Source organism: Clostridium sp. Marseille-P2415 (assembly GCF_900155545.1).
In the GTDB taxonomy this organism is placed as follows: domain Bacteria; phylum Bacillota; class Clostridia; order Lachnospirales; family Lachnospiraceae; genus Lacrimispora.
The window spans coordinates 397,527-455,197 of record NZ_LT732525.1; the positions used below are offsets into that span (position 1 = coordinate 397,527).

Here is a 57,671-nt window from a genome sequence, read left to right on the forward strand (position 1 = left end):
CTTTCACGATTTCGGACCACTTTTTCCTGCTCTGTTCCAACTGCAAGGGAGACGGGGTCACCGCAATAATCGAGGAATCCGCTGTAAAAAGAGGAACGTTCCTGTCAAGAATTTCACATGGATAAATCAGGGGAACCGATGCCTTCAGCGTATCCGGGAACTTTCCCGTACAAAACATCATAATAAGGGCTGCCCCCTCCTCTTCCAGCTCATGGATCGCATTCTGAAGTCTTGGAATGATATGGCGTTCCGCAAAGGTAACGGAAGAGCCGTCATTCATTCTGGACACCAGCACATAATCCCCTTCCTCCGGTTTGAATTTCTCAATCTCCTCTGCTGTCAGGCCATCTAATCCTCCTTTCTCCAGTAATTCCGCCTTTCCATTAAAAATACTCATGATATCCGCCGTAACATCTGTCCTGGGACTCTGCCCGACCGTAATGGCACCTATCTTCATCTTTTGATCTCCCTTCGCTTATGTGTTCTATACAATTCAATGAATGAATATACAGACTTGTTGATTTTTCTAGATTTTATCAGTGTCTCTCAGATATGTCAACATGGCAATGAAAATACAAGCGTTAAAAAGTCATTTACCATATTTATAAAAATTTTATAGAAAGCTCATCAAGCTCGGAACGAAGCCTGAAATCCGTGCATTTTGCGGCAATGGGCGAAAACAGCCTCAGGGTTTCCTCTGCCCGCCTTTTCCACGTGGACGGATTTACAAATTCGATGGTACGCATATTGTGAAGCCGGTCGGACAGTGCCACCAGCGCTCCTCTGTCATCCTCACAGGAAAAAGAATGTTCAAAATCCCGGTATGCGGAAAGCACCTCCCAAATCCCCGGCCCCATCTCTTTCAAAGCCTCCCTCAGATGTTCACATTCCGGAATATCGTGGAGAAGCCCTGTGCAGACAGTACCCTCGTCAGCCCCCATATCTGCCAGTATAACAGCCACATTTAAGGAGTGGGTAATATACTCCTCCCCGGATTTTCTTTTCTTCCCTTCATGAAAAACGGCCGCCAGTTCATAGATCTCTTTTAACCGTTCCCGGTCACATTCCACTCCATTTTCTTTTAAAGTAAGGCACAGTATCTGCCATAATTCTTCGGGTGTTTTATACAGTTCCGTTGTTTTTAAATACAGTTCCATGGTTTGCCTGTCTCCTTTCACGGAAGCATCGCGGACATAGAACGCTCTCAAAAGGACCGGAGAATAGCCGAACTGAGCGCCGAAGGATTTGGTAAAGCCACTGTGAGTCTCCCAGCCGTAGTCCAGAGCCGCATCAAGAATCCGCCGTCCCCGGCAGATTTCCTTTGCGGCTGCCATAAGGCGCCTCTGTTTTACAAACTCCATAGGGGAAACCCCCAGCTTTTCCTTAAAGCATCGGGAAAAATACCCCGGAGAATACCCTGCCCGGGCGGAAAGCTGTTTTACGGTCAGCGTTTCCTGTAAATGTTCCTCAATATAAGCGGCGCTCATGGCAATCCGGTCATTCTGTTCCATTCCTTCTGCCTCCTTTTTCATTTTCCACGTGGTAATCCCATTATAACTGAAAAACCGGGACCTGGCTGTTCCAAAAATGCCTTTTTCCAGATAATAAAAAACGGAGTTTCCAAAACCGTTTTTCCGAAATCTCCGTTTTTTGCTATTTCATTCCTTTTGATGGTCCAGTACTGCTTCCAGTTTTCCGATCATCTCATCCACATGTTCTTTTTCAATGATCAGAGGCGGAACAAAACGAATGACATTCGTACCTGCACTGATCAGGATCATCTTCTGCTCCAGCAGCGCTTCCTTTACAATCGGAGCCACAGCCACAGAGAATTCCAGCCCCTGGATCAGTCCCAGCCCTCTGCGCTCGGCCACGGCCGCATACCGATCCACCAGGCCATCAAGTTTTTTCGTAAGATACTCCCCGATCTCCTTTACATGCTCCACAATCTTCCGCTCTTCAAACAGCTCCAGCACCTTAAGGGCAGCCGCTGTCACAAAGGGATTACCGCCGTAAGTGGTCCCATGATCACCCGGAACCATGGCAGTGGAAGCCTTTCCGGCTGCCAGAAAAGCTCCCACAGGCAAGCCGTTTCCCAAGGCCTTTGCCACAGTCATCACATCCGGCTTTACGCCGTATTTCTGCCAGGCGAACATGTTACCGGTCCGTCCCATTCCGCACTGGATCTCATCGAGAATCAGCAGCATATCATGATCGTCACAAAGCTTTCTTACTCCCTTTAAGAATTCCTCATCTGCCGGATAAATGCCGCCTTCTCCCTGAACAGTTTCCATGATTATGGCACAGGTCTTTTCATTTACAAGTTTCTTTACGCTGTCCAGATCATTAAAACCGGCAAACCGGATGCCCGGAACCAGCGGCTTAAACGGTTCCTGGTAATGATCATTTCCCGTTACGGAAAGAGCTCCTAAGCTCCTGCCGTGAAAGGAGTGGTTCATGGCGATTATCTCGTGGTCATGACCGCCGTCCCGATTGTAAGCGTACCTTCTGGCTATCTTTATGGCGCCTTCAATGGCTTCTGTTCCGCTGTTGGTAAAGAATACTTTATCCATCTGCGATACCTTTAAAATTTTCTCTCCCGCTTCCACAGCCGGCACATTGTAGAACAGATTTGAGGTATGGAGGAGCTTATCCACCTGTGCTTTTAAAGCCTCATTGAATTCCGGGTCGTTGTAGCCCAGTCCCATCACCGCGATTCCTGCTCCAAAATCCAGATATTCCTGTCCATCCGTATCGTAAAGGCGCACCCCGTCCCCGTGATCAAAAACCACGGGAAAACGGTTATAGATTTTATAAATCTCTGATTCTGCTTTATCAATGTATTCCTGTTTACTCAGCATGATAATACCGCTCCTCTCCCGGACTCACAATGGCCGTTCCGATTCCTTTATTGGTGAATATCTCCAAAAGGAGACAATGGGGGATTCTTCCATCCATGATATGTACCCTGGATACCCCCTGATTCATGGCATCAATGCAGTTCTGCAGCTTCGGAAGCATACCTCCGCCTAGGGTACCGCTGCTTACAAATTCCTGTGCTTCCTCAATGGACATCTCCGAGATCAGGGATTCCTTATCCTGAAAATCCCGGTATACGCCCTCAACATCCGTCAAAAAAGCCAGCTTCTCCGCCTGCATGGCCGTGGCAATGGCGCATGCCGCATCATCTGCATTGATATTATAAGTCTTAAAATCCTCATCAAAGCCAACCGGACAGATAATCGGAAGAAAATCTTTCTCAAGCAGGTCATATATGATCTGCGGATCTACCTCCGTAATATCTCCGACGAAGCCGATATCCTCTCCGTTTGAATAGCGTTTCCGGCATTTTAACATCATACCGTCTTTCCCGCTGATCCCTACGGCCTTTACGCCAAGCTCATTGACCAACTGGACCAGACTCTTATTTACCCGGTTTAACACCATCTCGGCGATCTCCATGGTGGGTTCATCGGTCACCCGGAGGCCACCTACGAATTGGGGCTCCATGCCTGACTTTTCCACCCACTTACTGATTTCTTTTCCGCCCCCATGGACAATGATGGGCTTGAAACCGACCAGCTTTAAAAGCACCACATCCTGAATGACATGCTTTTTTAACGCTTCATCCACCATGGCACTGCCGCCGTATTTTACCACAATGATCTTGCGGTTGAACCGCTGAATATAAGGAAGGGCTTCAATCAGTACCTCCGCTTTTTCCATAATGCTGTGATCCAGTTCCATATGTTTTCTCCTTCCTTATTTTCTCACTCAAGAGCGGTAATCCGCATTGATCTTTACATAATCAAAGGTTAAGTCACAGCCCCAGGCAGTCGCAGAGGCTTCTCCCATTTTGATATCCGCGGTGGCGGTAACTTCCGGCTCTGACAGGATCCTGGTGGCTTCTTCTTCGCTGTAGGTCAGTGCAACGCCGTTTTCAATAATTTTAAGCTTACCGGCCGCACTTTCAAAATACAGGTCCACTTTTTCCGGATCAAACATGGCTCCGGAATAACCCATGGCACACAGGATCCGGCCCCAATTGGCGTCATGGCCGAAAATGGCCGCCTTGGTCAGATTGGAGGTGATCACGGATTTGGAAAGGGTCACGGCCTGTTCCTTGGTTTCCGCTCCGATGATCTTCACTTCAAATAATGCGGTGCAGCCTTCCCCATCACCGGCCATTTTCTTTGCAAGCGTTTCATTTATGAAATGAAGTGCCTTTAAAAAGGCGTAATAATCATCGTTCTTTTCCGTGATCTCCGGATTCCCGGCCATTCCGTTTGCAAGAAGGAGTACGGTATCATTGGTGGAGGTGTCCCCATCTACGGAAATCATATTGTAGGTATCCTTAACGTTTTCGCTTAAGGCTTCTTGTAAAAGCTCTTTGGATATGGCCGCATCCGTGGTAACAAAGCTTAACATGGTACACATATTTGGATGGATCATGCCGGAGCCCTTGCACATGCCTCCCATAGTAATGGTCCTGCCGCCAGCCTCAAACCGGACTGCCACTTCCTTTTTCACGGTATCGGTGGTCATGATCGCCATGGCTGCCTCTGTTCCCTTCTCCCGGCTGTCACCGAGAGCGGGCGCCAGGGCTTTTACTCCTGCTGTGATCCGGTCCATGGGAAGCTGCCTGCCGATCACTCCGGTAGAAGCGACCAGAACCGAATGAACCGGGATAGAAAGGCACTTTGCAGCTGCTTCTGCTGTTTCTTTGCAGTAACGAAGCCCTTCTTCTCCGGTGCATGCATTGGCGATCCCCGCATTGACAACCACTGCCTGGGCATAAGGGGCATTTGTCACGATGTCCTTATCCCATTTCACCGGGGCGGCCCTCACGATGTTTGTGGTAAAGGTACCTGCTGCCTTACACGGTTTTTCGCTGTAAATCATGGCCATGTCTTTTCTGTCTTTGTATTTAATCCCGGCTGCTGTGGATGCAGCCTTAAATCCATTTGCCGCTGTTACTCCGCCGCTTATCTGTTCCATATCACGCTTCCTCCCCTGCACCAATGATCGTATATCCGGCCGCTTCCAGCTGCCTTAAGGCCTTTTCGTAATTCTCTTTTTTCACAAGAATGTAATCCGTATTAAATGTGGATACTGCGAATATTCCGATTCCATGATCCGCCAGTATTGTTGATATTTTCGATAAGATTCCGATCAGGGAAAAATCCAGGACTCCTTCGATCCGGAATGCTGAAAACCCGTCTTCCCGCTCTTCGGCATTTTCCGGTACGGCTGATGTTTCGCATACCAGTGACAGTTCCTCATCGGTCTTTCCCAGAAACCAGAATCCGGACTTCCCATCAAGACTTATAAGATCAGCCGGTCCGGACAGTCTGCATACGGAAAAATCCGCGGATATCCGTTTTAGATTCATTTCGTTCCTCCCATTTATTCAATAAACTTTGTGATATTGTCCTCATTTAAACTGAAATCGTAATAATTTAAGTCTTTCTGGAAGGTCCAACCCAGTCTGTGCCAGAATTTATTTCCCACGGCATTGGACTGAAAGGCGATCAGGCTTACCTTATTAATTCCTTCTTTTCTGAGCCTTTCCATGGCTTCCAGCGCCATCTTATGGCCCACTCCCCGGTTCCGGTATTCCCCGGCCACGCAGACATGGTACATGCAGCCCCGCCGCCCGTCATGGCCGCAGAGGATGGATCCGATGATTTTTCCCTTCTCTTCCGCCACCACGCTGGTGGCAGGATTTCTTTTTATAAATTTTTCCACACCTTCCCTGGAATCGTCTATGGTGCGGATTCCAAATCCTTTTATCCCTGACCAGAGCTCATAAACCTGGTCATAATCCTCCAATGTCATGGTACGAATGATCATAATATTTTCCTTTATCCAAACATTTGTAAATGTTACGGGAACATGGGAATCAGCTTAATTCCCCTGTTCTCCGGCAGTCCAAACAGGATATTCATATTTTGCACGGCCTGCCCTGCTGCACCTTTTACCAGATTATCCATAGCCCCCATCATTACCACCCGGTTGGTCCTTGGATCGATCTTGAAATTCACATCCACGAAATTGCTGCCTTCCACCCACTTGGTCTGTGGAACCACATCCTTTTCCAGAACCCGGACGAAATACTCGTTTTCATAATATTTATCATACACTGCCTTTACTTCCTCATAGGAAGCCGGTCTGGTAAGCGTCCCATAGGCGGTTATGAGGATTCCCCGGTTCATAGGCACCAGATGAGGGGTAAAGCTTATGGTGACCGTTTTCCCTGCCGCATAGGATAACTGTTCCTCGATCTCCGGCGTATGTCTGTGAACGCCTACGCCGTAAGCCTTGATGTTTTCATTGACCTCACAATAAAGGTTATCCACCTTTGCTCCTCTTCCTGCGCCTGAGGTCCCGGACTTGGCATCAATGATGATGGTACCCGGATCAATGAGGCCTTCCTTTACCAGCGGATAAATGGATAAGGTGGAACAGGTGGGATAACAGCCCGGGTTGGCGACCAGTCTTGCCTTCCCGATCTCTTCCCGGTTGATCTCCGGAAGCCCGTAAACTGCTTCCTTTATATATTGGGGTGTCTTGTGTTCTATTTTATACCATTCTTCATAGACAGCTGCATCCTTGATCCGGTAATCGGCACTTAAGTCAATGACTTTTGTCTTTGCTAAAATATCATCACTCATAAGGGAAGAAAGGAAGCCCTGGGGAGTTGCCGTAAAAATCACATCCACCTTTTCTGCCATGGCCTTCATATTATCATCCATGCAGGAATCATCCACAATCTGAAACATGTTCTGATAAATAGAAGCATATTTTTGATCCACATAACTTTTGGAGCCGTACCATGTGATCTCCACATCATCTCTCTGGAGCAAAAGCCTTGCCAGTTCCCCTCCTGCATATCCGGTAGATCCCATTATTCCTGCCTTAATCATAATCATTTCTCCTTATATTCATGCATGATTCATTTTTTATTTCTGCCATATTCCGGTATTTGATTTTATGCTTTGATTATACAGGCTTATCCGGCAAAAAGAAAGGTCTCCTGTACACTCTGGTTACTGATAGTTCATAATTATACATCCAAAATGCATATTATGCAAGTTTTTTTTATACTTTTTCATTTTACCCTTGCATTATACACTATTTTGGTGTATATTTATGAAAGTTCTTCAAAAAAAATTCATTGATAGTCGAGGAGGATCCATAAATGAAAGAGAAAGTCATATTAGCTTATTCCGGCGGGCTGGACACCACTGCCATTATCCCGTGGTTAAAGGAAAATTTTGATTATGAGGTTATCTGCTGCTGCATCGACTGCGGCCAGGGAAATGAATTAGACGGTTTGGAAGAGAGAGCCAAATTATCCGGCGCTTCCAAATTATATATTGAAGATCTGGTCGATGATTTCTGTGACAACTACATCATACCATGCGTACAGGCAAATGCCGTTTATGAGAACAAATATTTATTAGGTACATCCATGGCCCGTCCGGCCATTGCAAAAAGACTGGTTGAGATCGCAAGAAAAGAAGGCGCTACCGCCATCTGCCACGGGGCTACCGGAAAGGGAAATGACCAGATCCGTTTTGAGCTGGGCATCAAGGCTCTGGCTCCTGATTTAAAGATCATCGCTCCATGGCGTATGACTGACGTATGGACCATGCAGTCCCGGGAAGACGAGATCGAATACTGTAAGCAGCACGGGATCGACCTTCCCTTCTCCGCTGACAGCAGCTACAGCCGTGACCGGAACTTATGGCACATCAGCCATGAAGGCCTGGAGCTGGAAGATCCGGCTAATGAGCCAAACTTTGATCACCTGCTGGTATTAGGCGTTTCCCCTGAGAAAGCGCCCGACAAAGGCGAGTACGTGACCATGACCTTTGAAAAGGGTATTCCGGTCAGCGTAAACGGAGAAAAAATGAAGGTTTCCGATATCATTGTGAAATTAAACGAGCTGGGCGGCAAGCATGGCATCGGTATCGTGGATATCGTGGAGAACCGCGTCGTCGGCATGAAATCCCGGGGCGTTTATGAGACTCCCGGCGGAACCATTCTTTTAGAGGCCCACCAGCAGTTAGAAGAACTCGTCTTAGACCGTGCCGCCATGGAAGTGAAAAAGGATATGGGCAACAAGTTCGCTCAGATCGTATACGAAGGAAAATGGTTCACCCCGCTGCGCGAAGCGGTCCAGGCTTTTGTGGAATCCACCCAGAAATACGTGACCGGCGAAGTGAAGTTCAAGCTTTACAAGGGCAACATCATTAAGGCCGGGACTACCTCTCCGTATTCCTTATACAGTGAGTCCCTGGCTTCCTTTACAACAGGTGATTTATATGACCATCACGATGCGGACGGATTTATCACGCTGTTCGGCCTTCCATTAAAGGTTCGTGCTATGAAGATGCAGGAAGTGAATAAGTAAAATCAGGAAACAAAAAGGAAAGAGGCTGCTGTACTGTGGCAGCAGCCGTATCCTTTCTATAGCTGCATTCTTCTTTAAACCTTAATCCACACTTCCATTTCACCAGCCCCCCTGTTCCCCCACAGGCAATAGGGAACTGCTTTTATACTGATCTTTTCTTTCTTTCCTGTATAAGGACTGTATAAAGCTTCTTTTGATCCCCCGCCATCATTTCTTCGATATCCGGTTGTATGTATCGTGACAGCCCCGGACAGGAAATCGTCTTCATATATTTCTTTCAGTTCTGAATCTGCATCCAAAGTTATATCAAATATGTTACTGCCATTGTCTGCTTCTTCAATACAATAAACAACCGGCCCCCTTTGAATCGCAGCTTTCCCAAGGTCAGCCCTGACACTGGTATTGGCCTGCATGAGCATAGCCGTCATTTCAAGCTTTAAGGATATTTCAGAACCGTTGCGGAATTCCCGGTCCAATATCACATACCCGTCTGATAAAACAGCCTCTGCATCTTCTCCGTCGATTTTTAAAAACATCTTAGAACACCACCCGGGAATGCGTACAGCCAGCTTAAAGGAGGCCGCCTGGTCCATCTTTAATTGAAGCCTGATATCCCCCTCCCAGGGGTAATCAGTATCCAGTTTTACCTGAATCAAAGTGCCGGATACCTCAAATTCAGCCTCACTGCTTATAAACTGGTGTACAAAAACCGTATCCTCATTATAGGTATAGATATATCTGCCTAAAGACGTAATCAGCCTTGCCAGGTTCGGCGGACAGCAGGCACAGCCGAACCACTTTTGGCGGACCGCCCTGACATGGTTCCTGACCGGATTCTTTTCGCTGGCTTCCGGCCATACCTCCAGTGGATTTACATAGAAGTAATGTTTTCCATCTTTGGACATGGAAGCGATTATGATATTATAAAAAGCCCGTTCAATAACGTCCCCGTATCCATTTCTGTAATCGGTCTCCAGCATACTCTGGGCAAAATTAATGAGACCAACGGAAGCACACGTTTCAGAATATGCCGTATCATTGGGGAGATCATAAGGAAAGGTAAAGGCTTCCCCAACGGATGTGGAACCGATTCCGCCTGTTATATACATCTGTCTGTTCACAATATCTGCTCCTAAGATCCTGCAGGCTTCGTACAGCTTTTCATCCCCGCATTCTTTCGCAACCTCCGACATGCCGTTTAACATGTATACCATTCGGACCGCATGGCCAATGGCCTCCTTCTGCTCTCTTACGGGCCTGTGTGTCTGCATATAGGTACGCCTGTTTTCCGGGCTTTCCGTTTCCTTCATCGTCCAATAGGAAATTTTATTCCGCTTTTCCCACTCTTTTACAAAATAATACGGCTCCGTTCCCCTTACATCCAGAAAGTATTTGCTTAAATTCAAGTATTTTTCATTCTTTGTGGCTTTATATAACCGGACCAGCGCCAGTTCAATTTCCTGGTGTCCGTCATAGCCGTGAAGCTTATCCGGCCCGGGACCAAATACCTCATCAATGTAATCGGCAAATTTACAAACAATATCCAGCAGCTTACGTTTTCCGGTTGCCTGCGCATAAGCAACTCCGGCTTCTATAAAATGCCCTGCCGTATAAAGTTCATGGCATTCCTCCAGATTGGACCATCTTTTATATTTCTGTTCTATTGTAAAGTAAGTATTTAAATAACCGTCCTCCTGCTGTGCCAGCCCGATTAAATCAATCGCCTCATCCGCCAGCTTTTCCAACCTCTCATCCGGTGCGGTCTGAAGACTGTATGCCACTGCCTCCAGCCATTTCGCCAAATCTGTGTCCTGAAAAAAATATCCGTAAAACTTTCCTTCCTCCAGGCCGGCTGCGATTCTGAAATTTTTAATGGCATGACTTGGTTCCACATCCTGCACACGGTCATTTAATATCTCCCACTGATAAGGAATAACAACCTCTTTGACCAGACTAATGCGTGGGTTCCAGAAATGATCATTTATTTTCACTTTTCTTAATGAAACCGGATAGGATGCATTCCTGTTATTCATTTTTTTATTATTTTTAATATCAATCATTTTCACACGATTCTGCCGCAGATCAATCGATGCTTAAGCAGTCCTTTCTTTAAATTTAAATGATCATCCTTTGATAGCTCCGATCATAACGCCCTTTTCAAAATATTTCTGTATGAAAGGGTAAACGCAAAGGATCGGAACGGTTGAAACAATGATAACCGCATATTTTACCTGGTCTGCCGAACTTTGGGCATAACCCCCCATGACTCCTCCGTTTCCGCTGGCAAAAGCCTCATTCAGCAAAAGAATTCGTCTAAGTACGATCTGCAGCGGATCATAATCACTTTTATTATTAAATATCAGCGCATTGAAATAATCATTCCAATGAAATACAGCATAGTATAAAATCAATACCGCTATTACCGCTTTTGACAGGGAAATTACCACATTTATAAAATATTTAAAATGGCTGCAGCCATCTAAGACCGCTGCTTCATATAAGTCATTTGGAATGGAATTTTCAATGAAAGTCCTGGCAATGATTAAATTATATGTATTTACTAATACCATGATAATCAGTATGATTCTGCTGCCAATGAGATGAAGCGCATTGACGGTCATATAAAGAGGAACCAAACCACCGTTAAAAAACATGGTAAATACAAAGTAAAACATAATTTTATTTCTTATTTTAAATTCCTTCCTTGATAAAGCGTATGCTGCCAGCATCGTTACGGCAATGTTTAAGGCAGTTCCTATAAGGACATAGATGACCGTATTCAGATATCCCTTCCATATTCTTGCATCTTCCATGATCTGTTCATAACCGTAAAAACGAATATCCTTCGGATACCAGGTTACTGCGCCCAAATTGACCAGATCGGAATTGCTGACGGAAGCAATGATAACAAACCAGAGCGGATATGCGATAATCATTACAATGAATATACTAAACAGCACGATGATAACAGAAAACATCCGATCCGTCCTGTTTTTGCTGTGTATGTGATTCGATTTTCTGACTGTTTGATTTTCCTTCCCCATAATAATCTCCTCCTTACATCAACCCCGTTCCGGTAACACGTTTTGCAAGCTGGTTGGTAATCATTAAAAATATAAAATTGATCAGGGTATTGAAGAGTCCAACCGCCGCTCCGAAACTGAACTGGGACGATTTGATCCCGACAGAATATACATACGTTGAGATTACCTGGGAGGCTCCAAGATTTAAGCTGTTCTGCATCAGATAGATTTTATCGAATCCCACATTAAGAATATTTCCCATATTCATGATCAGAAGAATGATGACCGTAGGCAGGATTGCTGGGAAATCTATGTATAACATGGTTTGAAAACGGTTGGCGCCGTCTATCCGGCAGGCATCATAAAGCGATGTGTCAACAGAAGACAGGGCCGCGATGAAGATAATGCTGTTCCAGCCCATACTCTGCCAGATGCCGGATAAGACATACAATGGCACAAATGCTGAAGCCCGACGAACCTGCCGCCTGTAATACCTGCCGAAAAGTTATATTCACGGAAAGCGAGCTGTATCCCGTACATGGGAACATAGCAGAACACAAAAATATAAATAACAGCAGGCAGAAGCATAACCCATAACTGCCAGGTCTGCCTTATATATCTCAATCCCCCGTAATCTGTTTTGATAGAAGTCTCTGACCGTCCCTGTCTCATAGGGTATTTCCCCCTCTTTCTCATTTACTTAAATAAGCATCAAAAGCCGCCTGACGGATTTTTAAAACGTCCGTTAACCCGGCCGCATGAACACGTTCAACATAAGAATCCCAGTCCGCATCAATGTCAGATTCACCGGTCAGCCACAGGGACCAGTAATTATCAATAATATTATTTATATTTGCCTGCGCCACTGCCATGGTATTTAAATCATCCGGTGTATATTTCATGAACATCTGGGGATAAGTATCTGATTGATCCGCTTTTGCCAGGAAGTCATGATATACGTCCCTTTCTTTTAATGCATTGGTCATGTCCTGTGCCATCTCAATCTGTATATCTCTGCGGATATACATGGGTCCGTTATCTGCAAAGGTATTGGTCCACTTCCATGTACCGGCATCTGTATCAGGATCTGACGGCGGCAGTATTTTATAACTGTCTTCTCCTGTTTTTTCAATACAGCCGTCGCTTATCCCGCCGAATAAAGATTCCACACCGGCAGTTTTATCGTAAAATGCATCGATAAATTTCATGGCCGCATCTTTGTTTTTACATTTTGCACTCATACATACTCTGTTGGAAGAAATATTAAGGCCGGTATAGTCATTTCTCCAGCGGGTATCATAAGTTTTTGCATCACAGCCGATATCATAAGCCAAAGGAGCCAGGGGCTCGTATTGGGTATAAAGGGAAGCTCCGAATTTATCTGTCTCTTCCCATCCGAATACAACGCCTACTAACGCATCTTTCTGTTCATTGCCGCGGGAAAGAGATTGATAAGCGGAATAATCATTGGTAATCGCATTGGGGTTTATAAGACCTTCCGAATAAAGGTCTGCCAAATACTTCATGAACAATTTATAACGGTCATCTACCGCATAACTTTTCACAACTCCGTCTTCTGCAAAATAAGAATCCAACCCCCAGTCTGTCAGCTGGATCCCCAGCCCGCCTAACAGATTTGTCAGAGAGTAGGCACTGTTGAACCATGCATTATTTCCCCCATAGGCATTATAATCAAGAGGGATCTCGTCTGCTTTGCCGTTCCCATTGGGATCTTCGTTTTTAAATGCTTCCAATACGGTTTTTAATTCAGAAAACGTAGTTGGTTTCCTGAGTCCAAGCTTACTAAGCCATTCTTTATTAATGAACATGACCGTATTGGTTGAAGGCCATTTCCCCTGAAACTTCGGAATGCCGAAAATCTGCCCGTCCATTGCCGCAGCCAGTACTTTTGTATCCGGCTCCTCTTGAAACATGGACTGTATGTTTGGCGCATCTGCTTCAATTAAATCCGTCAGATCCTGGAATAAACCATGATAGGTTGCATAATCGGAATCAACCGTGGCATTAAATAATAAATCCGGAATGCTGCCGGATGCAAATCTGGTTGATTTTACCGTTTCCCAATCCGTATAAATCTGCTCCCATTCCACCGTTACATTGCACTGTTCCTCCAATTCCTGAACCCATTTCATATCATCAATGCTTTTTGTAAGAGGATGAGAAATATAGAGTGCCGTAAGTTTTGTCTTACCGGATGCTGTCCCGCTGCCTGCCGGACCGTCTGTACCGGAATTCATAAGATTACCGGTTTTTCTGCATCCTGAAAGGCTTCCGGCAATCATAAGAAATGCCAGGAATAATGCTGCAGATCTTCTTTTCATGATTACTGCCTCCTCATAAGGATCTTTTCTTAGAATGTTGTTTTGAACAATATAAAATGATTTTTCCATAAAGTAAATATATTTTCCCTATAAAATGTGTCAAAATGTTATATAATGACATTCTCAGCTTATAACTAGTTCCTTTTTTACACAGAATCCAACTTTTACGTCATATTGTCTGTCATTCTTTACTTATAAACCGTTTAATTGTATAATATGTATAGGTATATCTCAACAAAAGCAAAGGTATGCTCCCAAAACATATAACACATTTTCAAATGAATTTTTCAATAGTGGAAAAAAATAAGAATGGAAAAGGAATCTATGTATACTTTTGAATTGAAGATTGAACACCCATTGGAATATGTTTTGACAGGAAAATTCGAGGCCCCTTCTCCCAATTGGGTGCATGAAGATTTTCCCCTGATTGATTACGAATTGTTTATCATCACAGAAGGCACGCTTTATATATCCTATCATGGAGTCGATTATACCGTAAAAAGCGGTGAATTTCTCCTTCTACCTCCTCTTCCTCCTCCCGGAAACAGGCGAAGGGGATTCCGTCCCTCCTTCTGCTCCTTTTACTGGCTTCATTTCGCCTGCAGCCATGAAGTTAAGGTAACGGAAATACCAGAAACTCAATCCGACGGCTCCCCCTTAGCCCTTCATGAACAATCACTCTTTATTCCAAAGCAGGCGGCTCTTCCTAATTCAGAAAAGGTCCTGGTTCTAATGAGGCAGTTACAGGATGCCGTCAAGACGAATTACAGCAGAGTTATACGAAACTACATGTCAACCGTAATATTATGCGAACTGCACAGCCAGATTCATGATACCAGTCAATTGAATTTCCGCAATAAAAAAAGCCAGAAACAAATATACCATGATATTATTGACTTCGTAACGCAGAATGCCGCAAATAATTTAAAAGTGACGGATGTTGCCCATCACTTTGGATATAATGAAAAATACCTTTCCCATCTGTTTCGTACCATAGCCGGAATCCCCTTAAAACAGTTTATACTGAAGGGAAAAATGGATTTAGCTAATTTTATGCTGACTGATACCAATCATTCGATCGGAGAGATTGCCGCCTCCATCGGTTTTAGCGACAGCCATCATTTTGCCAAAGCCTATAAGAAAATCAACGGTCTGACCCCTACAGAGTACCGGAATGCATTTTCAAAACGGTTGTTGTATCATAAATAGGCAGTAAAAAAAGAACGTACACAGAATACATAAAAACAATTCTCCGGGTACGTTCTTCTTTTTTACGATTCTGCCAGCTCCATAAGCGTCTTTCCGGCGATCCGGTAAACGGTCCAGTCCTTCATTGGTTCGGCAACTACAGGCATTCCATTTTTTCCAATACCCGTCTGATGCGCGGCATCATTTTTTTCGTATAGACATAACCATCTTCCATACACCGTTCCATGCATTCAAAAGTCAAAAGCCCTGACCCGTTGGGCAGCGGCGGCTTTAACAGAAGAATTTCACCGCTGGAACGGCAATCTTTAAGCTCCCGGCTCATAATGGAAAAAGAATGGAATGCTGTTTCAATAATGGAATGATCATGAGGCATTTCATATTCTTCCCCAATGTCCACTGCCAGGACCCGGGGTTCTCCTGCAGCAATCAAAAGGTCCACCGGAAGATTGTTTGTCACACCGCCATCTACCAGCAGATAGCCATTCATTTCCCTGGGCCGGAATACGGCAGGGACTGAGGAGCTGGCCATCATAATATCACACAGAAGCCCGGTCCGCTCCCATTTCACATGCTCCTGCCTTAAGGCGGAAAGCGGGATCTCATCCCGAAACAGGTTGGTAAAGGCTACCGTATCCCCGCTGTTAATATCCACCGCCGGAATCAGCAGCCCTTTGCATTCCCCCTGTATCTCCAGTCCGTCCGTCAGCCCGCACAGGAAACGCTGAAGCCGGTTTCCCTTTATGAGCCCCTTAAGAGCCGTTTCTCTCCCCAGCAGGATCTGCGGTAAAAACAGAATAATTCCTAAAATATCCGGATCGATATAGCTTCTGCCGTGTCTTGCAAGCCATCGCACCGCTTCCCGCATTTCTCCAACTTCCATGCCTGCTGCATAAAGCCCGGCTACAATGCTTCCTGCACTGGCTCCCGCTATCCGGTCCGGAAGAAGCCCTGCCTCCTCCAGTGCCGTCAATACCCCCACATGGGCCGCCCCTCTGGTACCACCGCCTGCTAACGCCAGTCCATAATCCGCCATGTTTCATTCTCCCTGCTTCTCAGCCGCATTTCAGGAAAATGTATGCCCTTTTTTCTGCATTTATGCCTGGCCTCTATTATGCAAAAAGAACAGGGTTCAAACCGTATCCGGTTCAAAACCACTGTTCTTTTTCCATCTTTTTATTTTTAACAGGAAAATCCCCTTCTGCAGTCCTTAATTTCCTCCTGCATAATAAGCATCGATCCCGTCGGCAATCCCTTTTGCTATCTTATCCCGGTATTCATCGGCTGCCATCTTTTTATCCTCTTCGGCATTGCTCATGAATCCCATCTCCACAATGGTCACCGGAATCTTACACCAGTTGATGCCGCTCATGGAATCGGTCTCCTGTACTCCCCGGTTCTTAAATCCGGTCTGGCTGCAAATTCCATTTACAACAGCTTTGGAAAGAGCAGAGCTTTTGCTGTATAAGCTTCCATTATAAGGGTTCTTAGCCGTCTGGCACATATTAAGCGCGCCATGGATGCTGCTGTCATTTAAGGAATTGGCATGAACCCGGACAAAAATATCCGCTCCGCTGTTGTTCGCCATCTCAGCACGTTCCGCATTGCTGATATTGACATCATTGGTCTCGCGGATCATATAGACCTGATAGCCTCTGTTGATGAGCTCCTGTTTTAACTTTAAGGAAACTGCCAGGGTGAGCTGATACTCCGGAATACCGGTTGCCGTTCCCTGAGTTCCGGACGCTACCTTTGCTTTTTTCTCGGAAGCCCCCGGTCCGATGGGTTCCTTTTCCGGATTGCCTTTTGCCTGATGGCCCGCATCAATGGCGATGATCCTGCCGGACCCGTTCCCTGAAACAGCAGGAACGGTACTCTTCGTCTCCTGAACCGGCTTGTCCTTTGATACGTACTGAGTGGAGATATAGCATTCCCGGTCCTGATAGATGACCCGACTCCAGGTGCCGCCGGATCCGGTCCGTTTTAAGGAAACGCCTTTCTCTAACCTGGCCAGAACTTCTCCGTCAGCAGAAGGGGATTTTCTTACATTCACCTGAGAGCCGGTCACATATACCGTCTCATCTGCCTTTTGAAAGGCAGGAGCCGTCGAATTTGTAACGGCAGCTTCATGGGAGCTTGTCTCAGCCGGTTTTGTACCCGCTGTCTCCCCGTTTGTTTCATCCTCAACGGACACAGGAGGTGTTTCCTCACCCTCTGCCTCATTTAAGCCGCCCTGAGCTTCCTCCAGAACAGGCACCTTTACGGTTTCATACTTCCTGCCGCAGCCTGTAAGGGCAAATGCACATATGAGGGCAGCAGCCAATAAAAGCCACAAATTTTTCAAAGAATGGTACCTCCCCCGACAACATAATCTCCCTGATAAAACACCACGGCCTGTCCCGGAGTAATGGCCCTCTGGGGTTCGTCAAACCTGCATTCCACCACGCCAGCTTCCACTTCCCTTATGGTACACATGGCGCCCTTGTGGCTGTAGCGGATCTTCGCCGATACCCGCATGTCCTCTCCATGGAGTCCGTCAACTGCCATCCAGTTTAAATGACTGGCACGCAGGGTGTCGGAATAAACGTCATCTCCTTTTCCGATCACCACTTCGTTGGTGTCAGGCCGGATCTCTACCACGAAAACCGGATGGCCCATGGACAGGTTCAGACCCTTTCTCTGGCCCACCGTGTAATGGGTGATCCCCTTGTGGCGTCCGATGATCTGACCATCCAGATCCACAAAGTTTCCTTCCGGTGCCTTTCCTCCCGCACTCTCTTCTATAAAGCCTGCATAGTCATTGTCCGGTATAAAGCATATCTCCTGGCTGTCCGGCTTATGGGCAACCTTTAAGTTGATCTTATCCGCAATTTCACGGATCTGGTCTTTTGAATAGGCTCCCACCGGCATCAGGGTATGGGATAACTGGCGCTGTGTCAGATTGTATAGGGCATAGGTCTGGTCCTTGGCTGCTGTCACGGATTTCTTAAGCGCATACCTTCCACCCGGCAGCCTGTCGATCTGGGCATAATGCCCGGTGGCAATGTAATCCGCTCCGATGTCCAGACTGCGTTTTAAAAGGGATTCCCACTTGACATAACGGTTGCAGGCAATACACGGATTGGGCGTGCGCCCTCTCTGGTATTCTTCCACAAAATAATCAATGACCTGAGACTTAAACTCTTCTTTAAAATTCATAACATAATAAGGAATTCCCAGGTCCCAGGCCACCCGCCTGGCATCGTCCACGGCACTTAAGCCGCAGCAGCCTCCGTTCTCTTCCTGGGTCTTGGTATCCTCATCCTGCCATATCTGCATGGTAACGCCGATGACGTCGTAACCCTGCTCCTTTAACAGCCATGCTGCCACGGATGAATCCACGCCTCCCGACATTCCCACAACTACTTTCGCTTTACTCATAGCTTCACGTTTCCACTTTCCAGCCCATGTTTTTTGGGCATAAAGGTATACCCACAGGGTGTTTCCACTTTCCAGCCCATGCTTTTTGGGCATAAAGGTATACCCACAGGGTGTTTCCACTTTCCAGCCCATGCTTTTTGGGCATAAAGGTATACCCACAGGGTGCTTCCATTTCCTCAGCCGGGTAAGCAAAAGCCCGGCATCTTAATATTCTTCTTCCACTTCTTCCTCGCCGATATCAGACTTTGGTTTCTTTAAGCCATCAATCTCGATCCCGTTCTTATTGGCATAATCCCATAAAGCGGCGTGGATTGCTTCTTCTGCCAGTAAGGAACAGTGTACCTTAACCGGCGGTAATCCGTCAAGCGCCTCACACACAGCCTGATTGGTGACTGCCATGGCCTCCTGAACGGATTTGCCTTTCACCATCTCGGTAGCCATGCTGCTGGTTGCCACTGCCGCTCCGCAGCCAAAGGTCTTAAATTTTACATCACGGATGATCTGTTCATCATCAATATCCAGATAAATTCTCATGATATCGCCGCATTTGGCGTTTCCCACAGTTCCCATACCGCTGGGATTATCTATTTCTCCTACGTTTCTGGGGTGCTCAAAATGATCCATTACTTTTTCTGTATACATAATCTATCTTCTCCATTTCCAGGTAATATATCCGAATCATGTCCGGCCGTCTTTTGGCGGTACCTTGTTATTTTCCCTGATGCCTGATAAAATCCTCATAGAGCGGTGACATGCTGCGAAGCTTTTCCACGATTTCTTTAATGGATTCCACTACATAATCCATCTCTTCCTTCGTGTTATCTTCATCTAATGTCAGACGCAGGGAGCCATGGGCAATCTCGTGAGGAAGGCCGATGGCAAGCAGTACATGGGATGGATCTAAGGAACCTGAAGTGCAGGCAGAACCGCTGGAACCGCAGATGCCCTTCATATCCAGCATGATGAGCAAAGACTCTCCTTCAATAAACTGGAAAGCAAAGTTCACGTTATTGGACAGCCTGCTTTTGCGGTGTCCGTTAATCCTGGTATAAGGAACCTCTGCCATGACGCGCTCCATCAGATAATTACGGAGCTCGGTTTCTTTTCTGATCCTCTCATCCATATTGGATTCCGCTAGTTCTACGGCCTTGCCAAAGCCTACAATTCCCGGTACATTCTCAGTACCTGCCCGGCGTTTTCTCTCCTGTCCGCCGCCATGAATGAAGGAACGGGATTTGATCCCGGACCGGATATAGAGAAAGCCAATGCCTTTCGGGCCGTTTATCTTATGGCCGCTGGCACTCAGCATATCGATGTGGTATTCATCCACATTGATGGGCACATGGCCAAAAGCCTGAACCGCATCCGTGTGGAAAATGATTCCATGTTCCTTTGCGATCTCACCAATTTCCTTTATCGGTTCAATGGTTCCGATCTCGTTATTGGCAAACATGATTGAAATAAGGATGGTATCAGGGCGGATGGCCTTTTTCAGTTCCTCCAGCTTTACAATCCCATTTTCATCTACATTTAAATAGGTCACCTCAAAGCCATGCTTCTCCAGATACTCACAGGTGTGAAGCACAGCGTGGTGCTCGATCTTACTGGTGATGATGTGTTTTCCCTTTTCCGCATAAGCTTCCGCAGTTGCAATCAGCGCCCAGTTATCGGACTCCGAACCGCCTGCAGTAAAATAAATCTCGTTAGGCTTGGCGCCCAGAGCATTCGCAATAGTCTCTCTGGCTCCTGCAATGGCCTTCTTTGAGATATTGGAAAACTCGTATACGGATGACGGATTTCCATAGAACTCCGTAAAATAAGGCAGCATAGCTTCCACGACCGCTGGCCGGGTTTTGGTAGTCGCTGCATTGTCAAGATAAATCAGTTGCTTCATATTGTTAGTTCCGCCTTTCTGTAGTCCTAAAGTTAAAAGCTTCATCTACAATTTCTATTATACACACATTTCCTAGAATTTCAATAGGAATGATTCTCATTATGAAAGTGTCATGAAGAAGAAACGCCTTCCATATATTTATAATAATTCTCTTTTCCAGGAGATTTCATGAATGATTCCCTGAAGATCCCCCAGAAACTTTCACCAAGAAAATATGCTTTACTGACCGGAACCCTCCTGTTGACCTCAGCCGGGCTCATCACCCGGGTGCTGGGATTTTTTTACCGAATCTTTCTCTCCCGGACCATTGGTGCCGAGGGGCTGGGAGTTTTTAATCTGGTCCACCCGGTATTCGGTATCTGCTTTGGCTTATGCGCCGGTTCCATCCAGACCGCCATATCCCGGTCCGTAGCCGCTAATGTGAGAAAAGGCCGCTCTATTTTCCGAACCGGCCTTATTATTTCCGTGGCTATTTCCTTAATTCTGGCATATGGCATCATCCAGTTTAAAGATTTCCTCGCCATTAATATCCTGATGGAACCCCGCTGTGCTTCCCTTCTTACTTTTATTGCGGTGTCCGTCCCCTGTTCGGCCATTCATGCCTGCATCAATGGATATTATTATGGTATGCAGCGCCCGCACGTTCCGGCATTCGCTCAGGTCATGGAACAGACGATCCGGATCGGAGCCGTATTCCTGATCGCAGATATCATGGTAGAATCCGGCATCACAATTACCGTGCAGCTCGCAGTCATGGGACACCTGATCGGAGAAATCGCTTCTTCTCTCTATACTATTGTGTCCTATCAGTTTTTTCCGCCAAAAATGCCTGCGGATTTTACAACGGTCTCCTCCACCTTCCGTGAAACTGCCCCCGGACTTATGCATCTGGCCCTGCCTCTTATGGGAAACCGCCTGGTCTTAAATATCCTCGCAAGCGCGGAAGCCATCTTAATTCCCAGCAGACTTCAGATGTCAGGGCTATCCGGCTCAGCAGCATTTTCCGTATACGGCGTTCTGACCGGAATGGCCCTGCCCTTTATTTTGTTTCCATCCACCATATTTAATTCTCTTGCTGTCCTTTTGCTGCCAACGGTGGCAGAAGCCCAGTCAGAGGGCAATGAAGGCCGGATCGGGGCTGCCATTTCCATGTCACTTCGTTACTGTCTGTACGTGGGGATCCTGTGCATCGGCATTTTCACCTTATTTGGCAATGACCTGGGTATCAGTGTGTTTAAGGATAAAACCGCCGGTTCTTATATGACCATTTTAGCCTGGCTGTGCCCATTTCTCTATCTGGTAACTACAATGGGGAGCATTTTAAACGGTCTTGGGCGCACCTCCGTCACATTTATTCAGAATGCAATTGCTTTGGGGATCCGTTTGTGCTTTGTTTTATTTGGCATTCCAAAATTCGGGATCCTTGCCTATCTGGTAGGAACGCTGGCCAGCGAACTGCTTCTGGCTATGATGCACGTGCTTACCCTTCGGAATAAGGTTGACTTTGTATGGAATGCATGGGATATGATCGTAAAGCCGGCCGCACTTATGATATTATCAATCGGCATTTATTTTGCAGTATTCTCTGCTGCCGATCCCTTTAAGGGGCTGCCCCTCTTTGTGAATACAGCAATACATATCGGAATTTTATGTTGCTTTTACCTGATCACGCTGCTGGCTGCCCACATCCTCAGGGGTGAAAAATCTAAAAAAAATGATTATAAATAAGGAAGGTTTTAATCCCATGCCTGGAAAAGACATCGGCTGTACAGCGGATGTCTTTTTCAGTATTGCACTTTACCGTTGATTACTGCCGTTGACTGCCATTGCCGCAAGTGATGAAAAATCTTTTATTATATATTCTTTTTTATCCGTATGCTGTAAAATATTTGCTTCGCAAAAAAGTGCAAACACGTGGAGCAAATGACGATAGCTGACACCCAGATATTCTGCAACTTCTGTGTGTTTTCTATTGTAGATTTCCCCATCAGCAGATAACAGGATAAACCTGGCTAATCGGTTTACCAAAGGATAATTCTGGTTAGTGGCATAATTAGAGGTGTTGCGTAAAGCTTTTTTGCATAAAAACAGGCATAGATAGTTTAGAAATTTAATATCATTTCTTAAAAGATGATCTGTTTCTCTTATGGGCAATAAAATACATATGCATTTATCTAATGCTATTATTCCGTTGGTGAATTTTTGCGCCCTCATAAATTCCATTTCCCCAAATAAGGTAGGGGATTTTAAGAAATCTATAATGGTAATTTTACCATTTTCATGGGTTAAAAAGAGCTTGGCATTTCCGTCGATGAGAAATATTAAATCAGATAAATCATCACCTTCTCTGCATATTAATTGATTTTTTTGATACTCTTTTACTTTAGCATATGGAGTAATATCAAAGGAAAAGATATTAGTGACATATGCAGGAATAATTACGTCGGAACCTTTTGTTTTCATAGATAAATCTCTTCTTTCATACTCCATTTTTGTTACTAATACTACTATAAAATTTAACAAAATTCCATATATATATGAGAAAACTCATATTACTAACACAAAGCAAATGATATAATTTTCTTATATAGACTAGTTTATTGAAAAAAGTTATGAAATACACAATCCATCTATTTGGAATAGTACTGCAGATTGTTTGTAAAAGCGTATTTGGAATGAATATGAAAGGAAAAAAGGAATAAAATGGCTAAAATATATCATGAAATATCCCGAACATTCAATGAATATCTGCTGATCCCAAATTTGTCCACCCCCCTTTGCACACCTGATAAGATTGATTTGACAGTACCTCTTACAAGACATAGGGCAGAGGAACCGCATCTAAGACTCAATATTCCACTTGTTTCTGCTATTATGCAGGCGGTATCGGATCACAAGCTTGCTATTTCATTGGCCCGGTGCGGAGGTCTGGCATTTATATATGGAGCGCAATCAATAAATTCACAGGCCAAAATGATTAAGGAAGTCAAGAAATTTAAATCTGGTTTTGTTACATGTGATTCTTATCTGTCACCGGAACATACTTTGAATGACATACTAAAGCTTAGAGAAAAAACAGGACATTCTACGATGGCTGTTACTTCTGACGGAAATCAGGACGGTTCCTTTATAGGAATCATTACAAGCAGAGATTATAGAATAAGCAGAGATTCATTGCATAAAAAGGTTCGTGATCTTATGACACCATATGAAAAGATAGTTACAGGAAGCGATGGAATATCTCTTAATGAGGCAAATGACCTGATTTGGGCCAATAAATTAAATTGCCTTCCTATAGTAAATGAGAAACAACAGTTGGTAAATATGGTATTTCGAAAGGATTACGATGCTCATAAGGAAAATCCCCTTGAACTTCTTGATAAAAAGAAAAGCCTCCTTGTTGGAGCCGGAATTAATACTCACGATTATCAGGAACGCATTCCCGCATTGCTTAAAGCCGGTGCTGATATATTGTGCCTGGATTCTTCCGATGGCTATTCTGTTTGGCAAAAAGATGCCATATCATATGTAAAAGCAAATTATCCGGATACATTTATTGGTGCCGGGAATGTAGTGGATGCAGAGGGATTCCGTTATCTGGCAGATGCAGGGGCGGATTTTGTAAAAGTTGGCATTGGCGGCGGGTCTATTTGTATCACACGCGAACAGAAAGGGATTGGAAGAGGACAAGCTACTTCTGTATTAGAAGTAGCTGATGCCAGAAATAAATATCAGGAAGAAACAGGAATCTACGTCCCTATATGTTCCGACGGTGGAATTGTATATGATAATCATATTGCCATTGCATTGGCCATGGGCGCAGATTTTGTGATGATGGGAAGATATTTTGCAAGGTTTGATGAAAGCCCCGGGAAGAAGTTAAAAAGAGGCAATGAATATGTAAAAGAATATTGGGGAGAAGGGTCAGACCGGGCTAAGAACTGGCAGCGTTATAGCATGACAGCCAATAAAGATATTTATTTTGAAGAAGGCGTTGATAGTTATGTTCCATATGCCGGAGCATTGAAGGATAATCTATCAGTCACTCTAAGTAAGATAAGAGCTACCATGTCAAGCTGTGGGGCAGCCTCCATTGATGAATTTCAAAAAAAAGCAAGGATTACACTTGTTTCTTCAACGAGCATCAGAGAAGGCGGAGCTCATGATATTATATTAAAAGATAAAAATTATTAGAAATTCCCAACGGATAACTGGCGGCTTATGGATCGGGGAACATAAACCGTCAGTAAAGCCATGAGGTGGTTTATTCTGATTTGTTTTTATTGCACAGGGAACAGTTTGCGCAATCTGCCGGGCTGCAGTGCATTCCAGGCCGTTGGAATGGTTCTATGGTAAAACCGCAGTCATCCAGGCTGAATTTATGATTTTTAATTATTGCATCTCTGGAATCATAATCAAATTCTATTTTCAGTCCTGATACTGTGAGTACATCATCATACAGCGGATGGGGTTTTATGTATGGGGCAAATGTTTCCATGAAGCCTTCTTCTGTCTGAACATAGACAGCATTGTCACAGGTGATCAGAGACTGAATCAGGCCTTCTTCTGTGAAAGAAAGGGAATTGCTGTCTGCATTCACTCCAATCTGGTCCGGATCGTATGCAGTGATGTTACCAATGGGTGTATTTACAGTTACCGGCTCTGCCGGTTCCACGGATTTTAAATTTCCGGATTCATATAAGGACAGCCCGACCCTGGTATCGACCGTTCCCAAGGACGTTGCAACCGATATCCGTTCGCCTGGAAACAGAGTGATGCTCTTTATTTCTCCGCTCTCATAAAAACAAAGGCCGTTTATCATGGTCCGGAATTCCGAGAAGCCTAAGTCAAAGGAAATGGGAATGTTTAGCTCCCGCTCCTCCTCTTCCGTCCAGAATCCGCTTATCTGTCCGTCCAGAATAAACACCCGGTGAAGCTCTCCGGTGGGATAAAATTTCACCAGTTCCGCCGGAAGCTCTCCGATCGGAGTTATGATTTCCTGCTGCCGGTCCAGCGCCACACTGATCACCATGCCCTGCCGGTCAAACTCTACAGAAGGTTTATTCTTTCTCCTTGCGGTTTCCGTATAGGCAGGAACCAGTTCTCCCACCTCTGTCACAATCATATTTTTTTCTGAGAGCCGGACTCCGGAAAGCTCTCCCTGGGGATAGCAGGTGAAGGTATCCACTCCGCCAAATATCCCGAAAGGTGTCTGCAGCTTTTTTTCTTCTATGACCATATAGTTTTGCATATCATTTCACCTCCGCATCAGCATTGTTTTTTCGTCAAGAGCACATGCATTAAGCCATCCCTTGACTGAACCCTCTTTTCACAGGAAGCATCCCGCTCCAGCCATGGCGGCACGTGGGCGCAGATCAGATGCAGCTCCAGAAAAGGAGTATTGGAAAGAAATGGCATAAGCGCCTTTTTCGATGATATCTCCGGGCATTCCTTCTGAAGCTCCTGCAGGTTCAGCATATAAACTCCAGGGGTCCGGGTTTCTGCCGGACGGGCATTCCGGATCATTTCATCCTTCATCCTCTCTTTCTCATCGCTTTCCTCAATGTCCGTGATGACTCCGTTTAATGTTTCATCGTCTATTTTTTCTACGGAAAAAATACAGCATCCCTTCCTGTTAAATACGGAAAACGGGATTCCGGCGATTTCTTTGCATACCACTGCTTTCACCTCTTCTGCCAGATGAGCGATTTTCTCCGTTTCCTTTCTCAGTTCCTTTACGGTCAAGCCCCCAAGAGGTAAGAAAGAAGCCGTCCGGGCAATTTTCCACGTCTCATCCTGCTTTTCATAGATATCAACCATATTACACTTTACAAAGGATACGATCTCCTTTTCTCTGCTGAAAACTGCGATTCTATCCATTGCCCTCCCCCTTCCTTTCTTTTATTCATCAATCTCCACCACATTTCCATGAATCAGCTTTGCTAAGAATTCTTCCAGCTCCAGCTGTGCTTCTTCTTCCTCAATGTTCTTTTCCTCTGAAAGTAGACTTACCAGCTCTGTGACATCCGTCCCTCTCTCCAAGCTGTTCCACAGGAAAATGCAGGTCTCATTCACAGAAGGCAGACCATCTAGTGAGCCGTTCTGACTGTCTCTTTCATCAAAGATACAGAATTCGCCGCCAAGCTCCTTTAACGTAAAGCCTGGCTTCAGCTTAACATTTTTGATTTTCATTTCAGCCCCTTAACCTTTCTATATCCACTCCGCTTTTTATCAGCTCTAAATCTTCCCTGTCATAACCTGTGCTCACCATGACGGCACCGGTCGTCATCCACATGGCGATCAGTCCGCAGACCTTCTTAAGCATCAGAAGTAACAGCCAGGCGCTGGCCTCCTGCCCTGCCATGCTCTGCTTTATGCCTTCCAATAAGATCTGTTCTGCTTCCGGTCCTGCCGGGATGTTCTTTAAATCAGCTTTCCGGAAAATTCCATATTTCTGAATTGTCTGGGCATATGCTACGGCATACTCCATTCTCCGCTTTTCTTCTCTGGACTGGGCCAGCGTATTTCCGCCTGCATAGATGACCGGCGCTGTCCCGGAAAGTCCGGCGATCCGTTCCCTGAGCTTCTGTTTATCATAGTAATTGGTTTTTGGATCATCAATCCGTTTTCGGATCCCGGCAATGCGCTTTTTTATTTCAGGATTGTTCCTGCCGGTCCCAATAACAGAATATTGGCTGGTTACAGTTACTGTTTCCGCCTTCCCGAGCATATCCAGAGTGATTTCGCTGAAACCACAGGGAAACTTACCGTCAAAGACCCTGGTACCGGTCAAAACCGCCGCATCCTCCAGAATATCTTCTTTCCGGCTGCCTGCTCCAGGGGCTTTCATCCCCCACACCCGAAGCCGGTTCTGCCTGACATTGGCATTTAAAAGTGTCAGCGCTTCCCCTTCTATCTGATCCGCCAGAATGAACAGTCCTTCGTTTCCCAGCCTCTGAAGGACCGGATACAGTTCCATAAAAGAGGACAGGGGCCGGTTTGCCACCAGCACATACATCTGCTTTAATGTTCCGGCCGTTCCGACTGCAGGAGGGCCCTCAAGGCGCATGCCCCTTGTTATCTCAAGCTTTGTATCCGAATACACAGATTCCTTTACAACCAGTTCCCCCTCTTCCATCCCGCGAAGTATCAGCTCTGCAGTTTCCCGGTTATTTGTGATATCCCAAAGCTGTTCCGGCAAAGGCCGGGCGGAGGGGCCGGAGCCGGCTCTGATGGCCTCCCCGATCGAAAATGCCGCATTTTTTAATTCCCTGGCAAAGGAAACCGGGTTGGCTCCGGAAGCGTCCTTTTTTTCACAGACCGACAGCAAAAACTCCATAAACACGGCTGCTTCCCTGGTTCCGCAGCCGGTAACTGCGTTGATCTCTGCAATCGCTCCTGCTGCAAGGCGGATTCCCTGATTTAAATACAAGTCCTTTCCTTCCAGTTCCTTTGCCACCTCCATGGCTGACAGGCTGTAGGCACCATTTACCAGTATCCCGCCTTCACAGGACAGGGCACGGCATAGCTGCCGGATTCCTTCTGCCAGTTTTCTCTTTCCCTCTTCATATCTTATCTGACGTATCATCCGGAGTCCCTCCTGCCATCATGGTTCTCAATATCGCCTCTGCTCTCTTAATATCCATACTGCTCACACCCAGATCGAACTTCCGGTTGGCGCTGTGGACAAACTCATATAAATTGCAGTTTCCTGCCCTCTCACCGATCCCCAGCAATGTTCCGTCTACCAGATCCGCTCCGGCCAGAGCCATGACAATGGAATTGGCAACTGCCATGCCGAAATCGTTGTGTTCGTGAACTTCGATCCGGATCCCGGTCTGCCGGATCTCATCCACCAGTTCTCTGGCTCTTTTGGGAAAGAGGACGCCGACCGTATCCGCCAGACGTATGACTTCCACTCCATGCTGTTTCATGAGCCTGATCAGGGATAATAAAAATGCTACATCCGCCCTGGAGGCGTCCTCCATTCCTACGGTGATCGGGATGCCGTAATCCTTTGCGATCTGAATGCATTCCAGAAGTGTTTTTTCGATCCATTTCTTATTTTTACCGATTTTATGATAGATTTGTGCATAAGATACCGGAGTTCCGATGTGAATGAGATCAGGCCTCTGCCTTGCCGACTCCTCCACATCGCCCGGATTCAGCCTTGACCACACTGATATCCGGGCATGCTTTTTCCGGTTCATGATCTCACTGATATAATTGCAGCCTTCTGTTCCGGTATCATAGATGCCGGCTTCGATTTCATGGATCCCAATGCTGTCTAAGAAAAGGGCGAGCTTTATTTTATCGGAGGGAGAGAAAACGACACCCGGACACTGTTCGCCGTCACGGAGGGTCGTATCAACCATTTTGATTCGTCTTTTCATATTCATCACACTCACTCATCATTTTTATGAACTCTTCATCGGTCACTTCCCCGCCCTTTTTGATGCTGATCCGTTTCACCTGCTCCAGTAAATGTTCCACATTGCACCTGCCTTCCAGATTCAGCTGCTTTAGCTTGTAGCGGATGGAGGTTCCTCCGGAATGCTTCCCCAACACGACCTTTCGTGCCGCACCCACTAACTCCGGAGGAAAGGATTCGTAATTGGACGGCTTTTTCAGAACACCTGCCACATGGATTCCTGATTCAATATGAAAAATTTTTCTGCCGATCACTGGTGCATGGCAGGAAATACTTATGCCGGTCATATGCTCGAAAATATCTCTTAATTCCGCCAGCTTTTCAAAGCTGCAGTTGGGCTTATACCGCTCTACCACCCGCATTGCCAGAATTACCTGTTCTGTGGCCGCCTTATTTCCAATTCCCGTAAAGGTCGTCATTACCGTACCGTTATGATTGTACTGCAGATAGTCCGCAGCAATTGCAGAAGCACAGTAATAGGTGTTTTCCGGATAAAGGATGGGGGAAACCTGCATGAGTAATTTCATCCCCCGTTCATAAATATCCCGGCTTTCATATATCAGCATATCATCCAGTCCGGTCAGCCTGATTTTCTTATCCGGACCGATCCCTTCCAGGCCCTTCAGTTCCGAAACATCATTTACCTGAATATTCCGGATGCTCCGTCCTGTGCCGTCGCAAAAAGAAGAGAAAAAAAACTGGATGCCCGGATATTCGCTGCTTTCCGTCATATTGGGCAGCTCCATATAGTATTCTATCCCTTTTGGCAGATTTCCATTTAAGAGTTTATAAACCCTGGGTGACAGAACCGCTGCAGAAACGGAAAGCTCCCCCAGAAGCCTGGCAAAGCCGGAAGCCAGGGTTTCCGTCAGCGGATATTCATCCAGCATGGCCAGTGTCGCGTCAATAATCTTAATCATCCGGCGTACCCTCCTTTCGAAGTGCAGTCCTGCTAAATCATTAAATCCTTAACCGGGGTTCCTCCTTCAAAATGCTCGTCAAAGATCCGTTCCACATCACTTGCTTTCACGCCGCCGTACCAGACTCCTTCCGGGTATACGACAACCACAGGTCCCTTGTCACAGATTCCAAAGCAGCCGGTATTATTTAAGACTACTTCCCCGGATAATTCCCGGTCTTCGATCTCCTGCATGAAGGACTGGACCAAGTCCACACTTCCCTTCTGATAGCACATTCCCTTCTGGGTTCCGTTGACTCTGCAGCTTGTGCAGATAAATACATGATATTTTGGCTGTACCATTTGACCCATCCTTTCTTACATCGCTGACGCCGCTTTTTTTACTGCAGCTTCGATCATGTCATAGGTATTTACCGGCGTGATCCCCCTCTGGGTCAGTTTCCGCTTAGGTTCCATACCTATCCGCATGGCTATGACACCGTTGCATCCGTTTAAAGCAGCTATGATCCGCTCTATATTATCTTCTTTCTCCCCGCAGGATTCTTCCCCCCGGCAGTACTGCTCTACCTTTCGTTTTCCAACAAACCGGACCTCTCCATCCAGATAGTCATAGAGGTAAAACTCTCTTGCATGGCCAAAGTGTGTGTCTACGATCACACCGCTTTTTGAGGCCACTGCAAACCGGTATGTCTGATGGACCGGAGGAGTTTCCTTTTGCTCTTCCTTGAGAAACCCGTTTAACCGGATGGACTTATCATCGTCAAGGGTCCCCACCGCATCGGCACGGCAATGCTGGCAGTGATACATCTGGGGCATGATTTCCCCGCACTGTTTTCGGATCTCCTGCAGCCGTTTATTGGAAATCGGCTCTATATCCTGGAATGCGCTGCCTTCTACCGGAATCATCTGCATGATATTGGTAATGTAACACCCCATGGACTTCACGGTTTTTACAACTTCCGGGACATGCGCATCATTGATCCCTTTTACCGTAACAATATTTACCTTTACGATCACATGGCTTGCTATGAGAAGGCGGATCCCGGCAAGCTGGTTTGCTACCATAACCGCTCCGGCTGCATCTCCTTTATATTCCTTTCCCATAAAATGAATGTACTGATACATCTGTCCGCTGATATGGGGATCCACAGCATTCATGGTCACGGTCACATGAGAAACACCCAGATCCGCAAGCTCCCTTGCATACAGAGGAAGCTTTAAGCCGTTTGTGGAAAGGCAGAAGGTGACATCCGGATCATGCTTTCGGATCAGCTCAAATACCGTTTTTACACTCTCCCAGTTTTCCAGCGCTTCTCCCGGTCCTGCAATGCCGGCAACGGTTAAATTGGGCATCTTTTTCTTCACCTCTATGTACCGTTCCAGTGCTTCGTTTGGAGTCAGAATGCCGGAGGTCACACCCGGGCGGCTTTCATTGGGACAGTCAAATTTCCGGACGCAATAGCTGCACTGCACATTGCAGGCCGGGGCTACCGGCAGATGGATCCTTGCATATTGATGGGCTCCGCAGTTGTAGCACGGATGCTCCATGGTCTTTTTCCGGATCATCTCCTCTCCGTCTTCCGGCTCTGCCTGTTTCGGTTCTTCCTTTTTCCCGTCGATCAGTGTATTTTTATAATAGGTATCGTAAAGAGTATCCCGGAAGGTGGTCTCGGTGGTATCAATGAGGTCATTGGTCATTTCATCCATGTACTCCATGGAACCTTCGTATCCGAGCATTCTTAAGCGCTGGCCTCCCACATGGTCGTGAATGGGAAAGCCTCTCCGTACCAGGGGAAGCTTTAAATCCTCCGCGATCCTTCTTCCATCGGAATTGCCCACCAGAATGTTGGCTTTGTATGTCCGGATCATGGCTTCTATATCCTTAAAATCCGCCTTGTCTGCGATCCCATAAGCATCCACAAAATACAGGCTGCCAAGTTTTTCGATTTCCGGCCCGGCCAGTTCTGCCAGCTCCGGGCACGCCGCTCCGGTCGCACATACCACAGGCATAATGCCGCATTCGCACATCAGCCGCACGGTAGAGAACACCTGGTCCGGCTCCCCGAACACGGCTGCCCTTCCGGAAGCGTTATACTTATGGGAATCGATCATGGAATCCAGGTACCGCCCCCGTTCTTCTTTTAATTCCCGGGGAATCTCTTTTCCGGAAATCTCAGAAAGCGTACGGAGGAACCCGTCGGTATCCCGGATCCCCACCGGCAAAGGCAGCCTTTTAAAGGGTACTCCATAAGCATCCTCCAAAAATTTTGCCACGGAATCCTTTCGTTCAAACCCGGTTAATTCCAAAGTCAGCCTGGCTCCGCCCATTTTCCGGATATCCGCAATACCGGTCCCATGATGGGGCAGGCGGTTATACTCCTTCGCATGCACTCCATCCAGGTTCTCCGAAACATCCGGAAGCAGAACAGCTTCTATTCCAAACAGATTTAAAATCCTCTTTAAATATCTGGTATCGGCAGGACTTAAAGGCGCAGTTACCACATTCACTCTGTTGTTTTTATCCACATCCATGGTCACGGAAGATATCATTGCGTGCAGCGCCCGGAAATATCCCTCGTATTGGCTTCCTCCATATCCCGGCGATGAGCATGGTATGATGATCATGTCCCGGTACTCCGGATTCTCTTCTTTAAAAGCATCAATGATCCCCGGAACGTCTTCCCCGATGGTTTCCGCAAGACAGGTGGTCATAACACCTATCACATCCGGATGATAGAGTTCGATCAGATTTTTTAAGCCTTTTTTTAAATTTTCACTTCCGCCGTAAACAGTCCCCTGTTCGGTAAGGGAAGAGGAAGCGATATCAATCGGTTCGTTGTAATGGGTGGCCATATGCCGACGGATATACGTTGCGCACCCCTGAGAACCGTGGAGGATGGTCATGCAGTTTTTTAAACCGTAAAAAGCGGTCGCGCTGCCCATGGGCATACACATTTTGCACGGATTTATATTCATATTTACCAGAGGCTTTACCTCACTTTTCATCGTCACTCCGCCTTTCTGTCAGCTTACATATTCCCATACCGGATTATTTATGCTTCGGTTGATCTCCATTGTAAAGTTATACACGCCTTCAAAGCCTGCAAGAGGCAGTTTTCGTTCATGGTTATGGTCACAGAACGCAATCCCCAGTTTATAGGCCAATGGCCTTTCCTTCACGCCCCCTACCAGGATATCCGCTCCTTTTTCCTTCATGAACGCTTCCAGTTCCGCCGGATTGGCATCATCAAGGATCACGGTATCCTGATCCACCAGGCTTTCGATGATTTCATAATCTTCCTTTTTCCCTGTCTGGGTCCCAACGACCACGGTTTTCATTCCCATTACCGCAAATTGGCGGATCAGTGAAATGGCCTTAAATCCTCCCCCAACGTAAATGGCCGCTTTCTTACCGGCCAGATTCTTCCTGTACCGGTCCAGAAAACCGGTGAGCTTTTTCTCCTGTTCGCGGCAAAATTCGATGGCTTTCCTTCTGGCTTCCTCATCTCCCAATGCCTCTGCTACACGAACCAGAGAGGCCGCGGTATCTTCTATCCCGAAAAAGCTGACCTTCAGAAATGGGATCTCAAATTCCTCTTCCATCCGTTTTGCAAGATAGTTGCTGGAACCTGCGCACTGGACGATGTTCAAAGAAGCCTGGGGGGCCCTTATCATGTCTTCATAGCAGGTGTCACCGGTAAATCCGGTTATAACGTCGATCCCGATCTGTTTGAAGTAATTTTTAATGATCCACATTTCCCCCGCCAGGTTAAAATCCCCCAAAATATTGATGGCCTTTTTCTTCTCCATGCTTTTATGGGGGATCAGCACCTGCATGATGGCATCGCATGCCATACGGTATCCGGTTGATTTGTTTCCGGAAAATCCGGGCGACTTTACAGGAATGACAGGGATTTTATACTGTTCGGACTTGATCCTGCAAAGTGCATCTACATCGTCTCCGATCACGCCTACGATGCAGGTAGCATAAATAAAAATCATTTTGACATTCTCCTGCCTGCTCATCAGCTCATCGACTGCAGCATCCAGTTTTTTTATTCCTCCGAATATGATATCGGTTTCCTGAAGATCCGTGGAAAAGCTGTTGCGGTAAATGTCTTCTCCGCTTGTTAAAGAGCCCCGGATATCCCAGGTATAGCTGGAACAGCCGATGGGACCGTGTACAATATGATAGGCATCCGTAATGGGGTTTAAGACGACCCTTGCTCCGCAGTATACGCACGCTCTTTGGGATACGGAACCGGATACACTGTTACTGTCACAGCAGATTCCGCCTTTGGGACTATCCCAGCCGTCCTTCACCATGATGGAATTTTTTCTGGCATCCAATATATTCCTGTTACATACTACCGTTTCCATGACCATACTCCTTTCCTCTTTCCTGCCCATGTATTTTGGGCATAAAGGTATACCCACAGGGTGCTTCCTCTTTCCTGCCCACGTATTTTGGGCATAAAGGTATACCCGCAGGGTGTTTCCTCTTTCCTGCCCACGTATTTTGGGCAGGGCCCGCCCCGCTTTATCGGGCGTAAAGGTATACCCGCAGGGTGTTTCCTCTTTCCTGCCCATGCAAAAATACAGCAATAGGGAGGGGTTGCTCCCTCCCTGGCTTAAGTATTTTCCGATCTTCTACATGACTACATCAAAATCTTCGTCCGCCGCATCCCTGTCCTGCCGGTCCATCATAGCATCGACGATCTTTTCTACGTACCGGATCGCACCGGCATACCCGACCGTAGCCTGGATCGGATTGCCGTACCGGTCCAGTACCGGGAATCCCATTCGGACAATGGGGATATCTTCTGCTTTTGCGATCTGTTTTCCATAGCTGGAACCAAGAAGAACGTCTACGGGCTCATTCTTGATCAGCTGATGTAAATAAAACAGATCCGTGTCGGCTTTCACCACATATTCGCTTTCATCCACACCGTACTGATCCATCAACGCTTTTATTTCCTTCTCCCACCGCTCCTTCGGAGTTCCTGTGATGATATATTTGGGACTCATTCCGAGCTCCAGGCACAGGGCGGTGAAACCATACACAATATCCGGGTCCCCGTAAACCGCAGTTTTCTTCTTATAAACATACTGGTGAGCGTCTAACATCAAATCGACCAGTCTTCCTCTTTCATCCTCCAGCTCCTTCGGAACTTCCTTTTTGGTGAATTTCTGCAATTCCATGACGTACCGGTCTGTCAGCTTGACGCCCACCGGAACCGGTATGTTGGAGAACGGAACCTTATATTCCTTTTTCAAATATTCTGAGGGCTCCAGGCTGCAGTATGTTCCCATGGAAATCAGTTTGGCACAGTCCCCCAGTGCCTCAATGTCAGAAGCCGACGTTCCCGCATGATCGTGGAAATATTCATTCTTTCCATCCATGGGGTGATCCATGGTTCCGTCATGATCCGGAAAATAAATGAACTCTGCTCCCATAAGACCTGCGATCCGCTTTAATTCCCGGTCGTCTCCGGGATTGACCCAGCCCGGGAAGATGGCTACCTTCCCGTTGGGCTTGCCGCTTTTCTTTGTCATATACCGCATGAATCCGATCATCATGTTGGAGAATCCCTGTATGTGGGAGCCCTCATAAGAGGGAGTGCTGGCAAACAGAATGGTTTTTCCCTCCGGAATTTCCATGTCCAGAATATAGGAACCAACGTCATCCCCGATCGTCTCGGAAAGACAGGTGGTATGGATCGCCATTATATCCGGATCATACAGATCGAACACATTCTTAACGGCTGTTGTAATGTTGCTTCTCCCGCCGAATACGGAAGCCCCCTCGGTAAAGGAGCTGGTGGAAGCAAGCGCCGGTTCCTTGAAATGGCGGCTCAAAACCGTCCTGTGATAGGAACAGCAGCCCTGAGAGCCGTGGGAATGAGGCATGCATTTTTCTGCCCCCAGAGCACAGAACATGGCTCCTACCGGTTCACATGTCTTACATGGATTAATGGTCATTCGACGCTTTTCCATGACTTCTTTTGGAGTTAAATCAAGCATCAGCCGGCACCTCCTAACGTTCCTTCAAGCATGGGCACAGTTTTCCACGGCGGCTTTACCAGCACCCAGGCATTGGTATACAGACTCATGGCAACATCCCTTCCGAAGTTTACCGCCCCGCGGAATCCCGCATAGGGACCGGAATAATCGTAGGAATGCATCTGACGGGATACCACTCCGCCATGCTGAATGGCATATTTATCCTTAATACCGGAAAAGAATATATCGGGCTTATATTCATCAATGAGCTGGTCTGTTTCAAACATGTTATAGTCATCCACAACCATATAGCCTTTCTTCATATCCTTTATCATGCCATCGTAGGTATCCAGTTCCACGCCTTCTGCCCGTAATTTCTTCATTTCTTCTTCGGAATAGCGGTCTGCATACCCGTTTTCCCGTTCCACCGTAATTTCCTCGATGTTCTTTGAATCCGCGTCCGCCTTAATCTGAGGTATGATCTCCCGGCCTTCGTAATCATCCCGGTGGGCAAATTCATAGCCTGCAATGGTGGTCTCCATGCCAAAATCCCGAAGCAGCATCTGATAATGATGGGAACGGGAACCGCCGACGAAAATGCCTGCCGTCTTTCCTTTCAGCTTGGATTTGTAATACTCCATATCCTCATTGATCTCTGCAAGCTCTTCTGCAATCACTTCCTCGGTGCGCCTGGTTAACTCCGGATCATTGAAGTATTTTGCCATCATACGAAGGGACTTGCAGGTTGCTCCTACACCGATAAAATTGACCTTCAGCCAGTCAACGCCATATTTGGTTTTCATCATTTCCGCTATGTAATTGATGGACCGGTGGCACATAACCAGATTTAAGTCTGCCAGATGGGAATTTTTCACGGTTTCATAGGATCCGTCTCCGGTAAATACGGAAACTACTTCATAGCCGATCTTCTTTAAAATGCGTTCCTGTTCCCAGCCGTCGCCGCCGATGTTATACTCGCCCAGGATATTAACGCTGTATTTTCCTTTGGGAGCTTCCCCGCCTTTTCCGATCACATAGCGCATCAGTCCGTTGTTTGCAATGTGATGCCCGGCGGACTGGGATACTCCCTTATATCCCTCACAGGAATATCCGATTGCCGTAATTCCATATTTCTCCTGAACCCTCCGTGCAACAGCCTGCACATCATCGCCGATCAGGCCGATGGGGCAGGTGGAACAGATAAAGATACACTTCGGCTGAAACAGCTTCATGATCTCATCAATGCCCGCTTCCAGCTTTTTCTCTCCGCCGAATACAATATCTGCCGCCCTCATGTCCGTACAGAAGGAATAAGGAACAAAATTGGGTTCTCCCTCATAGGAAGGTCTCGCTTTGTTTCTTCTTGTGCCCCAGGAATAAAATGCGCACCCGATGGGCCCATGGGTAATGACCACAGAATCCTTCATGGGACCGATGACAACGCCCTTGCAGCCTGCATAGCAGCAGCCCCTTGCGGTTACTATACCCGGAATTGCACGGGTATTGGCCGTAATCTCATCCGGTTTCTCACCAAATTCAAGCTGCGTAATATGACTTTTTCTATTTTTAAATACTCTGGATGAATATTTATCCAGCAACAGGTCTCGTTCCTTTGCCATAGCCTTCCCCTCCTGTCAATAAGCATCCATTGTGTGTTCACCGCTTCTGACGGTATAGGCCTCATAGATCGGAAGCACAAATATCTTTCCGTCACCCGGGTTTCCTGTCTGGTTCGCTTTTATTAAAATGTCAACAACGTCTGATACCTGGCCGTCCTCTACGATCAGCGTAATGAAACGCTTCGGGATCCACCGGAATGCCTCCGTCAAATGCTCTCCTTTTGGAGACATCGGCAATTCGCCGGTTTCCATGACCAGGGATAACAGCTCCGGATCGATGCTCTTTTTCCCTCTGCCAAGCACAGGCCTGCATGTAAATGCCGGAAAGCCTCCTTCCGCCAGGGCCTTCTTCGTGGGATTGATCTTATTCACGCGAATAAATGCCATTACTTCTTTCATTTTTATCATTCCTTTCTCTGCAAAAGCCCTGGCCTAAAGTCCCTGCTTTCCGGTGCTGATGGTATAGGCATCCTCCACCGGTGAAATAAAGATCCGTCCGTCGCCGTAATTTCCGTCGCCGGTTCTCGCGGTCCTTAAAATCACTTTTACCAGATCATCCTTATCCTCATCATTGCAGAAAAACAACAGCATTTCCTTCGGAATTTCATCATAGTGGATATCTCCCACGGTGATTCCTTTTTGCTTTCCACGTCCATATACATCCATTTTGGTCACGGCCTGAAACCCTGCTTCCGCAGCCTCTTTCATCACATAATCTGCCTTTTCCGGCCGGATAATTGCTCTCACCAATAACATAACATCCTCTCCTCTCTGTCCGGTTAGTCCATAACGCCATACTGCATCAGGATTTCTTCCAGTTCATCAATCTTCATCGGATTTGGGATTACAAACATTTCATTGGAATCGACCTTCTGTGCTAACGTACGGTATTCATCCGCCTGGGGCTCTTCCGGAGAAAAGTCAATGACAGTCCTCTTTCTGATTTCCGCTCTCTGCACCGCATTATCACGGGGTACAAAGTGGATCATCTGGGTTCCGATTTTAGCGGCCACAGCTTCCACCAGATCCTGTTCCTTATCCACCTTTCTGGAGTTGCAGATCAACCCCCCCAGCCGTACTCCGCCGCTCTTTGCATATTTTGCGATCCCTTTGGAAATGTTGTTGGCAGCATAGAGGGCCATCATTTCGCCGGAACATACGATATAAATCTCCTGCGCCTTGCCTTCCCGGATGGGCATTGCGAATCCACCGCATACAACGTCTCCGAGCACGTCATAAAATACATAATCCAGATCATCGGTGTAGGCACCAAGCTGCTCCAATAAGTTAATGGAGGTAATGATTCCGCGCCCCGCACATCCGACGCCGGGCTCCGGTCCGCCTGATTCCACTCCCTTGATTCCGCCATAGCCTTCCTTCATTACGGCATCCAGCTCGATGTCATCCCCCTCGTCACGGAGGGTATCCAAAACCGTTTTCTGTGCCAGACCTCCGAGAACAAGTCTGGTGGAATCTGCCTTCGGGTCACATCCCACGATCATAATGTGTTTTCCCATTTCCGCCAGACCTGCGGTCAGGTTCTGTGTGGTTGTCGATTTACCGATACCGCCTTTTCCATAGATAGCAACCTGTCTCATAACCAATTCCTCCTTACACATGAAAGAAGAGGCGGAAAGCGGATACGGACCGTATCCTGCTATTCCACCTCTTCGTGAATAGAACATGAAAAAGTAATTAAGTTTCAGTAATTAAGTTCTTACCTGAAGTTCTGTCGACCACTTAGGTTGCTATAATGATATCTTTTTTAACTTTGGAATTCAATACAGCATAATACACAAATATATAGCTATATTTTCTGTAATTACAGTATTTTATACAAATAACATCTTATTCTCATATAATTTTGCCATTAAACTTATATTTTTTAAAGATATGAAATAACATAAAATTTTATTCATATTCTATTGACGTTATATTGTCTTAAATCCTACAACTTCCAGTATTCAAACTTCGGCAAAAGGCCTGGCAGACAGCAATTTCTCCGGCGCAATAACCAGATGAAGCACGTCCAAATTTTTGACCGAATTGACAGTCGGTAAAAATAGGCGTAATATTAATCTGTTTACCATTTATAACCATATATATGCGCTTATTGAGGAGGGACAAAAATGAATAGTTACCAATTTTTACTTAACCTTGCAATCATTCTTCTCAGCACCAAGGTTCTCGGACTTGTTACCAGGAAATTCCACATGCCGCAGGTAGTGGGTGCCCTGTTAGCCGGAGTCATCCTCGGCCCTGCCATGCTTGGCACACTGCATGAAACGGAGTTTCTCGACAAGATAGCTGAAATCGGGGTCATCGTGCTGATGTTCTGTGCAGGCCTGGAGACAGATACAAAGGAATTACGAAAGAGCGGAAAATCCGCGTTTATCATCGCTCTCATCGGCGTGATCGTTCCGCTTATCGGAGGTTTCGCCGTTTCTCAGTTTTTCAACCGGCCGGAATTGATTCCATCAGACGCTAACGGTTCCCTTTTTTTGCAGAACATGTTCATCGGAGTCATTCTGACAGCCACCTCAGTCAGCATTTCAGTGGAAACATTAAAAGAGCTCGGAAAGCTCAAGACCCATTCCGGTAACGCCATTCTGGGCGCTGCCATCATCGATGATGTTCTTGGAATCATTGCCCTGACGATCATTACAAGCGTCGCAGATCCGGGTGTGAGCCTTTTCGTTGTTCTGTTAAAAATAGCAGCATTCTTTGTTTTTTCTGTTGCAGGCGGCATCCTCATCTATAAGCTGTTCTCCAAATGGAGCAACCAGGCGGAAAGAGGGCTGCAGCGCCATGCGATCGCAGCCTTTGCTCTGTGCCTTATAATGTCCTACATTGCGGAAAAATATTTTGGCATAGCAGACATCACCGGTGCTTACATAGCAGGGGTCATCATATCCAATACCCAGAAATCCCAATTCCTGACTTCCAAATTCGATACATTATCCTACCTGTTTTTATCCCCGGTTTTCTTTGCGAGCATCGGCCTTAAAGTGGAGCTGCCTTCCATGACGGCTTCCATTGTTCTGTTCGCTGTCTGTCTGACCCTGATTGCCATCCTGACCAAGGTGGTCGGCTGCGGCCTGGGTGCAAAACTGTGCGGATATAAAAATTACCAGAGCATCCGCATCGGCGTCGGCATGATCTCCCGTGGCGAGGTAGCCCTGATCGTAGCAAGCAAGGGACAGCAGTTAGGCCTTCTGGGTTCCAATTTCTTAGGACCGGTGGTTATCGTCGTTGTCATTACTACCATCATCACTCCGATCCTGCTGAAACCGGTATTCCGCCTTGGGCCGAATGTTCCATTCAATGAGGCAAAACTGGGAGAAAATTACGAAGAGGTTTCCAAATACCGTCAGTAATATTTAAAAAGGCAGCATCAGACCTTTCTCAGGAATGATGCCGCCTTTTATTATGCCTCATGAAATACGTTTTTATCCACTGCATTGTCCTGGCAGGCAACGATCGTGGTGCAGACCGCATCGCCTGTAATGTTGACCGCGGTCCGGCTCATATCCAGAATCCGGTCGATTCCCATGATCAAAGCGATGGCCTCCACCGGCAGGCCGACGGAATGGAATACCATAGACAGGGTAATAAGGCCGACCCCCGGCACTCCGGCCGTGCCGACAGAAGCCAGGGTTGCCGTCAGAATAACGGTCATATAGTCCGCAGGAGTTAAATTCATTCCGAAAGCCTGAGCAGCGAATACCACGGCAACTCCCTGCATGATGGCCGTTCCATCCATATTGATGGTGGCACCCAGAGGAATCGTAAAAGAAGAAATCCTCTTGGATACTCCCATTTTTTTATGAAGGGTATCAATGGACATGGGAATGGTGGCATTGGATGTTGCTGTAGAAAATGCAAATCCCATAACCGGAAGAAATTTCTTTAAAAACCGGACCGGATTCAAGCCGGTAAAACCCTTTAACATTGCCATATAAGTAACCAGGCACTGAATCGCCAGGGCCGCCAGAACAGACAGCATATATTTTAACAATGGAAGAAAGGCATCATAACCGATACCGGAAAAGGTCTTGGCAATGAGGCAGAACACCCCATAAGGAGCCAGCTTCATGACCATAACTGTCATCTGCATCATCACATCGTTAAACTGGCTGAAAAAGTTCCCGACCGTTTCCACGCTCTCTCCCAGCTTTGCCAGGATCACGCCCACAAGCAGGGCAAACAGAATGATGGGAAGCATGTCCCCGCTTGCCAGAGCACCAAGCGGATTGGTGGGGATGATATTAAGCAACGTATCCGGAAGGCTTGTCTTTTCTGCAATGGACACCTCTTTGGTCTCAATGGAAGACATATTCAGGCCAATTCCCGGATCGATGAGATTTGCTACCAGTAGCGCTATGGAAATTGCGAGAGCTGTGGTGGCCAGATAAAGAACCAGCGTCTTGATACCGATTTTTCCCAGTTTCTTCGTATCTCCCATTGCCATGCTCCCGCAAACCAGGGAGCAGAATACCAGGGGTACCACCAGCATCTGCATGAGCCGCAGGAAGCCGTTTCCCACCACATAAAAGATTCCGCCGATTATCACCTCATCCCGGAGCTTTCCCGCGGGGACAAAGTAGTGAAGCAGGATTCCGGTCAGAGCGCCGGCTAAAAGCCCGATAAAGATTGCTGTGGTCAGTCCCATTTTTTTCTTATTATCCATATATTATATACTTCCTTCCTTTTTTCTTATTTGCCGCTTCCGGTCATATAGCGTTCAAGCATCACTCTCCAATCCGGCAGCAGTTGTATATCTGATATCTTAAGCATCAGGTTCTCCAGAACCGAATAAGAGGGACGCATGGCAGTCAGCTTATCCTCCCTTGCCGGAACCGGAACCACTTCCGTCTGATATCCGGAAAGCCTTACGATTTCTTTTGCAAATTCATACCGGGTACAGCTTCCCTGGCCCGTCACGTGATAAATTCCATCAGGGGCAGATTCCATCAGGCCGATCACTTTAGCCGCCAGCTCAGAAGCACCGGTCGGCACCGCAGTCTGGTCCTCTGCCGCATAAATGGTTTTCCCTTCCTCCAGCTGTTTTAATATGCGGCTTACATAGCCGCTTCCGTCACCAAATATCCAGGAGCTCCGGATAATGATATGCCGGCTGCAGAATTCCCTGACAAAATTCTCTCCCGCCAGTTTTGATTTTCCATAAATGGTCTGAGGATTTGGCGTGTCAAATTCCGTATAAGGGACATTGCCGCTGCCGTCAAATACATCATCCGTTGACATCTGAATCATTCTTGCCTTTCCCATTCTGGCCGCCACACTTAGATTGCGGGCACCCAGAGCATTGACCTTAAATGCATTTTCCTTGCTTTCCTCACAGGCGCTGACATCGGTAAGGCCCGCACAGTTTACGATATAATGGGGCCGGTTCATATGGGCAAAATCCGTGACCGCCTCGGGGTTGGTGATATCAACATCATCCACATCGGTGAGCAGAAGCTCAACCTGTGAGTGTTTTAACAGCTCCGTCATTTTCCTGCCAACTCTCCCATTGGCACCGCAGATCCATACCTTCTGCATACTGTTCATTTTCTTCCCTCCAATCAAACGTCAAAATCATAAGTTAATATTTTACCATGTTTTGAAGGAAGGAACAAGTTTTTTTCATTTCAGGCTGAGATTCATGCCTTTGCAGGAATTTAAAAGTAAAGCTTCATTTTTATCCATTATTTGATATAATTTAGTTATTAACCCGTGTTTGTGCAAGGAGGTGTTCCATGCCTGATACTATGTTTTTCAGTCTCCTGTTAAATATCGGCCTTCTGGTTCTCATCGCCACTCTGCTGACAAAAATACCGATCGTTCGCAGCATGCTTCTGTACGATAAAAATCCCCCCGGATGTATCGCAGCTCTGGCAGCCATATTCGGTCTCGTCAGCATTATCTCTACCTATACAGGGGTACGCGCACAGGGAGCCATCGTCAATACCCGTGTGATCGGCGTACTGGCAGCCGGACTGTTAGGCGGCCCTTATGTCGGCATGGGAGCCGCCTTAATCGGAGGGCTTCACCGTTACTTTTTTGATATCGGCGGCTTTACTGCCGTTTCCTGTGCCTTGTCTACCCTCATGGAAGGCCTTGCAGGCTCCATATTTTCCCGCCGTTTTAAAATGGGAAAGATAAACAGTGCCGGTATCTTTCTGATCACCGCACTTGTAGAAACGGGACAAATGGGGATCATACTTCTGATCTCCAGACCGTTTCAGGCAGCCATGCAGCTGGTGGAGGTGATCGCATTTCCCATGATCATCATGAACGCACTGGGCATGATCATCTTTTTAGGTACCTTTAACATGGTATTTATGGAAGAGGACAGCCAGTTCGCCGAGAAAATGCGTCTGGCGCTGGGAATCGTGGAGCAAAGCCTGCCCCATTTGCGTAAGGGCTTATACAGCACTGCAGATATGGAGGCTGCTGCGGAAATCATTTATCAATCCACTTCCTGTGCCGCCGTATTGATCACTGATACCAGGAAAATCCTCGCCATGAAAGCCGATGCAGGCTTATGCGCATTAAAGGGGGATTCCATTCTGGTCCCTATTCTGGAATCCCTCCGGGATTTAAAACCAACCATATTCGATTATGCAGAAAAAGACGACCCTTTTTATCCCATATTAAAAAACCATATGATCGTGGCCGCTCCCATGGTCGAGACGGACCATCCCATCGGCAGCCTGACCATGGTGGTAAAAAAACACTGGCACAATTCCCGGTCAAACTTAAATTTTGCTTCTGAGCTGGCCCGGCTTTTCTCCACCCAGCTGGAGCTTTCTTATCTGGAATACCAGAAAAAACTGCGGCGCAAGGCGGAGTTTAAGGCCTTGCAGTCTCAGGTAAACCCGCATTTTTTATATAATTCGCTCAATACCATCTCCTACATCAGCCGGGAAAATCCGGACAGAGCCAGAGAGCTTCTCCTCTCCCTTTCTTCTTACTACCGGCAGACTTTAGAAAACGACCAGTATATGCTGAACCTTCACACAGAGCTTTCTCATATTTCCAGCTATCTGGACCTTGAAAAAGCAAGGTTTGAAGAAAAGCTCCGTGTAGTGATCGACGTGGAGGATGGCATAAACTGCATGGTTCCCTCCTTCATTCTCCAGCCCCTGGTGGAAAATGCCATCCGGTACGGTGCCGATCATAAGGGAAACCGGCTGGTATCCATTCATGCCCATACCATGGACGACAAGATCGAAATAGCGGTTTCTGACAATGGAATGGGATTTCCCCGGGATATCCCTAAGCAGCTGTATGCAGGGGAGAGCTATGGAGGTGTAGGGCTGGAGAACGTACATAAGCGGTTAAAGAGCATCTACGGACAGGATAACGGACTTCATATCGAAAGCTCTGTAAATGGCTCCAGAGTCTTTTTCCTGATACCTGCGGCAGTCTCAGAATCCAGGTATGGAGAGGAGCTTGCCGCAACTGCTCATCAAAAAATAGTTTAATGGAGAGGTTATTATGAAAATTGCAGTGATCGATGACGAGCGTCCTGCCCGAAAAGAACTGATTCATCAGATTTTGTCCATTTTCCCGGACAGCCGGATCAAAGAGGCTGACAGCGGAGCTGCCGCCCTTGAGCTTCTCGAAAATCATTCCTTTGACCTGCTGTTTCTGGACATAAACTTAAATGATATGGAAGGAACTACGCTGGCTGCGGCTGTAAAGCGCATGCTTCCGGATGCCCAGATCGTTTTTGCTACGGCCTATTCCCAATATGCGGTGAAAGCATTTGAGCTGGGTGTAAATAATTATATCCTTAAGCCCTTTGATCCGGAAAGAGTGCGCCGGGTCCTTGAAAAATGCAGCAGGGATTTAACCAGGCTGCACACAGAAAAATCCCAGGCAGATAACAGGCTCCCGTCTTTTCCCTCCAACCGGATGCCCATCTGCGTGAACCGGACCATCTTCCTGCTGGACATCAGCCAGATCGTATACATTGAGACCTGCTTAAGGAGCTGCATCATACATACCGTCTCTAAGGATTACACGGAAAACCAGCTTTTGGGAGAATACGAAAAGCGGCTGGCCCCTTACGGCTTCTGCCGCATCCACAAAAGCTTTCTGGTCAATTTAAATTACATTGCGGAAATGTTTCCCTGGGCCAGCAACAGCATGGCAGTCAAGATGCAGGGCTTTGAACAAAATATCCTTCCTGTCGGAAGGGAAAAAGTCAAACACCTAAGGCAGCTCATCGGAATTTAAACGCTTCCTGCCTGTTTATGAATATCATTCTGCCGTTTGTGCAATTAGTACTTACGTTCATGCAAATATCATTTATTTTTGTGCATATTATAGTATAATCGGTAGGTAAGAATGGTTTTCATAATATTTTACAGGAGGTATGAATATGATAAGTTTCTTTGTTTGCCTGGCGCTGCTGATCATCGGCTTCTTGACCTACAGCAAGGTTACGGAAAAGGTTTTCGGTCCGGATGACAGAAAGCCCCCCGCTCTGACCATGACAGACGGAAGTGATTATGTACCAATGGGAACCCCCAGAATCTTTCTGATCCAGCTTTTGAACATTGCAGGTCTGGGGCCCATTTTCGGAGCTTTGGCAGGGGCCTGCTGGGGGNAAGATAAACAGTGCCGGTATCTTTCTGATCACCGCACTTGTAGAAACGGGACAAATGGGGATCATACTTCTGATCTCCAGACCGTTTCAGGCAGCCATGCAGCTGGTGGAGGTGATCGCATTTCCCATGATCATCATGAACGCACTGGGCATGATCATCTTTTTAGGTACCTTTAACATGGTATTTATGGAAGAGGACAGCCAGTTCGCCGAGAAAATGCGTCTGGCGCTGGGAATCGTGGAGCAAAGCCTGCCCCATTTGCGTAAGGGCTTATACAGCACTGCAGATATGGAGGCTGCTGCGGAAATCATTTATCAATCCACTTCCTGTGCCGCCGTATTGATCACTGATACCAGGAAAATCCTCGCCATGAAAGCCGATGCAGGCTTATGCGCATTAAAGGGGGATTCCATTCTGGTCCCTATTCTGGAATCCCTCCGGGATTTAAAACCAACCATATTCGATTATGCAGAAAAAGACGACCCTTTTTATCCCATATTAAAAAACCATATGATCGTGGCCGCTCCCATGGTCGAGACGGACCATCCCATCGGCAGCCTGACCATGGTGGTAAAAAAACACTGGCACAATTCCCGGTCAAACTTAAATTTTGCTTCTGAGCTGGCCCGGCTTTTCTCCACCCAGCTGGAGCTTTCTTATCTGGAATACCAGAAAAAACTGCGGCGCAAGGCGGAGTTTAAGGCCTTGCAGTCTCAGGTAAACCCGCATTTTTTATATAATTCGCTCAATACCATCTCCTACATCAGCCGGGAAAATCCGGACAGAGCCAGAGAGCTTCTCCTCTCCCTTTCTTCTTACTACCGGCAGACTTTAGAAAACGACCAGTATATGCTGAACCTTCACACAGAGCTTTCTCATATTTCCAGCTATCTGGACCTTGAAAAAGCAAGGTTTGAAGAAAAGCTCCGTGTAGTGATCGACGTGGAGGATGGCATAAACTGCATGGTTCCCTCCTTCATTCTCCAGCCCCTGGTGGAAAATGCCATCCGGTACGGTGCCGATCATAAGGGAAACCGGCTGGTATCCATTCATGCCCATACCATGGACGACAAGATCGAAATAGCGGTTTCTGACAATGGAATGGGATTTCCCCGGGATATCCCTAAGCAGCTGTATGCAGGGGAGAGCTATGGAGGTGTAGGGCTGGAGAACGTACATAAGCGGTTAAAGAGCATCTACGGACAGGATAACGGACTTCATATCGAAAGCTCTGTAAATGGCTCCAGAGTCTTTTTCCTGATACCTGCGGCAGTCTCAGAATCCAGGTATGGAGAGGAGCTTGCCGCAACTGCTCATCAAAAAATAGTTTAATGGAGAGGTTATTATGAAAATTGCAGTGATCGATGACGAGCGTCCTGCCCGAAAAGAACTGATTCATCAGATTTTGTCCATTTTCCCGGACAGCCGGATCAAAGAGGCTGACAGCGGAGCTGCCGCCCTTGAGCTTCTCGAAAATCATTCCTTTGACCTGCTGTTTCTGGACATAAACTTAAATGATATGGAAGGAACTACGCTGGCTGCGGCTGTAAAGCGCATGCTTCCGGATGCCCAGATCGTTTTTGCTACGGCCTATTCCCAATATGCGGTGAAAGCATTTGAGCTGGGTGTAAATAATTATATCCTTAAGCCCTTTGATCCGGAAAGAGTGCGCCGGGTCCTTGAAAAATGCAGCAGGGATTTAACCAGGCTGCACACAGAAAAATCCCAGGCAGATAACAGGCTCCCGTCTTTTCCCTCCAACCGGATGCCCATCTGCGTGAACCGGACCATCTTCCTGCTGGACATCAGCCAGATCGTATACATTGAGACCTGCTTAAGGAGCTGCATCATACATACCGTCTCTAAGGATTACACGGAAAACCAGCTTTTGGGAGAATACGAAAAGCGGCTGGCCCCTTACGGCTTCTGCCGCATCCACAAAAGCTTTCTGGTCAATTTAAATTACATTGCGGAAATGTTTCCCTGGGCCAGCAACAGCATGGCAGTCAAGATGCAGGGCTTTGAACAAAATATCCTTCCTGTCGGAAGGGAAAAAGTCAAACACCTAAGGCAGCTCATCGGAATTTAAACGCTTCCTGCCTGTTTATGAATATCATTCTGCCGTTTGTGCAATTAGTACTTACGTTCATGCAAATATCATTTATTTTTGTGCATATTATAGTATAATCGGTAGGTAAGAATGGTTTTCATAATATTTTACAGGAGGTATGAATATGATAAGTTTCTTTGTTTGCCTGGCGCTGCTGATCATCGGCTTCTTGACCTACAGCAAGGTTACGGAAAAGGTTTTCGGTCCGGATGACAGAAAGCCCCCCGCTCTGACCATGACAGACGGAAGTGATTATGTACCAATGGGAACCCCCAGAATCTTTCTGATCCAGCTTTTGAACATTGCAGGTCTGGGGCCCATTTTCGGAGCTTTGGCAGGGGCCTGCTGGGGGCCAAGCGTATTTCTCTGGATCACCTTAGGCACCCTTTTAGGCGGAGGCGTCCACGACTATATGGTAGGCATGATGTCCATGCGCCATAAGGGTGCCAGCGTTTCCGAGCTTACAGGGACCTATTTGGGCAATACCATGAAGCAGGTCATGCGTGTGTTCTCTGTTGTCCTGCTGGTCCTGGTGGGGGTCAGCTTCTCGACCGGCCCTGCGAATCTGCTGGCTATGCTGACTCCGGATGTGCTTGATTCCCGTTTCTGGCTTGCTGTCGTACTGATCTACTATTTTATCGCGACTTTTGTCCCTATTGACAAGGTTATCGGTAAGATTTACCCGTTTTTTGGTATCTGTCTGATCGTTATGGCGCTGGGGGTGGGAGGTTCCATTCTTTTAAAAGGTTACCATATTCCTGAAATCACCTTATCAAACCTTCATCCGTCAGGAACTCCTATTTGGCCTACCATGTTCATATCCGTTGCATGCGGCGCTATTTCCGGTTTCCATGCGACCCAGTCTCCGCTCATGGCGCGCTGCCTCACCAATGAAAAGGACGGCCGCACGGTGTTTTACGGAGCAATGGTGGCAGAAGGCGTAATCGCCCTGATCTGGGCGGCTGCAGGCGTTGCTTTCTACAACGGCACCGGCGGCCTTTTGACAGCACTTGGCAACGGGCAATCCAGCGTAGTTTATGAAATCTGCTTTAAGCTTTTAGGACCGGTGGGTGCGGTCATCGCTATGATCGGAGTGATTGCCTGCCCCATTTCTTCTGCTGATACCGCTTACAGAAGCGCCAGACTGACCCTGGCCGACTGGTTCCAAATGGATCAGAAGCCCGTAAAAAACCGGCTGATCCTTACGGTTCCGCTTCTGGCGATCGGTTCCGTACTGACTCAGTTTGATGTGCAGATCGTATGGAGGTATTTCTCCTGGAGCAACCAGACCCTGGCCATGATCGCGCTGTGGTCCGCAAGCGTGTACTTATACCGGCGGAAATGTTTTTACTGGATCACAGCTCTTCCGGCTGCCTTTATGTCAGCGGTATCCTGTACTTATATCCTGATTGCAAAAGAAGGATTCCGGCTTTCCACCGGCATTGCCTATCCGATCGGTATCCTGTTTGCGGCTGCCTGTCTCGGAATTTTTATTTATACCTGCGTTCTGGGTAAAGGGAAGAATCATTCCTCCCTCGCAGCAGAGGATAAACCTGCAGCATAATACACAAAGAGCTGCCCTGGCGGACCACGGTCCGCGGGCAGCTCTTTTTCCATATCATTTCCATCCTATGCTTTTTTGAAACCGGATGATATCTTAACAAAGCTCTAACAAACTTTTAGTTGCATCCGCAACTATTTCTGTGTTAAACTATAAGTAATCTGACAGAGCCTGCAGGCTCAGGCACAATTCTGTGCCGGTTATCATTCTTAAGAATCCCTATCATATTAGAAAACGGACAACAGGAGGTATATACTTGAATCAAAAGTTAAAAGAAAAAATCATTGAATCCCTATCATCTGTCCTGCCCGTTACATGCATCGTGCTGGTATTGTGCATAACGATTACCCCTATGCCGCTGGATCCTCTGATGCTGTTTCTGGTAGGAGCAACTCTATTAACCGTCGGAATGGGCTTTTTTACACTGGGTGTGGATATGTCCATGATGATCATCGGAGAAAAAACGGGTGCCCATCTGGCAAAATCCAGGAAATTGCCTCTGATTGTTTTTGCATGCTTTATTATTGGTTTTATCATTACCATTGCCGAACCGGATCTCCAGGTCCTGGCCGGACAGACGCCGGCCGTGCCTGATATGGTGCTCATTCTCTCCGTGGCTGCAGGCGTAGGATTATTCCTCGCACTGGCATTTTTAAGAACACTGTTTGGCTGGAGTTTGTCCCATATTCTTATGGTTTGCTATGCCATACTCTTTGTGACCGCTTTTTTTGTTCCGAAAGAATTCCTGGCTGTGGCCTTTGACTCCGGCGGCGTTACGACCGGACCGGTCACGGTACCGTTTATCATGGCTCTGGGCGTAGGACTTTCCACGATCGGCCGGGGCAAAAATTCAGACAGCGACAGCTTCGGGCTGGTGTCCCTCTGTTCTGTGGGACCGATCCTTTCCGTCATGATCCTGGGGCTGGCCTATGAGTCTTCTGCAAGCAGCTATGAGCCCATGGTGATTCCATCCATCAACAATTCCCAGGACCTCTGGCTGGCATTCCAGCATAAATTTCCTGATTATGCAAAGGAAGTCTTTCTGGCGCTCCTTCCCATTCTGCTGTTCTTTCTCATTTTTCAGTTTTTCTTTCTGAGGCTAAGGAAAAGACAGGTGATTAAAATCCTGATCGGCATGATGTACTCTTATATAGGGCTGACCCTATTCCTAACCGGAGTCAATGTTGGATTCATGCCGGCCGGCAATTACCTTGGACAGCAGCTTGCAGCCCTTCCTTACAATTGGATCATGATACCCATCGGTATGCTCATCGGTTACTTTATCGTAAAAGCGGAGCCTGCCGTACAGGTGTTAAACAAACAGGTAGAGGACATCACAGGAGGTTCCATCTCGGAAAAAACCATGATGACCGGATTATCCATTGGCATGTCCATCTCCCTCGGATTATCCATTCTAAGGGTCATGACAGGGCTTCCTCTTCTGGCTCTTCTGCTTCCCGGCTACGCACTGGCACTGGGACTGTCCTTCGTGGTCCCGCCGATATTTACGTCCATTGCATTTGATTCGGGAGGTGTGGCTTCCGGTCCCATGACAGCCACCTTTCTGCTTCCATTCGCCATGGGAGCCTGCGAAGCCCTGGGAGGAAATATTGTGACCGATGCCTTTGGAATCGTGGCCATGGTCGCCATGACCCCCCTCATCATCATTCAGCTGATCGGGGTTTCTTACAATTATAAGACAAAGAAAGCCGGCGTTCCCGCAGGCATGCCGCCGCTCGATATGGACATGGAATTTATCGAATTAGGAAAGGAGGAGGCTGATGACTTCGAATCATAAAATAAACTGGATCACCGTTATCGTAGACCGGGGAAAAGGAGAAAAAGCAGCTTCTGTCTTCAAAGAACATCATCAGGAATTGCTTCTCATCATCAGAGGCCACGGGACTGCAAGCTCCGCGGTCAAAGACTGCCTGGGACTTGATGAACCGGAAAAAGACCTGGTGATCGGCATAGCCGGGAAAACAGCTTCCGAACGCTTATTAACCGCTCTCCATGACAGACTGGAGCTCGGAAAGCCGGGATACGGCATTGTGTTTACCATCCCCCTGTCAGGAATCAGCGCCGCTGCTTCCAGGCTGCTGGAAAGCCGGACAGAAGGGGAGCCGCCCACATCTACAGATTATCTCAAGGAGGATTGCTCTATGCCAGATACGATCAGATATGAACTAATAGCTTCTGTTATCAATACGGACCTTTCAACCCCCATTATGGAGGCTGCCAGAAATGCCGGCTGTAAGGGCGGAACGCTGGTAAAAGCGAGAGAACTGGGCACGGATACTTCAAAAAAACTTTTTGGGCTGACCCTCTCCAATGAAAAGGAAATTCTGTTAATCCTGGTCCCTGAAACCGATAAACAGGCGGTACTGAAATCCATCTGCGAAACGGTATTAAAAGAAACCGGGGAACATGCCATTGCCTTCTCCCTTCCGGTAGATGAAGTAGCCGGTCTCAGCACACCTGTAAAATAAAAGGAGGAGCGGCAGCTCCCATTGACATGCCGGCTCCATGCTCTTATAATGTTCTTATTACACTTGTAAGAACAGGAGATCATAAATGAATCATCTGCCGCAAATTTCCGAAGCAGAGTATGAAGTAATGAAGATATTATGGAGCTATGCCCCCATCAGTACCAACGAAGTGACGGACAAATTGGCAAAGACCACCGACTGGAACCCCAAGACCATTCACACGCTGCTAAAGAGACTGGTCCGGAAGGGAGCCATCACCTATCAAAAGGAAGGCCGTGTTTTTGTCTATACCCCGCTTCTGGAAGAAAAAGAATACTTAAAAAAAGAAAATGACCATTTTTTAAACCGCTTCTACAATGGCAAGATTTCCGGTATGGTAACCAGCTATATCAACAGTGACCATGTGTCAAACGAGGATCTGGCAGAACTAAGAAAACTTCTTCTTAACAGGCATGAGGAGGAAAATTGATTATGCTCTTTTCACTTATGGCACGCCTTTCTCTAAACAGCATGGTCCTGACCGTTCTGCTTGCCGCACTCCTGCTGATCAGGAAAGTATTCAGGCATCATCTGACCGCAAGAACCCAATACAATCTTTGGTTTCTCTTCCTCTTTGTACTGACTGTCCCATTTCTGCCCTGTTCTTTTCTTTGTCCGGGACATGCTTATAAGCTGCTTGGGTATCTTGGCGGTTCCTTTCCGTCTAAGAATGCCGAAACCATAGCGTCAGCCTATAAAACCGCAGCCGCCACCGAAAGTCTCCTTCAGGATTTTTCAGTTTCCGTAAGCCGCATGGCCCCTCCGGTCCTTCCATCTGCCGTAATCGGCATTTGGATCGCCGGTATGGCATGGATGGCCGGTTTTACCGCTCATTCCAACCGGAAAATCAGGCAGCTGAAAAAATCCTCTCTTCTCCTTCAGAATAAACAGATACGGGACTTATATACAAAATGCATGGAAGAGTCCGGAATTAAAAAAGAGATTCCTGTCTATAGCAGTGCCTATTTAAAAGCTCCCATTGCAGTTGGGTTGTGGAAGCCCTGCATCATTGTTCCCATCCACATGCTTTCGGAGCTTTCCCAAAAGGATATCCGTTATATCCTTCTCCATGAGCTTTTGCACTGCAAACACAAAGACCTTCTGGTAAACAGGCTTATGGCTCTGGCACAGATCATTTACTGGTTCCACCCGCTCGTCTGGTTTGCCCTCAATGAAATGCGCAGCGACCGGGAGATCGCCTGTGATTCATCGGTCCTGTCCCTGCTGGATCAGGACAGCTATCTGGATTATGGAAACACGCTGATTAATTTTGCAGAAAAAATCTCCCGCTTTTCCTATTCTGCAGCCGGAATAGGCGGCTCCGGAAAGGAAATAAAAAAGCGCATCTTAAACATTGCCGGTTACCGCAGGGAATCCAGGTGGTGTAAGATAAAAAGCAGATTCCTCTTTACCGCCATTGCAGTGCTGGTACTTGGCTGTACTCCGGCGCTGTCCGCAAACGCCTATACCGGTACGGAATATGATTTTTCCGCAGAAAATGTAACAGCACTGGATTTAACCTCCTATTTCTGCGGATATAAAGGCAGTTTTGTTCTGTACGGATTAAATTCAGGGCGTTACTGCATTTATGACCGGGAAGCCGGAACAAGGAGAGTTTCCCCGGATTCCACTTACAAAATCTACAGCGCCTTAGCTGCCCTGGAAAATGGAATTATAACACCGGCCTCTTCCTCGCTTAACTGGGACGGAACCAGATACCCTTTCGAAGCCTGGAACCATGACCAGACTCTCGGCAGTGCCATGGAGCATTCGGTCAACTGGTATTTTACTTCGCTGGATGAAAAAACCGGACTTTCCGGCTTAAAACGATACCTGGACCGCATCGGTTATGGCAACAGAGACTTATCCGGCGGCCTGGGGCGTTACTGGCTCGAATCCTCCTTAAAGATTTCACCGGTGGAACAGGTGGAGCTGCTGGCCCGTTTCTGTCAGGGTAAGCTTCCGTTCCAGCCGGAAAATATAACGGCGGTAAAGAATTCCTTATTCCTTTCTTCCGCAGACGGTGCTTCCCTGTATGGAAAAACCGGAACCGGGAACGTGGAAGGAAAAAATGTAAACGGCTGGTTCATCGGCTTTGTGGAGGCAGAGGAGGAAACCTATGTGTTTGCAACCAACATTCAGGACGAGTCTTCGGCCAATGGAAGCACAGCAGGAAAAATCACATTGAATATTCTGAATGATAAAGGTATTTATACCCAATCACCGTAAAAAGGCTGCCACACCGGTTTGATTCCGCCGGTGCAGCAGCCTTCTTTTTTATTGTTTGTTTGGAATATAGGCATCCAATACGGCTTTGTCTTTTTTTACCACATATCCGCTCCCTCCCAAATTCTTCACATCCTCTACCATGCTGACGAGAAGAATGGGAGTCTCCAGCTTTGGATCCGTCGTAAAGACAGCGAACCAGCCGAGCTCCGTACCGCTTGTATCTCCTTTCGAGGCCTTGATCTCAGCCGTTCCCGTCTTGCCTGCAAGCTCAATATCATTTCTGTTTGCCCCACGTCCGGTTCCGTGTTCTGAGCTGATCACTTTGCAAAGGGCAGTCCTGATCCGCTCCGTGATTTCCGGGGAAAATGCGTCCGGCAGCCAGACTTCCGGCTTTGGTTCCGGCTTGTATTGCAGATACGGTTTCATGACATTTCCATCATTGTTAAACATGGTATAAAGCGATGCCAAGTGTATGGGATTTACCAGCATCTGGCCCTGGCCGTATCCGCTGTCAGCCAGCTGCACCTCGGTTTCGATCCGTTCTGTGTTGGAATACTGGGACTTAGCCACGGATATGTCAAAAGGAATATCCTGATTAAAGCCCAGTTTGTCCAGACCGGCCATGAAATCGTCAGAACCGATTTTTAAGGCAGCCTTTGCAAAATAAATGTTATCCGAATAAATAAACGCGTTCTCCAGTATGACAGGGCTGTAATCATGAAGGGTGGTAACATAGTAATTTCCCCAGCTTTCATCCTTTCTCCAGCTTAACCCTTCATTTCCATAATCCTCATTGGGATCAATGGCTCCGGTGGAGAGTCCGATCGCCCCGGTTATGGGCTTAAAAGAAGATCCCGGGGCAAATCTCTGACGGAACCGGTTGAACATGGGCTTTCTCTCGTCATCATTTAAAGACGCCCATTTTTCTTCCGACATCCCAAGAATAAAATCATTGTCGTCGTAAGACGGCGTGCTGACAAGGGCCAGCACCTCGCCGGTATAAGGATTCATGGCGACCGTACAGCTCTTATCATCTTTAAATGTTTGATAGATCTCGGTCTGAAGGGTGCTGTCAATGGTCAGAGTGATATCCGTTCCGTCTACCCGTGACTTTGCAGCCAGCGTTTTCTTGACCGTTCCATTGGAATCAACAATGGTGATCGTCCGCCCATTGGTTCCTTTCAGCTCTTTCTCAAACAATGATTCCATCCCGCTTCTTCCGATGACGCTGTCTGAAAGATAATCTTCTCCCGGATGCTTTTCCAGATCCTCTGCCGTCACATTCTGGACATATCCAACCAGATGGGCCCCGCTTTCCCCCATGGGGTAACCGCGGACCTCCGTATCTGTGATCAGAACTCCGGGTATGGCCAGGAGCTCATCCTGGAGTGCTTTATTTTTAACATCCTCCTCCCGGGGCTCCTCGGAATTTAAACGAAACTCATCCACTTTTTTTATGGTCTTTAACGGTACGAAGGAATCCTCTTTTACCCACTTGGCAGACAGCTTTTTCCCGATCCCTTCCGGGGATATCCCAAGAAGGCTCCCAAGGGTCTCCAGATCTCCGGCGGAATCCTCACTCATTTTTCCGGGAACCAGGCCAACGGCAGAGGCCGTCCCTTTTCCTGCAAGAAGCAGTCCGTTCCGGTCAAAGATACGTCCTCTCTGCGCTTTGTCCGTTGATACCCTCACCTTGTCGGAACGCTCCAGCTCCGGAAAAATCACGCTGTCACTCCATACCATCTTATAACCGAGTTTCTTTTCCTTCTGGAATTTCACCTGATTGTTAAAGCTTATTTCCCCTGCAGCACTTCCCAGGCTCATGCTGTAGCTGACCGTTGCTTCCCCGTCTTTTTCTTCTACCTGCCTGATTTGGGCGGTTATACCGGAAGCTTCTATTCCCTCGAAGATATTTTTGTACCTGGTGATAAAATCCTCCTCACTGATGTTTAAATGGCTCTGCTCATTTAACATCCCATACATGGCCTTATAGTCCGCCCTGGAAAGGCAGTCCACGTATTCCTGGAACAACGCATCCGGCTTTTTCTTTGATAACCCGATTTTTCCCTGGATACGGAAGAACAGGGCCGCTCCTGCCAATCCGGCGAGCAGGATAAGAAGTGTGCAAACGGTACTGAACAGAAATCTCCTTTTTCTACGTTTCATATAAACCTCCTGTTAATCTGTCCGCAGATTATTGGATACGCTGGAAGCAGTTCCGGTAAGGATATCAGCAGGATCTTCCAGCTGAAAATAATAATTAAAAATCTTTTTTCCTATCCCGACCACATTGCCGGAGCTGTAGCCGTTGGCGACCCGTACCGCTATGGCTATCTGTGGGTCTTCAAACGGTGCATATCCTATGAAAAGTCCGTGGTTTGGCCTGTTTTTGGCTTCCTCAGCCGTTCCGGTCTTACCGGCTGCATTGATTTTTAAGTCTTTTAAGGAAGCATTGGTTTTTACCAGCTCATTCATACCCTTTGCCACGTCATTCCATATATAGTCCGGAAGTGAGACGGTGCTCTGAAGCTTTGGCGTGAAGGACTGGACTGTGTTCCCATCCGCATCTGTAATCTTATAAAGAAGAGAAAGATCATAACTGCTCCCATGGTTGGCCAGAGTTGCGGTATACCGCGCGATCTGTGTAGTCGTATAGTTATGGGTTCCCTGTCCGATGGAAGAGGGTATGGCGAACTGATCTGTCACATGGGGTTCCGCCTCTCCGATTTCAATTCCCGTCTTTTTATCCAGATCCAGCAAACCGGCATATTCCTGAAGCTTACTTAATCCTTTCCCTTCCGAAAACGTCCCATCCGCTTCGGTTCCTAACCGGTATGTGATTTCGGACAGATAAACGTTGCAGGAATTTTTAAGGGCATCGGCACTGGAAAGAACCGGACCGTGTCCTGCCCGCTTCCAGCAGCGCAGAGCCGGCTCTACCTTATCAAATATGCCGGTACATACCACACTGGTATCCGTGCTTATGACCCCTTCGTTCAGTCCTGCGATTACCGTTACCGGCTTAAAGGTGGACCCCGGAGCCGTCAGCTGGCTGGTTGCACGGTTAAACAGGGGCAGGGATAAATCTGCCGCAAGCTTCTGATAATAGGCCGTATCCATCTGATTTGCCAGCCGGTTGTTATCATAGCCCGGATAGCTTACGCAGGCCAGCACCTCCCCGTCCCGGGGGCTGACCACCACCGCTGACCCTGAACAGGGATTTAATGCCAGCTGGGCAGGGGTAATCTCCAGATTTTTAATTTTTCTTCGTATGAACTGCCATGCATTCAGCTGCCCGTTTAGCAGAAGGGCATAATCCGGGTCTTCTTTTGGCAGTACCCCCTGT

Annotated in this window: 50 protein-coding genes and 1 pseudogene (2 of these 51 cut by a window edge); 15 read left to right on the top strand and 36 right to left on the bottom strand. The window is 47.0% G+C overall.

Annotated elements, in window-relative coordinates; translation table 11 throughout:
• From BQ9856_RS01975 to argC, 8 genes are all read right to left on the bottom strand, one after another.
• Positions 1–457: the 5' portion of an AroM family protein gene (locus BQ9856_RS01975; RefSeq protein ID WP_077609481.1), read on the bottom strand. Its footprint begins 215 nt before the window's first position; the window shows 457 of its 672 coding nt (coding positions 1–457); the start codon lies at positions 455–457; the stop codon falls past the left edge of the window.
• A 145-nt stretch (positions 458–602) separates the two neighbouring features.
• Entirely contained in the window at positions 603–1,511 is a 909-nt protein-coding gene (locus BQ9856_RS01980; protein WP_077609482.1) for a helix-turn-helix domain-containing protein, read from the bottom strand.
• A 147-nt stretch (positions 1,512–1,658) separates the two neighbouring features.
• Positions 1,659–2,858: an aspartate aminotransferase family protein gene (locus tag BQ9856_RS01985; protein WP_077609997.1), complete on the bottom strand. Its 1,200-nt coding sequence runs from the start codon at positions 2,856–2,858 to the stop codon at positions 1,659–1,661.
• Positions 2,851–3,747, bottom strand: a complete 897-nt coding sequence (gene argB, locus BQ9856_RS01990; RefSeq protein ID WP_077609483.1) for an acetylglutamate kinase — start codon at positions 3,745–3,747, stop codon at positions 2,851–2,853. The genes BQ9856_RS01985 and argB overlap by 8 nt, the downstream gene beginning before the upstream one ends.
• 27 nt (positions 3,748–3,774) lie before the next feature.
• On the bottom strand, positions 3,775–4,998 hold the full coding sequence (gene argJ, locus BQ9856_RS01995) for a bifunctional glutamate N-acetyltransferase/amino-acid acetyltransferase ArgJ (RefSeq protein WP_077609484.1): 1,224 nt from the start codon (positions 4,996–4,998) through the stop codon (positions 3,775–3,777).
• 1 nt (position 4,999) lies between these two features.
• The gene (locus BQ9856_RS02000; RefSeq protein ID WP_077609485.1) at positions 5,000–5,392 is read right to left on the bottom strand and encodes an ACT domain-containing protein; all 393 of its coding nucleotides are present in this window, start codon (positions 5,390–5,392) and stop codon (positions 5,000–5,002) included.
• 14 nt (positions 5,393–5,406) lie between these two features.
• On the bottom strand, positions 5,407–5,853 hold the full coding sequence (locus BQ9856_RS02005) for a GNAT family N-acetyltransferase (RefSeq protein ID WP_077609486.1): 447 nt from the start codon (positions 5,851–5,853) through the stop codon (positions 5,407–5,409).
• Between the two features lie 32 nt (positions 5,854–5,885).
• Entirely contained in the window at positions 5,886–6,926 is a 1,041-nt protein-coding gene (gene argC / locus BQ9856_RS02010; RefSeq protein WP_077609487.1) for an N-acetyl-gamma-glutamyl-phosphate reductase, read from the bottom strand.
• Between the two features lie 275 nt (positions 6,927–7,201).
• On the opposite strand from argC, the gene BQ9856_RS02015 reads away from it, so the two are divergent.
• A complete protein-coding gene (locus BQ9856_RS02015; RefSeq protein ID WP_077609488.1) occupies positions 7,202–8,419 on the top strand; it encodes an argininosuccinate synthase in 1,218 nt (405 codons plus the stop codon).
• A gap of 74 nt (positions 8,420–8,493) precedes the next feature.
• Here BQ9856_RS02015 and BQ9856_RS02020 read toward each other — a convergent pair whose 3' ends face one another.
• From BQ9856_RS02020 to BQ9856_RS02035, 4 genes are all read right to left on the bottom strand, one after another.
• A complete protein-coding gene (locus tag BQ9856_RS02020; protein ID WP_235839122.1) occupies positions 8,494–10,479 on the bottom strand; it encodes a glycoside hydrolase family 127 protein in 1,986 nt (661 codons plus the stop codon).
• 63 nt (positions 10,480–10,542) lie between these two features.
• A complete protein-coding gene (locus BQ9856_RS02025; RefSeq protein ID WP_077609489.1) occupies positions 10,543–11,463 on the bottom strand; it encodes a carbohydrate ABC transporter permease in 921 nt (306 codons plus the stop codon).
• Positions 11,464–11,476: 13 nt separating this feature from the next.
• Positions 11,477–11,899 (bottom strand): ABC transporter permease subunit, encoded by a 423-nt coding sequence (locus BQ9856_RS02030; RefSeq protein WP_328587225.1) that lies wholly within the window; start codon positions 11,897–11,899, stop codon positions 11,477–11,479.
• A 235-nt stretch (positions 11,900–12,134) separates the two neighbouring features.
• On the bottom strand, positions 12,135–13,784 hold the full coding sequence (locus BQ9856_RS02035) for an extracellular solute-binding protein (protein ID WP_077609490.1): 1,650 nt from the start codon (positions 13,782–13,784) through the stop codon (positions 12,135–12,137).
• A 309-nt stretch (positions 13,785–14,093) separates the two neighbouring features.
• On the opposite strand from BQ9856_RS02035, the gene BQ9856_RS02040 reads away from it, so the two are divergent.
• Positions 14,094–14,993, top strand: coding sequence for a helix-turn-helix transcriptional regulator (locus tag BQ9856_RS02040; RefSeq protein ID WP_200801236.1), 900 nt, complete (start codon positions 14,094–14,096; stop codon positions 14,991–14,993).
• Between the two features lie 136 nt (positions 14,994–15,129).
• Here BQ9856_RS02040 and BQ9856_RS02045 read toward each other — a convergent pair whose 3' ends face one another.
• From BQ9856_RS02045 to nifS, 5 genes are all read right to left on the bottom strand, one after another.
• Positions 15,130–16,026 carry a patatin-like phospholipase family protein gene (locus tag BQ9856_RS02045; RefSeq protein WP_077609491.1) on the bottom strand — a complete coding sequence of 299 codons (897 nt, stop codon included), beginning with the start codon at positions 16,024–16,026 and terminating at the stop codon, positions 15,130–15,132.
• 174 nt (positions 16,027–16,200) lie between these two features.
• Positions 16,201–17,334 carry an N-acetylmuramoyl-L-alanine amidase gene (locus tag BQ9856_RS02050; protein ID WP_077609492.1) on the bottom strand — a complete coding sequence of 378 codons (1,134 nt, stop codon included), beginning with the start codon at positions 17,332–17,334 and terminating at the stop codon, positions 16,201–16,203.
• Positions 17,331–18,410, bottom strand: coding sequence for a tRNA 2-thiouridine(34) synthase MnmA (gene mnmA, locus BQ9856_RS02055; RefSeq protein ID WP_077610000.1), 1,080 nt, complete (start codon positions 18,408–18,410; stop codon positions 17,331–17,333). The genes BQ9856_RS02050 and mnmA overlap by 4 nt, the downstream gene beginning before the upstream one ends.
• A gap of 204 nt (positions 18,411–18,614) precedes the next feature.
• Complete coding sequence (gene nifU / locus BQ9856_RS02060; RefSeq protein WP_077609493.1) at positions 18,615–19,052, bottom strand: Fe-S cluster assembly scaffold protein NifU; 438 nt, start codon at positions 19,050–19,052, stop codon at positions 18,615–18,617.
• Positions 19,053–19,119: 67 nt separating this feature from the next.
• A complete protein-coding gene (gene nifS / locus BQ9856_RS02065; protein WP_077609494.1) occupies positions 19,120–20,304 on the bottom strand; it encodes a cysteine desulfurase NifS in 1,185 nt (394 codons plus the stop codon).
• A 168-nt stretch (positions 20,305–20,472) separates the two neighbouring features.
• Here nifS and BQ9856_RS02070 point away from each other — a divergent pair, with 168 nt between their 5' ends.
• A complete protein-coding gene (locus tag BQ9856_RS02070) occupies positions 20,473–22,032 on the top strand; it encodes a polysaccharide biosynthesis protein (protein ID WP_077609495.1) in 1,560 nt (519 codons plus the stop codon).
• A gap of 69 nt (positions 22,033–22,101) precedes the next feature.
• On the opposite strand, the gene yeiL is transcribed toward BQ9856_RS02070, so the two are convergent.
• Positions 22,102–22,767, bottom strand: a complete 666-nt coding sequence (yeiL, locus tag BQ9856_RS02075) for a transcriptional regulator YeiL (protein ID WP_077609496.1) — start codon at positions 22,765–22,767, stop codon at positions 22,102–22,104.
• 240 nt (positions 22,768–23,007) lie between these two features.
• Here yeiL and BQ9856_RS02080 point away from each other — a divergent pair, with 240 nt between their 5' ends.
• Positions 23,008–24,498 (top strand): IMP dehydrogenase, encoded by a 1,491-nt coding sequence (locus BQ9856_RS02080; protein WP_077609497.1) that lies wholly within the window; start codon positions 23,008–23,010, stop codon positions 24,496–24,498.
• Positions 24,499–24,568: 70 nt separating this feature from the next.
• Here the strand turns inward: BQ9856_RS02080 and BQ9856_RS02085 are convergent, their stop codons facing one another.
• From BQ9856_RS02085 to nifH, 14 genes are all read right to left on the bottom strand, one after another.
• Complete coding sequence (locus BQ9856_RS02085; RefSeq protein WP_077609498.1) at positions 24,569–25,555, bottom strand: hypothetical protein; 987 nt, start codon at positions 25,553–25,555, stop codon at positions 24,569–24,571.
• Between the two features lie 17 nt (positions 25,556–25,572).
• On the bottom strand, positions 25,573–26,184 hold the full coding sequence (locus tag BQ9856_RS02090) for a Fe-only nitrogenase accessory AnfO family protein (protein ID WP_077609499.1): 612 nt from the start codon (positions 26,182–26,184) through the stop codon (positions 25,573–25,575).
• Positions 26,185–26,205: 21 nt separating this feature from the next.
• Complete coding sequence (locus BQ9856_RS02095; protein WP_077609500.1) at positions 26,206–26,496, bottom strand: PqqD family peptide modification chaperone; 291 nt, start codon at positions 26,494–26,496, stop codon at positions 26,206–26,208.
• 1 nt (position 26,497) lies between these two features.
• Complete coding sequence (locus BQ9856_RS02100; protein ID WP_077609501.1) at positions 26,498–27,892, bottom strand: hypothetical protein; 1,395 nt, start codon at positions 27,890–27,892, stop codon at positions 26,498–26,500.
• Positions 27,870–28,697, bottom strand: a complete 828-nt coding sequence (locus tag BQ9856_RS02105) for a homocitrate synthase (protein ID WP_077610001.1) — start codon at positions 28,695–28,697, stop codon at positions 27,870–27,872. Before BQ9856_RS02105 ends, BQ9856_RS02100 begins: the two co-directional genes overlap by 23 nt.
• Positions 28,672–29,655 (bottom strand): homocitrate synthase/isopropylmalate synthase family protein, encoded by a 984-nt coding sequence (locus tag BQ9856_RS02110; RefSeq protein ID WP_077609502.1) that lies wholly within the window; start codon positions 29,653–29,655, stop codon positions 28,672–28,674. The genes BQ9856_RS02105 and BQ9856_RS02110 overlap by 26 nt, the downstream gene beginning before the upstream one ends.
• A gap of 32 nt (positions 29,656–29,687) precedes the next feature.
• Complete coding sequence (locus BQ9856_RS24705) at positions 29,688–29,996, bottom strand: 2Fe-2S ferredoxin (RefSeq protein ID WP_200801237.1); 309 nt, start codon at positions 29,994–29,996, stop codon at positions 29,688–29,690.
• 15 nt (positions 29,997–30,011) lie between these two features.
• Positions 30,012–32,660 carry a nitrogenase component 1 gene (locus tag BQ9856_RS02115; RefSeq protein WP_200801238.1) on the bottom strand — a complete coding sequence of 883 codons (2,649 nt, stop codon included), beginning with the start codon at positions 32,658–32,660 and terminating at the stop codon, positions 30,012–30,014.
• 18 nt (positions 32,661–32,678) lie between these two features.
• Positions 32,679–34,034: a nitrogenase iron-molybdenum cofactor biosynthesis protein NifE gene (gene nifE / locus BQ9856_RS02120; RefSeq protein WP_077610002.1), complete on the bottom strand. Its 1,356-nt coding sequence runs from the start codon at positions 34,032–34,034 to the stop codon at positions 32,679–32,681.
• A 270-nt stretch (positions 34,035–34,304) separates the two neighbouring features.
• Positions 34,305–35,678, bottom strand: a complete 1,374-nt coding sequence (locus BQ9856_RS02125) for a nitrogenase component 1 (protein ID WP_077609503.1) — start codon at positions 35,676–35,678, stop codon at positions 34,305–34,307.
• Positions 35,678–37,276: a nitrogenase component I subunit alpha gene (locus BQ9856_RS02130; RefSeq protein ID WP_077609504.1), complete on the bottom strand. Its 1,599-nt coding sequence runs from the start codon at positions 37,274–37,276 to the stop codon at positions 35,678–35,680. The genes BQ9856_RS02125 and BQ9856_RS02130 overlap by 1 nt, the downstream gene beginning before the upstream one ends.
• Before the next feature lie 15 nt (positions 37,277–37,291).
• Positions 37,292–37,675, bottom strand: coding sequence for a P-II family nitrogen regulator (locus tag BQ9856_RS02135; protein ID WP_077609505.1), 384 nt, complete (start codon positions 37,673–37,675; stop codon positions 37,292–37,294).
• Positions 37,676–37,708: 33 nt separating this feature from the next.
• Positions 37,709–38,032: a P-II family nitrogen regulator gene (locus BQ9856_RS02140; RefSeq protein ID WP_077609506.1), complete on the bottom strand. Its 324-nt coding sequence runs from the start codon at positions 38,030–38,032 to the stop codon at positions 37,709–37,711.
• Between the two features lie 23 nt (positions 38,033–38,055).
• On the bottom strand, positions 38,056–38,874 hold the full coding sequence (gene nifH, locus BQ9856_RS02145; RefSeq protein ID WP_077609507.1) for a nitrogenase iron protein: 819 nt from the start codon (positions 38,872–38,874) through the stop codon (positions 38,056–38,058).
• A gap of 531 nt (positions 38,875–39,405) precedes the next feature.
• Between nifH and BQ9856_RS02150 the strand changes: the two genes are divergently transcribed.
• The gene (locus tag BQ9856_RS02150; RefSeq protein ID WP_077609508.1) at positions 39,406–40,653 is read left to right on the top strand and encodes a cation:proton antiporter; all 1,248 of its coding nucleotides are present in this window, start codon (positions 39,406–39,408) and stop codon (positions 40,651–40,653) included.
• A gap of 50 nt (positions 40,654–40,703) precedes the next feature.
• Here the strand turns inward: BQ9856_RS02150 and BQ9856_RS02155 are convergent, their stop codons facing one another.
• A complete protein-coding gene (locus BQ9856_RS02155; RefSeq protein WP_077609509.1) occupies positions 40,704–41,966 on the bottom strand; it encodes a dicarboxylate/amino acid:cation symporter in 1,263 nt (420 codons plus the stop codon).
• 26 nt (positions 41,967–41,992) lie between these two features.
• Complete coding sequence (gene rfbD / locus BQ9856_RS02160) at positions 41,993–42,847, bottom strand: dTDP-4-dehydrorhamnose reductase (protein WP_442855460.1); 855 nt, start codon at positions 42,845–42,847, stop codon at positions 41,993–41,995.
• A 188-nt stretch (positions 42,848–43,035) separates the two neighbouring features.
• Between rfbD and BQ9856_RS02165 the strand changes: the two genes are divergently transcribed.
• The 10 genes and pseudogenes from BQ9856_RS02165 (at position 43,036) to BQ9856_RS02210 (ending at position 54,325) form a co-directional block, all read left to right on the top strand.
• The gene (locus BQ9856_RS02165; RefSeq protein WP_077609510.1) at positions 43,036–44,766 is read left to right on the top strand and encodes a LytS/YhcK type 5TM receptor domain-containing protein; all 1,731 of its coding nucleotides are present in this window, start codon (positions 43,036–43,038) and stop codon (positions 44,764–44,766) included.
• A gap of 13 nt (positions 44,767–44,779) precedes the next feature.
• Positions 44,780–45,523: a LytR/AlgR family response regulator transcription factor gene (locus tag BQ9856_RS02170; RefSeq protein WP_077609511.1), complete on the top strand. Its 744-nt coding sequence runs from the start codon at positions 44,780–44,782 to the stop codon at positions 45,521–45,523.
• Between the two features lie 145 nt (positions 45,524–45,668).
• Positions 45,669–45,896, top strand: a pseudogene (locus BQ9856_RS02175) (carbon starvation CstA family protein); the annotation flags it as partial.
• A 55-nt stretch (positions 45,897–45,951) separates the two neighbouring features.
• Positions 45,952–47,229 carry a histidine kinase gene (locus BQ9856_RS02180; RefSeq protein WP_235839101.1) on the top strand — a complete coding sequence of 426 codons (1,278 nt, stop codon included), beginning with the start codon at positions 45,952–45,954 and terminating at the stop codon, positions 47,227–47,229.
• Between the two features lie 13 nt (positions 47,230–47,242).
• Positions 47,243–47,986: a LytR/AlgR family response regulator transcription factor gene (locus tag BQ9856_RS02185; protein WP_077609511.1), complete on the top strand. Its 744-nt coding sequence runs from the start codon at positions 47,243–47,245 to the stop codon at positions 47,984–47,986.
• A gap of 145 nt (positions 47,987–48,131) precedes the next feature.
• Positions 48,132–49,571: a carbon starvation CstA family protein gene (locus BQ9856_RS02190; protein ID WP_077609512.1), complete on the top strand. Its 1,440-nt coding sequence runs from the start codon at positions 48,132–48,134 to the stop codon at positions 49,569–49,571.
• A 253-nt stretch (positions 49,572–49,824) separates the two neighbouring features.
• The gene (locus BQ9856_RS02195) at positions 49,825–51,366 is read left to right on the top strand and encodes a DUF1538 domain-containing protein (RefSeq protein ID WP_077609513.1); all 1,542 of its coding nucleotides are present in this window, start codon (positions 49,825–49,827) and stop codon (positions 51,364–51,366) included.
• Positions 51,350–52,057, top strand: a complete 708-nt coding sequence (locus BQ9856_RS02200) for a hypothetical protein (protein WP_077609514.1) — start codon at positions 51,350–51,352, stop codon at positions 52,055–52,057. Before BQ9856_RS02195 ends, BQ9856_RS02200 begins: the two co-directional genes overlap by 17 nt.
• An 85-nt stretch (positions 52,058–52,142) precedes the next feature.
• The gene (locus tag BQ9856_RS02205; RefSeq protein ID WP_077609515.1) at positions 52,143–52,526 is read left to right on the top strand and encodes a BlaI/MecI/CopY family transcriptional regulator; all 384 of its coding nucleotides are present in this window, start codon (positions 52,143–52,145) and stop codon (positions 52,524–52,526) included.
• A gap of 2 nt (positions 52,527–52,528) precedes the next feature.
• On the top strand, positions 52,529–54,325 hold the full coding sequence (locus BQ9856_RS02210) for a BlaR1 family beta-lactam sensor/signal transducer (protein WP_077609516.1): 1,797 nt from the start codon (positions 52,529–52,531) through the stop codon (positions 54,323–54,325).
• Positions 54,326–54,373: 48 nt separating this feature from the next.
• On the opposite strand, the gene BQ9856_RS02215 is transcribed toward BQ9856_RS02210, so the two are convergent.
• Entirely contained in the window at positions 54,374–56,491 is a 2,118-nt protein-coding gene (locus BQ9856_RS02215; RefSeq protein ID WP_077609517.1) for a penicillin-binding transpeptidase domain-containing protein, read from the bottom strand.
• A 12-nt stretch (positions 56,492–56,503) separates the two neighbouring features.
• Positions 56,504–57,671, bottom strand: the final stretch of a protein-coding gene (locus BQ9856_RS02220) for a penicillin-binding transpeptidase domain-containing protein (protein WP_077609518.1). It continues 1,697 nt past the right edge of the window; only the last 1,168 of its 2,865 coding nucleotides appear in the window; its start codon lies beyond the right edge, outside the window; the stop codon is at positions 56,504–56,506.

Coding starts and splice junctions, on each gene's coding strand:
- BQ9856_RS01980 (WP_077609482.1), bottom strand. CDS start 1,511: ATGGAACAGAATGACCGGATTGCCATGAGCGCCGCTTATATTGAGGAA.
- argB (WP_077609483.1), bottom strand. CDS start 3,747: ATGGAACTGGATCACAGCATTATGGAAAAAGCGGAGGTACTGATTGAA.
- argJ (WP_077609484.1), bottom strand. CDS start 4,998: ATGGAACAGATAAGCGGCGGAGTAACAGCGGCAAATGGATTTAAGGCT.
- BQ9856_RS02000 (WP_077609485.1), bottom strand. CDS start 5,392: ATGAATCTAAAACGGATATCCGCGGATTTTTCCGTATGCAGACTGTCC.
- BQ9856_RS02005 (WP_077609486.1), bottom strand. CDS start 5,853: ATGATCATTCGTACCATGACATTGGAGGATTATGACCAGGTTTATGAG.
- argC (WP_077609487.1), bottom strand. CDS start 6,926: ATGATTAAGGCAGGAATAATGGGATCTACCGGATATGCAGGAGGGGAA.
- BQ9856_RS02015 (WP_077609488.1), top strand. CDS start 7,202: ATGAAAGAGAAAGTCATATTAGCTTATTCCGGCGGGCTGGACACCACT.
- BQ9856_RS02020 (WP_235839122.1), bottom strand. CDS start 10,479: ATGATTGATATTAAAAATAATAAAAAAATGAATAACAGGAATGCATCC.
- BQ9856_RS02025 (WP_077609489.1), bottom strand. CDS start 11,463: ATGGGGAAGGAAAATCAAACAGTCAGAAAATCGAATCACATACACAGC.
- BQ9856_RS02035 (WP_077609490.1), bottom strand. CDS start 13,784: ATGAAAAGAAGATCTGCAGCATTATTCCTGGCATTTCTTATGATTGCC.
- BQ9856_RS02040 (WP_200801236.1), top strand. CDS start 14,094: ATGGAAAAGGAATCTATGTATACTTTTGAATTGAAGATTGAACACCCA.
- BQ9856_RS02045 (WP_077609491.1), bottom strand. CDS start 16,026: ATGGCGGATTATGGACTGGCGTTAGCAGGCGGTGGTACCAGAGGGGCG.
- mnmA (WP_077610000.1), bottom strand. CDS start 18,410: ATGAGTAAAGCGAAAGTAGTTGTGGGAATGTCGGGAGGCGTGGATTCA.
- nifU (WP_077609493.1), bottom strand. CDS start 19,052: ATGTATACAGAAAAAGTAATGGATCATTTTGAGCACCCCAGAAACGTA.
- nifS (WP_077609494.1), bottom strand. CDS start 20,304: ATGAAGCAACTGATTTATCTTGACAATGCAGCGACTACCAAAACCCGG.
- BQ9856_RS02070 (WP_077609495.1), top strand. CDS start 20,473: ATGAATGATTCCCTGAAGATCCCCCAGAAACTTTCACCAAGAAAATAT.
- yeiL (WP_077609496.1), bottom strand. CDS start 22,767: ATGAAAACAAAAGGTTCCGACGTAATTATTCCTGCATATGTCACTAAT.
- BQ9856_RS02080 (WP_077609497.1), top strand. CDS start 23,008: ATGGCTAAAATATATCATGAAATATCCCGAACATTCAATGAATATCTG.
- BQ9856_RS02085 (WP_077609498.1), bottom strand. CDS start 25,555: ATGCAAAACTATATGGTCATAGAAGAAAAAAAGCTGCAGACACCTTTC.
- BQ9856_RS02090 (WP_077609499.1), bottom strand. CDS start 26,184: ATGGATAGAATCGCAGTTTTCAGCAGAGAAAAGGAGATCGTATCCTTT.
- BQ9856_RS02095 (WP_077609500.1), bottom strand. CDS start 26,496: ATGAAAATCAAAAATGTTAAGCTGAAGCCAGGCTTTACGTTAAAGGAG.
- BQ9856_RS02100 (WP_077609501.1), bottom strand. CDS start 27,892: ATGATACGTCAGATAAGATATGAAGAGGGAAAGAGAAAACTGGCAGAA.
- BQ9856_RS02105 (WP_077610001.1), bottom strand. CDS start 28,697: ATGAAAAGACGAATCAAAATGGTTGATACGACCCTCCGTGACGGCGAA.
- BQ9856_RS02110 (WP_077609502.1), bottom strand. CDS start 29,655: ATGATTAAGATTATTGACGCGACACTGGCCATGCTGGATGAATATCCG.
- BQ9856_RS24705 (WP_200801237.1), bottom strand. CDS start 29,996: ATGGTACAGCCAAAATATCATGTATTTATCTGCACAAGCTGCAGAGTC.
- BQ9856_RS02115 (WP_200801238.1), bottom strand. CDS start 32,660: ATGAAAAGTGAGGTAAAGCCTCTGGTAAATATGAATATAAATCCGTGC.
- nifE (WP_077610002.1), bottom strand. CDS start 34,034: ATGGAAACGGTAGTATGTAACAGGAATATATTGGATGCCAGAAAAAAT.
- BQ9856_RS02125 (WP_077609503.1), bottom strand. CDS start 35,678: ATGCTTGATTTAACTCCAAAAGAAGTCATGGAAAAGCGTCGAATGACC.
- BQ9856_RS02130 (WP_077609504.1), bottom strand. CDS start 37,276: ATGGCAAAGGAACGAGACCTGTTGCTGGATAAATATTCATCCAGAGTA.
- BQ9856_RS02135 (WP_077609505.1), bottom strand. CDS start 37,675: ATGAAAGAAGTAATGGCATTTATTCGCGTGAATAAGATCAATCCCACG.
- BQ9856_RS02140 (WP_077609506.1), bottom strand. CDS start 38,032: ATGTTATTGGTGAGAGCAATTATCCGGCCGGAAAAGGCAGATTATGTG.
- nifH (WP_077609507.1), bottom strand. CDS start 38,874: ATGAGACAGGTTGCTATCTATGGAAAAGGCGGTATCGGTAAATCGACA.
- BQ9856_RS02150 (WP_077609508.1), top strand. CDS start 39,406: ATGAATAGTTACCAATTTTTACTTAACCTTGCAATCATTCTTCTCAGC.
- BQ9856_RS02155 (WP_077609509.1), bottom strand. CDS start 41,966: ATGGATAATAAGAAAAAAATGGGACTGACCACAGCAATCTTTATCGGG.
- rfbD (WP_442855460.1), bottom strand. CDS start 42,847: ATGAACAGTATGCAGAAGGTATGGATCTGCGGTGCCAATGGGAGAGTT.
- BQ9856_RS02165 (WP_077609510.1), top strand. CDS start 43,036: ATGCCTGATACTATGTTTTTCAGTCTCCTGTTAAATATCGGCCTTCTG.
- BQ9856_RS02170 (WP_077609511.1), top strand. CDS start 44,780: ATGAAAATTGCAGTGATCGATGACGAGCGTCCTGCCCGAAAAGAACTG.
- BQ9856_RS02180 (WP_235839101.1), top strand. CDS start 45,952: ATGGGGATCATACTTCTGATCTCCAGACCGTTTCAGGCAGCCATGCAG.
- BQ9856_RS02185 (WP_077609511.1), top strand. CDS start 47,243: ATGAAAATTGCAGTGATCGATGACGAGCGTCCTGCCCGAAAAGAACTG.
- BQ9856_RS02190 (WP_077609512.1), top strand. CDS start 48,132: ATGATAAGTTTCTTTGTTTGCCTGGCGCTGCTGATCATCGGCTTCTTG.
- BQ9856_RS02200 (WP_077609514.1), top strand. CDS start 51,350: ATGACTTCGAATCATAAAATAAACTGGATCACCGTTATCGTAGACCGG.
- BQ9856_RS02205 (WP_077609515.1), top strand. CDS start 52,143: ATGAATCATCTGCCGCAAATTTCCGAAGCAGAGTATGAAGTAATGAAG.
- BQ9856_RS02210 (WP_077609516.1), top strand. CDS start 52,529: ATGCTCTTTTCACTTATGGCACGCCTTTCTCTAAACAGCATGGTCCTG.
- BQ9856_RS02215 (WP_077609517.1), bottom strand. CDS start 56,491: ATGAAACGTAGAAAAAGGAGATTTCTGTTCAGTACCGTTTGCACACTT.